Source organism: Buttiauxella sp. S19-1 (assembly GCF_022134725.1).
GTDB classification, from domain to species: domain Bacteria; phylum Pseudomonadota; class Gammaproteobacteria; order Enterobacterales; family Enterobacteriaceae; genus Buttiauxella; species Buttiauxella ferragutiae.
In genome coordinates this window covers 57672-104666 of the sequence record NZ_JAHWLU010000002.1, presented here as the reverse complement: position 1 = coordinate 104666, position 46995 = coordinate 57672, and the positions used below count along the sequence as shown (strand labels likewise).

Annotated in this window: 50 protein-coding genes and 2 tRNA genes (1 of these 52 cut by a window edge); 18 read left to right on the top strand and 34 right to left on the bottom strand. The window is 49.5% G+C overall.

All coding sequences use genetic code 11. The features are described from left to right. A partial coding sequence (locus MES37_RS01175; RefSeq protein ID WP_237929911.1) for a hypothetical protein occupies nucleotides 1–268 on the top strand: 268 nt, incomplete at its 5' end. A gap of 124 nt (nucleotides 269–392) precedes the next feature. Here MES37_RS01175 and mtr read toward each other — a convergent pair. From mtr to rlmE, 18 genes are all read right to left on the bottom strand, one after another. After that, entirely contained in the window at nucleotides 393–1637 is a 1245-nt protein-coding gene (mtr, locus tag MES37_RS01170; RefSeq protein ID WP_237929910.1) for a tryptophan permease, read from the bottom strand. 159 nt (nucleotides 1638–1796) lie between these two features. Further along, nucleotides 1797–3779, bottom strand: coding sequence for a DEAD/DEAH family ATP-dependent RNA helicase (locus MES37_RS01165; RefSeq protein WP_237929909.1), 1983 nt, complete (start codon nucleotides 3777–3779; stop codon nucleotides 1797–1799). Then, nucleotides 3772–3849, bottom strand: a complete 78-nt coding sequence (gene yrbN, locus MES37_RS01160; RefSeq protein ID WP_110510645.1) for a protein YrbN — start codon at nucleotides 3847–3849, stop codon at nucleotides 3772–3774. The genes MES37_RS01165 and yrbN overlap by 8 nt, the downstream gene beginning before the upstream one ends. A gap of 110 nt (nucleotides 3850–3959) precedes the next feature. Next, entirely contained in the window at nucleotides 3960–4844 is an 885-nt protein-coding gene (gene nlpI / locus MES37_RS01155; RefSeq protein WP_064543163.1) for a lipoprotein NlpI, read from the bottom strand. A gap of 117 nt (nucleotides 4845–4961) precedes the next feature. Next, nucleotides 4962–7091: a polyribonucleotide nucleotidyltransferase gene (gene pnp / locus MES37_RS01150; protein ID WP_162303026.1), complete on the bottom strand. Its 2130-nt coding sequence runs from the start codon at nucleotides 7089–7091 to the stop codon at nucleotides 4962–4964. 245 nt (nucleotides 7092–7336) lie between these two features. Next, nucleotides 7337–7606 (bottom strand): 30S ribosomal protein S15, encoded by a 270-nt coding sequence (gene rpsO, locus MES37_RS01145; RefSeq protein ID WP_002434239.1) that lies wholly within the window; start codon nucleotides 7604–7606, stop codon nucleotides 7337–7339. Nucleotides 7607–7759: 153 nt separating this feature from the next. After that, nucleotides 7760–8704, bottom strand: coding sequence for a tRNA pseudouridine(55) synthase TruB (truB, locus tag MES37_RS01140; RefSeq protein WP_064543159.1), 945 nt, complete (start codon nucleotides 8702–8704; stop codon nucleotides 7760–7762). After that, nucleotides 8704–9108 carry a 30S ribosome-binding factor RbfA gene (rbfA, locus tag MES37_RS01135; protein ID WP_034459684.1) on the bottom strand — a complete coding sequence of 135 codons (405 nt, stop codon included), beginning with the start codon at nucleotides 9106–9108 and terminating at the stop codon, nucleotides 8704–8706. The genes truB and rbfA overlap by 1 nt, the downstream gene beginning before the upstream one ends. Nucleotides 9109–9178: 70 nt before the next feature. Next, nucleotides 9179–11863 carry a translation initiation factor IF-2 gene (gene infB / locus MES37_RS01130; protein ID WP_064543157.1) on the bottom strand — a complete coding sequence of 895 codons (2685 nt, stop codon included), beginning with the start codon at nucleotides 11861–11863 and terminating at the stop codon, nucleotides 9179–9181. A gap of 24 nt (nucleotides 11864–11887) precedes the next feature. Next, on the bottom strand, nucleotides 11888–13375 hold the full coding sequence (nusA, locus tag MES37_RS01125) for a transcription termination factor NusA (protein WP_034459687.1): 1488 nt from the start codon (nucleotides 13373–13375) through the stop codon (nucleotides 11888–11890). Nucleotides 13376–13402: 27 nt separating this feature from the next. After that, the gene (gene rimP / locus MES37_RS01120; protein ID WP_034498954.1) at nucleotides 13403–13855 is read right to left on the bottom strand and encodes a ribosome maturation factor RimP; all 453 of its coding nucleotides are present in this window, start codon (nucleotides 13853–13855) and stop codon (nucleotides 13403–13405) included. 210 nt (nucleotides 13856–14065) lie between these two features. Further along, nucleotides 14066–14142 (bottom strand) — tRNA-Met (locus MES37_RS01115). Between the two features lie 60 nt (nucleotides 14143–14202). Further along, nucleotides 14203–14289: transfer RNA gene (locus MES37_RS01110), tRNA-Leu, on the bottom strand. A gap of 48 nt (nucleotides 14290–14337) precedes the next feature. Then, nucleotides 14338–14667: a preprotein translocase subunit SecG gene (secG, locus tag MES37_RS01105; protein WP_034498820.1), complete on the bottom strand. Its 330-nt coding sequence runs from the start codon at nucleotides 14665–14667 to the stop codon at nucleotides 14338–14340. 231 nt (nucleotides 14668–14898) lie between these two features. After that, nucleotides 14899–16236: a phosphoglucosamine mutase gene (glmM, locus tag MES37_RS01100; protein ID WP_064543155.1), complete on the bottom strand. Its 1338-nt coding sequence runs from the start codon at nucleotides 16234–16236 to the stop codon at nucleotides 14899–14901. Continuing rightward, on the bottom strand, nucleotides 16229–17077 hold the full coding sequence (folP, locus tag MES37_RS01095; RefSeq protein WP_064543154.1) for a dihydropteroate synthase: 849 nt from the start codon (nucleotides 17075–17077) through the stop codon (nucleotides 16229–16231). Before folP ends, glmM begins: the two co-directional genes overlap by 8 nt. A gap of 99 nt (nucleotides 17078–17176) precedes the next feature. Continuing rightward, complete coding sequence (gene ftsH / locus MES37_RS01090) at nucleotides 17177–19114, bottom strand: ATP-dependent zinc metalloprotease FtsH (RefSeq protein ID WP_064543152.1); 1938 nt, start codon at nucleotides 19112–19114, stop codon at nucleotides 17177–17179. A 56-nt stretch (nucleotides 19115–19170) separates the two neighbouring features. Beyond that, entirely contained in the window at nucleotides 19171–19800 is a 630-nt protein-coding gene (rlmE, locus tag MES37_RS01085; protein WP_064543150.1) for a 23S rRNA (uridine(2552)-2'-O)-methyltransferase RlmE, read from the bottom strand. A gap of 125 nt (nucleotides 19801–19925) precedes the next feature. On the opposite strand from rlmE, the gene yhbY reads away from it, so the two are divergent. Next, nucleotides 19926–20219, top strand: a complete 294-nt coding sequence (yhbY, locus tag MES37_RS01080; RefSeq protein ID WP_034498826.1) for a ribosome assembly RNA-binding protein YhbY — start codon at nucleotides 19926–19928, stop codon at nucleotides 20217–20219. Nucleotides 20220–20325: 106 nt separating this feature from the next. Here yhbY and greA read toward each other — a convergent pair whose 3' ends face one another. Next, nucleotides 20326–20802, bottom strand: a complete 477-nt coding sequence (greA, locus tag MES37_RS01075; protein ID WP_064543148.1) for a transcription elongation factor GreA — start codon at nucleotides 20800–20802, stop codon at nucleotides 20326–20328. Between the two features lie 253 nt (nucleotides 20803–21055). Here greA and dacB point away from each other — a divergent pair, with 253 nt between their 5' ends. From dacB to pmrB, 3 genes are read left to right on the top strand one after another with little or no spacing between them, the layout of a single operon-like run. After that, nucleotides 21056–22489: a serine-type D-Ala-D-Ala carboxypeptidase gene (dacB, locus tag MES37_RS01070; RefSeq protein WP_064543143.1), complete on the top strand. Its 1434-nt coding sequence runs from the start codon at nucleotides 21056–21058 to the stop codon at nucleotides 22487–22489. A gap of 3 nt (nucleotides 22490–22492) precedes the next feature. Further along, nucleotides 22493–23155 carry a two-component system response regulator PmrA gene (gene pmrA, locus MES37_RS01065; RefSeq protein WP_064543141.1) on the top strand — a complete coding sequence of 221 codons (663 nt, stop codon included), beginning with the start codon at nucleotides 22493–22495 and terminating at the stop codon, nucleotides 23153–23155. Next, nucleotides 23152–24210 carry a two-component system sensor histidine kinase PmrB gene (gene pmrB, locus MES37_RS01060; RefSeq protein WP_064543139.1) on the top strand — a complete coding sequence of 353 codons (1059 nt, stop codon included), beginning with the start codon at nucleotides 23152–23154 and terminating at the stop codon, nucleotides 24208–24210. Before pmrA ends, pmrB begins: the two co-directional genes overlap by 4 nt. A gap of 39 nt (nucleotides 24211–24249) precedes the next feature. Here pmrB and cgtA read toward each other — a convergent pair whose 3' ends face one another. From cgtA to rplU, 4 genes are all read right to left on the bottom strand, one after another. After that, entirely contained in the window at nucleotides 24250–25422 is a 1173-nt protein-coding gene (gene cgtA / locus MES37_RS01055; RefSeq protein ID WP_064543137.1) for an Obg family GTPase CgtA, read from the bottom strand. 16 nt (nucleotides 25423–25438) lie between these two features. Beyond that, complete coding sequence (locus MES37_RS01050) at nucleotides 25439–26404, bottom strand: DMT family transporter (RefSeq protein WP_064543135.1); 966 nt, start codon at nucleotides 26402–26404, stop codon at nucleotides 25439–25441. Nucleotides 26405–26502: 98 nt separating this feature from the next. Further along, on the bottom strand, nucleotides 26503–26760 hold the full coding sequence (gene rpmA, locus MES37_RS01045) for a 50S ribosomal protein L27 (RefSeq protein WP_024549632.1): 258 nt from the start codon (nucleotides 26758–26760) through the stop codon (nucleotides 26503–26505). A gap of 18 nt (nucleotides 26761–26778) precedes the next feature. Continuing rightward, nucleotides 26779–27090, bottom strand: coding sequence for a 50S ribosomal protein L21 (rplU, locus tag MES37_RS01040; RefSeq protein ID WP_064543133.1), 312 nt, complete (start codon nucleotides 27088–27090; stop codon nucleotides 26779–26781). 261 nt (nucleotides 27091–27351) lie between these two features. Here rplU and ispB point away from each other — a divergent pair, with 261 nt between their 5' ends. Both ispB and sfsB read left to right on the top strand, forming a co-directional pair. Further along, a complete protein-coding gene (gene ispB / locus MES37_RS01035; protein WP_064543131.1) occupies nucleotides 27352–28323 on the top strand; it encodes an octaprenyl diphosphate synthase in 972 nt (323 codons plus the stop codon). A 224-nt stretch (nucleotides 28324–28547) separates the two neighbouring features. After that, nucleotides 28548–28811, top strand: a complete 264-nt coding sequence (gene sfsB, locus MES37_RS01030; RefSeq protein ID WP_074388515.1) for a DNA-binding transcriptional regulator SfsB — start codon at nucleotides 28548–28550, stop codon at nucleotides 28809–28811. 42 nt (nucleotides 28812–28853) lie between these two features. Here the strand turns inward: sfsB and murA are convergent, their stop codons facing one another. From murA to mlaF, 7 genes are all read right to left on the bottom strand, one after another. Next, nucleotides 28854–30122, bottom strand: coding sequence for a UDP-N-acetylglucosamine 1-carboxyvinyltransferase (gene murA / locus MES37_RS01025; protein ID WP_121814815.1), 1269 nt, complete (start codon nucleotides 30120–30122; stop codon nucleotides 28854–28856). A gap of 53 nt (nucleotides 30123–30175) precedes the next feature. Continuing rightward, a complete protein-coding gene (gene ibaG, locus MES37_RS01020) occupies nucleotides 30176–30430 on the bottom strand; it encodes a BolA family iron metabolism protein IbaG (RefSeq protein ID WP_034459734.1) in 255 nt (84 codons plus the stop codon). Between the two features lie 125 nt (nucleotides 30431–30555). Next, nucleotides 30556–30858, bottom strand: coding sequence for a lipid asymmetry maintenance protein MlaB (gene mlaB / locus MES37_RS01015; protein WP_064543128.1), 303 nt, complete (start codon nucleotides 30856–30858; stop codon nucleotides 30556–30558). Next, nucleotides 30858–31487, bottom strand: a complete 630-nt coding sequence (gene mlaC / locus MES37_RS01010; RefSeq protein ID WP_064543126.1) for a phospholipid-binding protein MlaC — start codon at nucleotides 31485–31487, stop codon at nucleotides 30858–30860. The genes mlaB and mlaC overlap by 1 nt, the downstream gene beginning before the upstream one ends. A gap of 18 nt (nucleotides 31488–31505) precedes the next feature. Continuing rightward, a complete protein-coding gene (mlaD, locus tag MES37_RS01005) occupies nucleotides 31506–32057 on the bottom strand; it encodes an outer membrane lipid asymmetry maintenance protein MlaD (RefSeq protein ID WP_064543124.1) in 552 nt (183 codons plus the stop codon). Nucleotides 32058–32061: 4 nt separating this feature from the next. Beyond that, nucleotides 32062–32844, bottom strand: a complete 783-nt coding sequence (gene mlaE, locus MES37_RS01000) for a lipid asymmetry maintenance ABC transporter permease subunit MlaE (RefSeq protein WP_064543170.1) — start codon at nucleotides 32842–32844, stop codon at nucleotides 32062–32064. 7 nt (nucleotides 32845–32851) lie between these two features. Next, nucleotides 32852–33667, bottom strand: a complete 816-nt coding sequence (mlaF, locus tag MES37_RS00995; RefSeq protein ID WP_064543121.1) for a phospholipid ABC transporter ATP-binding protein MlaF — start codon at nucleotides 33665–33667, stop codon at nucleotides 32852–32854. A 230-nt stretch (nucleotides 33668–33897) separates the two neighbouring features. Between mlaF and MES37_RS00990 the strand changes: the two genes are divergently transcribed. The 11 genes from MES37_RS00990 to npr all read left to right on the top strand — a co-directional run bounded on the left by MES37_RS00990 (nucleotide 33898) and on the right by npr (nucleotide 42089). Then, entirely contained in the window at nucleotides 33898–34875 is a 978-nt protein-coding gene (locus MES37_RS00990; RefSeq protein ID WP_064543119.1) for a calcium/sodium antiporter, read from the top strand. A gap of 15 nt (nucleotides 34876–34890) precedes the next feature. Beyond that, complete coding sequence (gene kdsD, locus MES37_RS00985) at nucleotides 34891–35877, top strand: arabinose-5-phosphate isomerase KdsD (RefSeq protein ID WP_064543117.1); 987 nt, start codon at nucleotides 34891–34893, stop codon at nucleotides 35875–35877. A gap of 16 nt (nucleotides 35878–35893) precedes the next feature. Continuing rightward, nucleotides 35894–36460, top strand: a complete 567-nt coding sequence (kdsC, locus tag MES37_RS00980; protein ID WP_064543115.1) for a 3-deoxy-manno-octulosonate-8-phosphatase KdsC — start codon at nucleotides 35894–35896, stop codon at nucleotides 36458–36460. Beyond that, on the top strand, nucleotides 36457–37032 hold the full coding sequence (gene lptC / locus MES37_RS00975) for an LPS export ABC transporter periplasmic protein LptC (protein ID WP_064543113.1): 576 nt from the start codon (nucleotides 36457–36459) through the stop codon (nucleotides 37030–37032). The genes kdsC and lptC overlap by 4 nt, the downstream gene beginning before the upstream one ends. Further along, nucleotides 37001–37564 (top strand): lipopolysaccharide ABC transporter substrate-binding protein LptA, encoded by a 564-nt coding sequence (gene lptA, locus MES37_RS00970; protein ID WP_064543111.1) that lies wholly within the window; start codon nucleotides 37001–37003, stop codon nucleotides 37562–37564. The genes lptC and lptA overlap by 32 nt, the downstream gene beginning before the upstream one ends. Before the next feature lie 6 nt (nucleotides 37565–37570). Then, on the top strand, nucleotides 37571–38296 hold the full coding sequence (gene lptB, locus MES37_RS00965) for an LPS export ABC transporter ATP-binding protein (RefSeq protein WP_064543110.1): 726 nt from the start codon (nucleotides 37571–37573) through the stop codon (nucleotides 38294–38296). Between the two features lie 173 nt (nucleotides 38297–38469). Continuing rightward, on the top strand, nucleotides 38470–39903 hold the full coding sequence (gene rpoN / locus MES37_RS00960; protein WP_064543108.1) for an RNA polymerase factor sigma-54: 1434 nt from the start codon (nucleotides 38470–38472) through the stop codon (nucleotides 39901–39903). A 22-nt stretch (nucleotides 39904–39925) separates the two neighbouring features. Beyond that, nucleotides 39926–40213 carry a ribosome hibernation promoting factor gene (gene hpf / locus MES37_RS00955; protein WP_064543106.1) on the top strand — a complete coding sequence of 96 codons (288 nt, stop codon included), beginning with the start codon at nucleotides 39926–39928 and terminating at the stop codon, nucleotides 40211–40213. A 207-nt stretch (nucleotides 40214–40420) separates the two neighbouring features. Further along, nucleotides 40421–40912, top strand: a complete 492-nt coding sequence (gene ptsN / locus MES37_RS00950; RefSeq protein ID WP_064543104.1) for a PTS IIA-like nitrogen regulatory protein PtsN — start codon at nucleotides 40421–40423, stop codon at nucleotides 40910–40912. 53 nt (nucleotides 40913–40965) lie between these two features. Beyond that, nucleotides 40966–41820 carry an RNase adapter RapZ gene (rapZ, locus tag MES37_RS00945; RefSeq protein WP_120064597.1) on the top strand — a complete coding sequence of 285 codons (855 nt, stop codon included), beginning with the start codon at nucleotides 40966–40968 and terminating at the stop codon, nucleotides 41818–41820. Then, entirely contained in the window at nucleotides 41817–42089 is a 273-nt protein-coding gene (gene npr, locus MES37_RS00940; protein WP_064543100.1) for a PTS phosphocarrier protein NPr, read from the top strand. Before rapZ ends, npr begins: the two co-directional genes overlap by 4 nt. Before the next feature lie 5 nt (nucleotides 42090–42094). On the opposite strand, the gene mtgA is transcribed toward npr, so the two are convergent. From mtgA to MES37_RS00920, 4 genes are all read right to left on the bottom strand, one after another. After that, nucleotides 42095–42823 (bottom strand): monofunctional biosynthetic peptidoglycan transglycosylase, encoded by a 729-nt coding sequence (mtgA, locus tag MES37_RS00935; protein ID WP_232886465.1) that lies wholly within the window; start codon nucleotides 42821–42823, stop codon nucleotides 42095–42097. Further along, the gene (gene elbB / locus MES37_RS00930; RefSeq protein ID WP_064543096.1) at nucleotides 42820–43473 is read right to left on the bottom strand and encodes an isoprenoid biosynthesis glyoxalase ElbB; all 654 of its coding nucleotides are present in this window, start codon (nucleotides 43471–43473) and stop codon (nucleotides 42820–42822) included. Before elbB ends, mtgA begins: the two co-directional genes overlap by 4 nt. A gap of 235 nt (nucleotides 43474–43708) precedes the next feature. Continuing rightward, the gene (arcB, locus tag MES37_RS00925; RefSeq protein WP_064543094.1) at nucleotides 43709–46057 is read right to left on the bottom strand and encodes an aerobic respiration two-component sensor histidine kinase ArcB; all 2349 of its coding nucleotides are present in this window, start codon (nucleotides 46055–46057) and stop codon (nucleotides 43709–43711) included. A 50-nt stretch (nucleotides 46058–46107) separates the two neighbouring features. Further along, nucleotides 46108–46995 carry the 3' portion of a TIGR01212 family radical SAM protein gene (locus MES37_RS00920; protein WP_237929908.1) on the bottom strand. 45 nt of this gene lie beyond the right edge of the window, so the window shows 888 of its 933 coding nt (coding positions 46–933); the start codon falls outside the window, past its right edge — the gene reads right to left on this strand; the stop codon is at nucleotides 46108–46110.

The window sequence follows — 46995 nt, the reverse complement described above, 5'->3', positions numbered from 1 at the left end:
GGCGCGATTGAAGCCGGAACACAAGGTCAACGTCAAAACCCAAAGACCACACCGAGCCGGTTTTGACCTTGTTCCCGGTATAAATTGCCCCAGTGTTCCCCATAAGTCAGGGTTGAGCTGCCGGGAGCAGCGAAAGAGAGCGATCGTCGGGAACGCGTCGCGAACGACGCTGATGTTGGGGATAAGCTGGGGTTTACCGCGCAGCGGCAATTTAATGACCGGGCGCCTGGATTATCAAGGGGTTGGCGTTAACCCCTTGATACGTTAACCGTTTGCGGGAATTACAGAGATAACTGAACGCACGGGTGAACGGAAAAACTTCTCATCTGACAGATCTTGCCCTGAAAAGATTGCCAGGGCGAGTTATGTATAAGAGACACCTGATCGAGAATTCAATGATAAACCGGCAGTAGATCGAAACTTGAAAGAATATGAATCGCGGCGTTAGTTACGCCAAAGACAAGAACCAGCACGATCATTTTGTTCCCGCCCCATACCCGATAAATTGGGCTGCCGAATTTCTTACGTGAAGCTTTAGCCAACAGCGCCGGAACGATTGCTGCCCAGATAGTGGCTGCCAGCCCCGCAAAACCAATCGCGTAGATAAACCCGTCAGGCCAGATAAATCCCCCCAACATTGGCGGAATAAATGTCACCAACGCGGTTTTCAGGCGACCAACAGGTGAGTCATCGAACTTAAATAAATCGGCCAGATAATCGAATAAACCCAACGTCACGCCCAGGAACGAACTGGCAACGGCGAAATTGGAGAACACGATCAGCAGTAAATCCAGTGCGCGGCTGTTCAGTACGCCACTCAACGCGCCGACCAACACATCAATATTCCCGCCTTTATCTGCAATGGCGATAAAGTCGTTGCGCGGAATATTTCCCATACTGCCAACCAACCAAATGATATACAGCCCCAGCGCCATAAGTGTTCCCCAGACCAGGCAACGCTTGATGGTTTGGGGATCTTTACCGTAATACTTCATCAGGCTCGGCACGTTGCCGTGGTAACCAAATGAGGCGAGGCAAAATGGCAGCGTCATAAACAGATACGGTAAATAGCTTGGGTTGACTGCTTTGCTATCAAGAAGTGTTGCGGGTTCGACATGCCACATCAGGCCGCCAAACGTCATAAAAAAGGTCAGGATTTTGGCACCGAGCACAATCGTCGTCATGCGGCTAACTGCGCGCGTACTCAACCAGACAATAAACGCCACTACCAGGGCAAAGATTAGCCCAGCAAATCTCGCGGGGAAATCGACGGACATTTTTCCCAGCGTGTGATGAATCACTGAGCCGCTTGCCGAGATATAGGCGTAGGTCAGGATATACAGCACAAATGCGATGGACAGACCGTTAATCAGATTCCAGCCTTTGCCCAGTAAGTCTTTGGTGACGGTGTCAAAACTTGAACCCACACGGTAATTCAGGTTCGCTTCCAGAATCATCAAACCAGAGTGCAACATACAAAACCACGTCACAATCAGTGCCGCTAAAGACCAGAAAAACCACGCGCCTGACATCACCACCGGCAGGGAAAACATTCCGGCACCAATAATGGTGCCGCCAATAATCATGACTCCGCCGAAAATAGACGGCGATACCTGGGTGGTCGATAAGGTTGCCATACGAATTCCTGAAACATTGAACGGCTGTCGAAGCGACAGGTTTACTGCGCAACATTGTACCAGTACATGAGTACAATTTGGATAAAAAAAATCCCGGTTGCATTAACCAGGATTTTTATCACTGCCTGCTGATTAACAGCAGGCATAAACTTCTGTCAATTATGCTTCTGTGGTACGACGACGAGCAGGAGCTGCACCGTCTTCACGACGTGGGCCACGACCGCCTTCGCGACGTTCGCCGCTGAAGCTACGTGGTGCGCCAGCACCTGGACCGTCACGACGTGGACCACGACCGCCTTCACGACGCTCACCACCACCACCGAAGCTACGGCCTGCGCCTGCACCAGCACCGCCGCCACGACGTTCGCCGCCACGGTCAGTACGTGGCTGTGCATCACCCATCAACTGCATATTCATTGGTTTGTTCAGAATACGAGTACGGGTAAAGTGCTGCAGGATCTCACCTGGCATGCCTTTTGGCAGCTCGATGGTTGAGTGGGTACCGAACAGCTTGATGTTACCAATGTAACGGCTGCTGATATCGCCTTCGTTAGCGATAGCGCCAACGATATGACGAACTTCAACACCATCATCACGGCCAACTTCGATACGGTACAGTTCCATATCGCCAACGTCACGACGTTCACGACGTGGTGCATCGCCATCACGCTGTGGACGATCTGAACGCTCTGGACGATCACCGCGTGGTGCACGATCACCACGTGGAGCACGGTCTGAACGTTCGAAACGCTCATCACGCTCACGGAATTCACGACGTGGACGCATCGGTGCATCTGGTGGCAGAATCAGAGGACGTTCGCCCTGTGCCATTTTCAGCAGTGCTGCAGCCAGTGTTTCCATATCCAGCGCTTCTTCTGATTCAGCAGAAGGTTGGATTTTCGCCAGCAGGCCACGGTACAGATCCAGATCGCTGCTTTCCAGTTGCTGCTGAACTTTAGCGGCAAACTTAGCCAGGCGACGCTCGCTCAGCAGTTCACGGTTTGGCAGTTCAACTTCAGGAATAGTCAGCTTCATGGTGCGTTCGATGTTGCGCAGCAGACGACGCTCGCGGTTCTCAACGAACAGCAGCGCACGGCCAGCACGACCTGCACGACCAGTACGGCCGATACGGTGAACGTAAGACTCTGAGTCCATCGGGATGTCATAGTTAACAACCAGGCTGATACGCTCAACGTCCAGGCCACGAGCCGCAACGTCGGTTGCAATCAGGATGTCCAGACGACCGTCTTTCAGACGCTCCAGGGTTTGCTCACGCAGTGCCTGGTTCATGTCACCGTTCAGTGCTGCGCTGTTATAGCCGCTTTGTTCCAGTGCTTCAGCCACTTCCAGAGTCGCGTTTTTGGTACGTACGAAAATGATCGCCGCATCAAAATCTTCAGATTCCAGGAAGCGAACCAGCGCTTCATTTTTACGCATACCGTGGACAGTCCAGTAGCTCTGGCTGATGTCCGGGCGAGTCGTTACGCTAGATTGAATGCGAACTTCCTGCGGATCTTTCATGAAGCGACGAGTAATACGACGAATTGCTTCTGGCATAGTTGCAGAGAACAGAGCGGTCTGATGACCTTCTGGGATCTGCGCCATGATGGTTTCAACGTCTTCGATGAAGCCCATACGCAACATTTCATCAGCTTCGTCCAGTACCAGACCTTTCAGGTTGGACAGATTCAGCGTACCGCGTTTTAAGTGGTCAAGCAGACGACCTGGGGTACCAACAACAATTTGTGGTCCCTGACGCAGGGCGCGCAGCTGCACGTCATAACGCTGGCCACCGTAAAGGGCTACCACGTTTACGCCGTGCATATGTTTAGAGAAATCCGTCATGGCTTCAGCAACCTGAACCGCCAGTTCGCGGGTCGGTGCCAGCACCAGGATTTGTGGTGCTTTCAGCTCTGGATCAAGGTTGTGCAGCAGCGGTAAAGAGAACGCTGCAGTTTTGCCGCTACCCGTCTGGGCCATACCCAGTACATCGCGGCCAGCCAGCAGCTGTGGAATACACTCTGCCTGGATTGGAGATGGTTTTTCGTAACCCAGATCGTTCAGGGCTTTAAGGATGGAGTCGTTAAGACCCAGATCAGAAAAAGTAGTTTCGATAGTAGTAGTCTCGATGATGTCAGTCATGTAGTACACGTGCCTCGTAGATGGCGGCCAGTCTACATAACTCATCGTGAAATTGACCTGCAATTTTCATTGAAAAGTGTGAACCGGCTCAAATTTGGTTGATTAACGAACAAAAACGCCCTCACCCGTTAAGGTGATGACTTTAATAAAAAAGTTTATGGGCTGATCGATGTTCGTCAGCTATTGCTGGTCCGATTCTGCCAGGTCATCTTGCTCCTGGCCCAAGAGCGCTAATTCCAACAATGCATAACGATGCTCAACGTAGTTGTGTACGTTGTTAGCGACCGCTAACTTGAACAGTGCCGTGGCGCTGTCCTTTTCCCCCAGACTTAGGTAGTACTTACCTAAATAGAAGTTGGTTTCACTGAGATGCTCAGCGAGCGAGGTGTTATCCGTTGCGTCCGCCTTGAGGCGTTCCATTAACGTTGCTTCGTTAATGTTCCCCAGGTAGAACTCGACAATGTTCCATCCCCATTGCTCTTTATCCGATTTATCGAGGCGCTGTTGTAACGCCACTTTAGCCTGCTTTGCATCTAAGTTGCTTTCAGCAAGGTAGAGCCACAGACTACGGAAAGGATCATTGGGATCGTCTTGATAAAACGCCAGCAGATCATCTTGCGCTAAACGATAACGACCACCGTAGTAGAGGGCGATACCGCGATTTAAATGCGCGTAGTTGTAAGTTGGATCAAGCTCAAGTACAGAATCAAACGCTTCATAGGCAGCATCAAAATTGCCTGCCTGCGTTAAATATATGCCTAAGTAATTGAATACTTCAGGCATATCGGGGCGGATTGCCAACGCTTGTGAAAAATCATTTCGCGCCAGAGCCCGCAAGCCGAGGCTATCATACAACACTCCGCGCTCATATAAAAGCTGTGCGCGTTCATCATCGGTTAAAGCCCGGCTGGCAAGTATCTGTTCCATGCGTGCAAGAATCACTTCTTGCTGCAAAGTCGGCTGCAATGGTACCGCCAGGACTTCACTTTTACGCCAGGCAGAGTTGCTGCATCCTGCCAGCGTGATAGCTGTCGCAACGAAACACCAGCGCAAAAAAGGCTTCATTTCCCACTCCCGAAGACAACTAATGGATGACGTCCTGTCCACCGGCTCTAAAACGAGACTCCCTGCCCCGTAATAAATAGCTCTCCATGTCGCCATGGAGAGCTTTATCGGTATCGCTTACTCAGCTTCTGGTGCAGCAGGTGCAGCGTTTTCCGCTGGAGACTGCTCAGTTGCTTCTTTGATGCTCAGACGTACACGGCCCTGGCGATCAACTTCCAGTACTTTAACTGGAACTTCTTGACCCATTTGCAGGTAGTCAGTCACTTTCTCTACACGCTTGTCAGCGATTTGAGAAATGTGTACCAGACCTTCTTTACCGCCGCCAATCGCAACAAATGCACCGAAGTCTACGATACGAGTGACTTTACCGTTGTAGATACGACCTACTTCGATTTCAGCAGTGATCTCTTCGATACGACGAATTGCGAATTTCGCTTTATCGCCATCGGTCGCAGCGATTTTCACTGTACCGTCATCTTCGATTTCAATAGTAGTACCGGTTTCTTCGGTCAGCGCACGAATCACAGAACCACCCTTACCGATCACATCTTTGATCTTGTCTGGGTTGATTTTGATAGTGTGAATACGTGGAGCGAACTCAGAGATGTCGCCACGCGGTGCATTGATAGCTTGCTCCATTACGCCAAGGATATGCAGACGCGCACCTTTAGCCTGGTTCAGAGCCACCTGCATGATTTCGCGGGTGATACCTTCAATTTTGATATCCATCTGCAGCGCAGAGATACCTTCACGGCTACCAGCAACTTTAAAGTCCATGTCACCCAGGTGGTCTTCGTCACCCAGAATGTCAGACAGAACCACAAAGTTCTCGCCTTCTTTAACCAGACCCATCGCAATACCGGCTACAGCGGCCTTGATTGGCACACCTGCATCCATCAGTGCCAGAGAAGCACCACATACGGAAGCCATGGAAGAAGAACCGTTAGATTCGGTAATTTCAGACACTACACGCACAGTGTACGGGAAGCGGTCAGCTTCTGGCATAACAGCCAGTACGCCACGCTTAGCCAGACGACCGTGACCAATCTCACGACGCTTCGGTGAACCGACCATGCCGGTTTCGCCTACGGAGTACGGAGGGAAGTTATAGTGGAACAGGAAGTTGTCGGTACGTTCGCCCATCAACTCATCCAGGTTCTGTGCATCACGAGCAGTACCCAGAGTTGCTGTAACCAGCGCCTGAGTTTCACCACGGGTGAACAGTGCAGAACCGTGAGTACGTGGCAGAACGCCAGTACGCACATCCAGACCACGGATCATGTCTTTTTCGCGACCATCGATACGCAGTTCACCAGCCAGAATACGGCTACGAACAACATTTTTCTCGATAGCGTGCAGAATGTCGCTAACTTCGCCAGCATCAATTGAATCGTCTTCAGCTGACAGTGCAGCGATAACGTCAGATTTGATAACGTCGACTTGTGCGTAACGCTCTTGCTTATCAGTAATACGATAAGCATCGCTCAGGCGGGATTCAGCAAGTGCCGCAACGCGCGCATTCAGCGCTTCGTTAGCAGCTTCAGGCTGCCAGTCCCAACGTGGTTTGCCAGCTTCAGCAACCAGAGAGTTGATGTTCTGGATAACAACCTGCTGTTGTTCGTGGCCAAAGACTACCGCGCCCAGCATCTGGTCTTCGCTCAGCAGTTCAGCTTCGGACTCAACCATCAGCACAGCGCCTTCGGTACCGGCAACAACCAGATCCAGCTTGCTGGTTTTCAGTTCGTCAGCAGTTGGGTTCAGCACGTACTGGTCATTGATGTAGCCCACGCGAGCAGAACCAATTGGACCATTGAATGGAATACCAGACAGGCTCAGAGCGGCAGAAGCACCGATCATTGCAACGATGTCAGGGTGAACTTGCGGGTTCACGGAAACGACGGTTGCGATAACCTGTACTTCGTTAACGAAGCCTTCCGGGAACAGCGGACGCACTGGGCGGTCAATCAGACGCGCGATCAGTGTTTCGCCTTCACTTGGGCGGCCTTCACGACGGAAGAAGCTGCCTGGGATACGGCCAGCAGCGTAAGTACGCTCCTGATAGTTAACAGTCAGTGGAAAGAAGTCTTGACCTGCTTTCGCTTTTTTCTGACCAACAACAGTCACGAATACAGCAGTGTCGTCCATGCTTACCATTACTGCAGCGGTAGCCTGGCGAGCCATCATACCGGTCTCTAAAGTGACCGTATGTTGACCGTATTGGAATTTACGGACAATCGGATTTAGCAAAATAATATCCTTAATAATCTTTGGAAGCAGGTGATTGCACTTGCTTCGTTTAACCCGATCTAAATCGCATCCTCGCGACTAATGACAACCCTGACCCGCCCCTGCGGATAAAGCCTCTCATTAGCCGCGCGAACCTCTGCAATAAAGATCACACCCTGCAACAATACATTAGTTTCCATAGAATTGCTGCCATATGGTTGAAAAAAGGGGCCTTAAAAGGCCCCTTTTTCTGAAACTCGCAAGACTTAGCGACGCAGACCCAGACGCTCGATCAGGCTGGTGTAACGTGCTACATCTTTACGCTTCAGGTAGTCGAGCAGTTTACGACGCTGAGAAACCATACGCAGCAGACCACGACGGCTGTGGTGATCTTTTTTGTGTTCTGCAAAGTGACCTTGCAGGTGGTTAATCTGTGCAGTCAGCAGTGCAACCTGAACTTCGGTAGAACCGCTGTCGTTAGTACCACGACCAAACTCAGAAACGATTTTAGCTTTAGCTTCAACGCTTAGAGACATTTTAAACTCCAAAATTATAGATAAAAAGATAGAGTGCCGATCTCTAATTCAGCAACTCCAGTGCACTTTCACAACAATGTTAAACAAGGGTATGAAAGTTAAGCCGCTCCATTTTACCTGTAGCCACCTCTTATCGCAAGGCAACTCCAGGTGTCAGAGCGGATACTCAACGACCAGACGACGAGGCGCAACGCGTCCATCATCATCAATTTCAGCCATGCCGATAAATTTGCCTTCATCACCTTCGGTGACGCGAACTAACCCTTCTGCTGGGCTACCCGAGACTTGCACCGGCTGCCCATTCTTGAAGTAACCCGCAACAGCAGGTAATAAATTCACGATGGGGAAGTCCGAAGCAGGACTGTCCATTGGCATTAGCAGTGGATCTAGCAACACAGATGGCTCAATTTCTTGCGTTTGTGCTTGTTCAAGCAACGCATTCAATTGTTCAAGCGTTACCATTCGTTCGACAGGATACTTGCTCACCGCAAGGCGACGCAGGAAAGTCACATGAGCACCACAACCGAGTTTTTCACCTAGATCATCGGTGATAGTTCGGATGTATGTTCCCTTAGAACAGTGAATTTCCAACTCAAGCTCATTGCCTTCATGGCGAATAAACAGAAGTTCGTAAACCGTGATAGACCGCGCTTCACGCGGCACTTCTATACCCTGGCGTGCATACTCATAAAGCGGCTTGCCTTGATATTTCAGTGCGGAGTACATCGATGGAACTTGCTGTGTTTCACCACGAAAACTCTCTAAAGCTACTGCCAACTCTTGTTCGGTAAAAGTGACCGGGCGCTCCTGCACGACTGTGCCATCAGCATCAGAAGTATCAGTACGCTGCCCAAGGCGGGCAATAACACGGTAACGCTTATCGGAGTCGAGCAGATAACGCGAGAATTTCGTCGCTTCACCGAGGCAAATCGGCAGCATTCCGGTTGCAAGCGGGTCAAGCGCTCCGGTATGACCGGCACGGTTAGCATTATAAATACGCTTAACTTTCTGCAACGCATCGTTCGAGGATAAACCCTGAGGTTTATCTAACAACAGTACTCCGTGGATATCACGACCACGACGACGAGGACGACTCATTAATCCTCCTTGCTGTCATCCGTATCATTTACACGGCGCTCATCATCATTTCTGATGACGTTTGAAACCAGATTCGACATGCGCATCCCTTCAACCAACGAGTTATCGTAGAAGAAAGTCAGTTCCGGCACGATACGCAGGCGCATTGCTTTACCCAGCAAAGAACGAATATAACCAGAAGCATCCTGTAAAACCTTGATGCCTTCTTTCACTGCTTGTTCGTCTTTGTCGTTCAGGAAAGTAACAAATACTTTGGCATAAGCCAGATCGCGTGACACTTCGACACCAGAAACGGTGGTCATCATGCCCAGACGCGGGTCTTTAATTTCGCGCTGCAGGATGATTGCGATTTCTTTCTGCAATTCCTGGGAAACACGCTGCGGGCGACCAAATTCTTTCGCCATAATAAATTCTCCATACAAATCGGGGGGCGCTCGGCCCCCCTAAAGATATTAGCTATTTGCTCGGCTGATATCAGGCGATGGTACGTTGGATTTCGATGATTTCGAAGACTTCGATCACATCACCAACACGCACATCGTTGTAGTTCTTCACGCCGATACCACATTCCATACCGTTACGAACTTCGTTAGCGTCATCTTTGAAGCGGCGCAGGGATTCCAGCTCACCTTCATAGATAACAACGTTGTCGCGCAGTACACGGATTGGGTTGTGACGTTTGACCACACCTTCGGTAACCATACAACCTGCGATTGCGCCAAATTTAGGTGATTTGAACACATCGCGAACTTCGGCCAGGCCGAGGATCTGTTGTTTCAGTTCCGGAGACAGCATGCCGCTCATTGCCGCTTTAACTTCGTCAATCAGATGATAGATGACGGAGTAGTAACGCAGATCCAGGCTTTCTGATTCAATCACGCGGCGCGCAGATGCATCGGCACGGACGTTGAAGCCAACCAGAATAGCGTTAGAAGCTGCTGCAAGCGTTGCGTCAGTCTCAGTGATACCGCCCACACCAGAACCGATGATTTTAACTTTAACTTCATCAGTAGACAGTTTCAGCAAGGAATCACTGATTGCTTCAACAGAACCCTGAACGTCTGCTTTCAGCACAACGTTCACTTCGGACACTTCGCCTTCGGTCATGTTGGCGAACATGTTTTCCAGTTTAGATTTCTGCTGGCGAGCCAGTTTAACTTCGCGGAATTTACCCTGACGATACAGAGCAACTTCACGAGCTTTTTTCTCGTCACGAACAACTGTTACTTCATCACCCGCTGCCGGCACACCGGACAGACCAAGGATTTCAACAGGAATAGACGGACCAGCTTCAGTAACTTCACGACCCATTTCGTCACGCATTGCACGAACACGGCCATATTCGAAGCCACAAAGAACGATATCGCCTTTGTTCAGAGAACCTTCACGAACCAGAACCGTTGCTACCGGACCACGACCTTTATCCAGGAAGGATTCGATAACTACACCGCTCGCCATACCGTCACGCATTGCTTTCAGTTCGAGGACTTCAGCTTGCAGCAGGATTGCGTCCAGCAGTTCGTCAATACCTGTACCTGCTTTAGCAGACACGTGGATGAACTGGCTTTCGCCGCCCCACTCTTCTGGCATGATGCCGTACTGAGACAGTTCCTGCTTAACGCGGTCTGGATCGGCTTCTGGCTTATCGATTTTGTTCACCGCAACCACTACCGGCACCTGCGCCGCTTTCGCGTGCTGGATAGCTTCGATAGTTTGTGGCATTACGCCATCGTCTGCGGCAACGACCAGAACAACGATATCCGTCGCCTGAGCACCACGAGCACGCATAGAAGTAAACGCTGCGTGGCCCGGGGTATCCAGGAAGGTAACCATACCGTTGTCAGTTTCAACGTGGTATGCACCGATGTGCTGGGTAATACCACCCGCTTCGCCAGACGCTACTTTAGTAGAGCGAATGTAGTCGAGCAGTGAAGTTTTACCGTGGTCAACGTGACCCATGATGGTAACAACCGGCGCACGAGACTCAGCAACTGCGTCAGTGTCACGGTCGCTCATCAGCGCTTCTTCCAGCTCGTTTTCACGACGCAGGATAACTTTGTGGCCCATCTCTTCGGCAACCAGCTGTGCGGTTTCCTGGTCGATGACCTGGTTAATGGTTGCCATAGCACCCAGTTTCATCATTGCTTTGATGACCTGAGAGCCTTTAACAGCCATTTTGTTAGCCAGTTCTGCAACAGTAACGGTTTCGCCGATTACGACGTCACGGTTAACTGCTTGTGCAGGCTTGTTGAAGCCTTGCTGCAGTGAACTTGGTTTACGCTTGCCTTTACCACCACGAACTGCAGCACGTGCTTCTTCACGGTCAGCTTTAGACTCGCCGTGTTTGCCGCCTTTCTTCTGGCGTGGTGCTTTAGTTGTCGCAGTACGAGCACGAGTACGGCCAGCTTCAACTTCGCGGTCGTTTTCGTCTTCAGCCTGGCGAGCGTGTTGAGAAGTGGTTACATGGTAATCAGATTTGTCGTCTTCCACTTTCTCTTCTTCCGTCCAAACACCTGCGTTAGCTTCAGCCATTTTACGGGCCTCTTCAGCTACACGGCGGGCGTCTTCTTCTAATTTGCGACGGGCTTCTTCTTCAGCAGCACGCTTCAGATCTGCAGCTTCTGCTTCGCGACGGGCTTTATCTGCCTGGGCGCTTTTTGTCATATCGTCTTGTTGATTGCTCACTTTGTCTTTTTCCGCAGCTTCACGTTTCGCTTTATCAGCGGCTTCACGCTTAGCTTTATCTTCAGCTTCACGTTTAGCTTTTTCTTGCGCCTGACGATTGGCAGCATCCTGCGCCTCACGTTGGGCTTGCTCTTCCGCTTCACGCTGCGCCTGTTCTTCCGCGGCAAGACGTTCTGTCTCTTGCGGATCACGTTTCACAAAGGTGCGCTTCTTGCGGACTTCGATTTGTACCGATTTACTTTTCCCACCGGTACCTGGAATGTTTAAAGTACTGCGCGTTTTGCGCTGTAATGTCAACTTATCTGGCGCAGAACCATGTTCACGGTTCAGGTGCGCCAGTAATGTTTGTTTTTCCTGGGCCGAGACAGAGTCATCAGCAGCCTTAGGGATCCCTGCATCAGCAAATTGCTGTACCAGGCGGTCCACGGAGGTCTGAATCTCTGCGGCCAGCGCTTTTACGGTTACATCTGTCATGCTGTTCCTTCCTGCTACAGTTTATTACGCTTCGCCGCCAAACCAGCAGATATTGCGAGCAGCCATAATCAACTCACCGGCCTTCTCGTTGGTTAAACCTTCAATATCTGACAGATCGTCGACACCTTGCTCAGCCAGGTCTTCAAGCGAGCTCACACCGCGCGAAGCGAGTTTAAATGCCAGGTTGCGATCCATACCTTCGAGGTTCAGCAGATCCTCTTGAGGTTTGTTATCGCCCAGGCTTTCTTCCTGCGCCAATGCCAGTGTGGTGAGGGCGTTTTTGGCGCGATCACGTAATGCTTCCACTGTATCTTCATCAAGGCCATCAATTTCCAACAGCTCTTTCATCGGCACGTAGGCCAACTCTTCGAGAGTGGAGAAACCTTCTTCTACCAATACAGTGGCAAAGTCCTCGTCGATCTCGAGGTATTTGGTAAAGGTATCAATGGCAGCATGTGCTTCAGCCTGATGCTTGGCTTGCAGGTCATCAACAGTCATTACGTTGAGTTCCCAGCCGCTCAGCTGTGCAGCCAGACGAACGTTTTGTCCGTTACGACCGATTGCTTGTGCCAGATTGCCTGCCTCTACCGCGATATCCATTGTATGTTTGTCTTCATCAACAACAATGGAAGCCACGTCAGCCGGAGCCATAGCATTGATAACGAATTGTGCTGGGTTATCGTCCCACAGCACGATATCAATACGCTCACCGCCCAGTTCAGTAGAAACTGCCTGAACACGCGCACCGCGCATGCCGACACAAGCACCTACTGGGTCAATACGCTTGTCGTTGGTTTTCACAGCGATTTTCGCACGAGAACCAGGATCACGAGCAGCGGCTTTGATTTCAATAACTTCTTCGCCAATTTCCGGCACTTCAATGCGGAACAGTTCGATCAGCATTTCAGGCTTGGAACGGCTAACAAACAGTTGAGCACCGCGAGCTTCCGGACGCACAGCATAAAGCACACCGCGGATACGGTCACCTGGGCGGAAGTTTTCACGCGGCAACATATCTTCGCGAAGAATAACTGCTTCAGCGTTGCTGCCGAGATCAAGAGAGATGTTCTCGCGATTAACTTTCTTCACGACACCAGTGATGATTTCACCTTCGTGTTCGCGGAACTGATCAACTACCATTGCGCGCTCAGCTTCACGTACTTTCTGTACGATAACCTGTTTTGCGGTCTGAGTAGTGATACGGTCGAAAGTCACAGATTCGATCTGGTCTTCAACGTATCCGCCAACATTCAGCTCTGGATCTTCGAATTGAGCTGCATCAAGGGTAATTTCACGCGTAGGTTGGGTCACTTCTTCAACAATAACCCAGCGGCGGAAAGTATCGAAGTCACCACTTTTACGATCGATGCTGACACGCACATCAATCTCTTGTTCGTATTTTTTCTTGGTCGCTGTTGCAAGTGCACTTTCCAGCGCTTCGAAAATCTTCTCGCGCGGCAGTGATTTTTCATTGGAAACTGCTTCTACAACAGCCAAAATTTCTTTGTTCATCCTGGGTTTTCACCTCAATCCAAACTATTAAAAGTGGGGTACCAGGTTCGCTTTCTGGATGTTGCTCAGCGCGAACACTTCATCTTTACCTTCCACCGTGACCGTGATCATCTCACCTTCTACGGCTTTAATTATACCCTGCCATTTACGACGGTTTTGCACAGCCATTCGCAACACAATGCTCACTTCTTCGCCGGTAAAGCGAACGTAATGCTCTGCGGTGAACATTGGGCGATCAAGGCCTGGTGAGGAAACTTCCAGGTTGTAAGCTACAGTGATAGGGTCTTCGACATCCAGAACTGCACTTACCTGGTGACTGACATCAGCACAATCATCAACATTGATGCCAGCTTCACTATCAATATAGATGCGCAGCGTAGATTGGCGACCTCGAACGAATTCGATACCGACTAATTCATAGCCCAGCGCCTCGACCGGTGCTGAAATCATCTCTGTTAATTTTTGCTCTAATGTGGACAAGCCCACCCCCGAGAAATAAAAAAAGGGCATATAGCCCAGTTATTCTGAAGTCAGATAACAAAAAACCCCGATAAATCGAGGCTTTATATAACTGAACCCTGTACACCGCAATTGCGGCCCGGACACCATCCAGGAGAATTTTTTTCTAAATTCTTCGCGAGGCACCAACTGGTGTTCACAGTATATTTGAAAAAGAACTCTCAGGGAAAGTGGTTGCGGGGGCCGGATTTGAACCGACGACCTTCGGGTTATGAGCCCGACGAGCTACCAGGCTGCTCCACCCCGCGTCCGAAAACGTGGCAAATATTACGCCGATATTGCATAAAATGCAAGAAATGCAGATATTTTGGTACCGAGGACGGGACTTGAACCCGTAAGCCCAATCGGGCACTACCACCTCAAGGTAGCGTGTCTACCAATTCCACCACCTCGGCACTTTGAACACGGTAATCACTTCTTACCGTATTGAAGCTTACTACTTATTACTGCGGGATATCGCTGCTCGGCTTGGTAGGTGCCGCTGGCTGTGACTCAGTTTTTGTAGGCTGAGTTAAATTATCCCACACACTTCCTTTATCGGTTTTGTTGGTATTGAGGTTACCCAGTACCAGGCTGATAATAAAGAACAGCGTTGCTAACACAGCGGTCATGCGGGTCATGAAGTTACCAGAACCGTTAGAACCAAACAGCGTAGCGGAAGCGCCTGCTCCGAAGGAGGCTCCCATATCAGCGCCTTTACCTTGTTGCAGCATGATAAGACCTACAAGGCCCAGGGCTACAATAAGGAAAACAACTAAAAGAGCTTCGTACATAATCAACCTGTTCCTTGCGGGATTACCGCATACCAAAGCTTCAAACCAGTCAAGCGGATACGTTTAAGTTTACCCACTGAAGCGGGTGAGAATACTAACCAAAGCCTTCGAACTGCGCAAGGGCAATTTATTCACATTTCGCTGACTGCGGAAAAAAACAGCAACACACCGATTTTCGCCTGGAAAACAGGCGGCAAATGCCGCCTTTTCACACAACAACCAAGAGTGACTTTAAACTGCTTTTACAGCATCAGCGATACGGTTGGCATATTCAATGACCAACGCTTCATCTTCGCCTTCAACCATTACGCGGATTAATGGTTCTGTGCCAGATTTACGCAGTAACACGCGGCCACGATTGCCGAGCGCCTCTTCAACTTCAGCAGTCACTTTTTTCACTGAATCGTGTTCAAGTGGATCACCGCTGCCTGCAGTAAAGCGTACATTTACCAAAATTTGCGGGAATAATTTCATTCCGCTGCACAAGTCATGCAAGCTCATATGGTTACGCACCATTGCAGTGAGTACTTGCAAACCTGCCACGATACCGTCGCCAGTGGTGGTTTTATCCAGAAGAATCACGTGACCTGAGTTTTCAGCGCCAATTCTCCAGCCTTTTTCCTGAAGCTTTTCCAGCACATAGCGGTCGCCCACTTTTGCACGCGCAAACGGAATACCGAGCTGTTTCAATGCCAGCTCCAGCCCCATATTGCTCATCAGTGTACCAACTGCACCACCGCGCAACTGGCCCTGACGGAGTCCTTCACGAGCGATGATGTAGAGGATCTGGTCGCCATCAACTTTGTGGCCCAGATTGTCCACCATGATGACACGGTCGCCATCACCATCCAGTGCAATGCCAATGTCAGCTTTCTCAGCCAGCACGCGCTCTTGCAGCATGCGCACGTCAGTAGCACCACATTTTTCGTTGATATTGACGCCGTTTGGCTCACAACCCACGGTAATGACCGTTGCACCCAGTTCACGCAGCACATTTGGTGCAATGTGGTAAGTCGCACCATTAGCACAATCGACAACAATCTTAAGGCTGCTGAGGCTTAATTCATTAGGGAATGTGCCTTTACAGAATTCGATATAGCGACCCGCGGCATCAACGATACGGCTGGCTTTGCCCAGTTCTGCAGAATCAACACACGTGATCTCTTTTTCCATTTCCGCTTCAATGGCTTCTTCAACTTCATCTGGCAGTTTTGTGCCGTCGATTGAGAAGAATTTAATCCCGTTATCATAGAACGGGTTATGCGATGCAGAGATAACAATCCCGGCTTCTGCACGGAATGCACGGGTCAGATAAGCAACGGCAGGCGTTGGCATCGGGCCAGTGAATGAAGCAGACAAACCCGCCGCAGCCAGGCCCGCTTCGAGAGCAGATTCCAGCATGTAACCAGAAATACGGGTGTCTTTGCCGATAATAATTTTACGCGAACCATGACGCGCCAAGACTTTCCCTGCTGCCCAGCCGAGTTTCAGCACAAAGTCAGGAGTAATTGGGGAATCGCCTACACGACCGCGAATGCCATCTGTGCCAAAATATTTACGGTTACTCATAGCGTTTTTTTTCCTTCGCTGAAAGTGTGGCTTCCACCACGCGCATCGCTTCGACTGTCTCTTTCACATCGTGAACTCGAATGATATTAGCCCCCTGCATTGCAGCTATCACTGCACAAGCAAGACTGCCACTCAGGCGTTGATCCGGCCCGACATTCAGCAGTTGGCCAACCATTGATTTACGCGACATCCCCACCAAAAGTGGTAAACCAAAGTGATGGAATTCGGAGAGTCGGGCTAAAAGTTGGTAATTATGGGTCAGATTTTTACCGAAACCGAAGCCTGGGTCGAGTAACAATTTTTCTTTTGCGATACCAGCCGCTTCGCAGCGGGCAATTTGCTCGATAAAGAAGCGGTTCACATCAGCAAAGACGTCGTCATAATGAGGTGCCTGCTGCATATTTTTTGGTTCACCTTGCATATGCATCAGGCAAACTGGCAAACCAGTTTCCGCAGCAGCTTCAAGAGCACCAGGCTCCTGTAATGAGCGAATGTCATTGATGATATGTGCGCCGACTCGCGCCGATTCGCGAATGACTTCAGGCTTAGAGGTATCAACTGAAATCCAGATTTCAAAGCGTTGTGCAATGGCCTCCACAACAGGGATCACTCGCGACAGCTCCTCATCAACACTAACGTCAGCTGCACCTGGGCGAGTCGATTCACCACCGATGTCAATAATCGTCGCACCAGCGTTAATCATCGCGTTAGCGTGTTTTACGGCTTCAACTAATGAATTGTGCTGACCACCATCGGAAAACGAGTCTGGTGTGACATTTAAGATCCCCATAACATGAGGATGTGAGAGATCGAGCGTAGTGCCCTGTGCGGTGAGTTTCATCAAAATTCCCTGCATCGACTTTGGTTAAGACAAAAACAAAAACCCCGGGACAAGCCCAGGGTTTTATAGATTACTGCAGTCACATCCGACAGAGACGACTTATTTATCGCCCAACTGCTCTGACATAGTATTACCAGGATTCGGCGTACGCGGTTCGTCGACCGGACGCGGTGCACTTGGAGTACCGTTATTATCAGAATTGTTGTTGCCGTTGTTTGAATCTTCCCAACCTGCTGGCGGACGCACATCGCGGCGATTCATCAGGTCATCAATCTGTGGCGCATCGATGGTTTCATACTTCATCAGTGCGTCTTTCATGGTGTGCAGAATATCCATATTTTCATTCAGCAGCTGGCGAGCACGAGCGTAGTTACGCTCAATCAACAGCTTAACTTCCTGATCGATGATACGCGCAGTTTCATCGGACATATGTTTCGCTTTCGCGACTGAACGACCCAGGAACACTTCACCTTCCTCTTCCGCATACAGCAACGGACCGAGTTTCTCAGAGAAGCCCCATTGGGTAACCATGTTACGAGCGATGGATGTTGCTACTTTGATGTCGTTAGACGCACCAGTAGAAACATGCTCAGCACCGTAAATAATCTCTTCAGCAAGACGACCACCGTACAGCGTAGAAATCTGGCTTTCCAGTTTCTGACGGCTGGCACTGATTGCATCACCTTCTGGCAGGAAGAACGTTACACCCAGCGCACGACCACGCGGGATAATCGTTACTTTATGCACTGGATCATGCTCTGGTACCAGGCGGCCAATAATCGCGTGGCCTGCTTCATGGTATGCAGTTGATTCTTTTTGCGCTTCCGTCATCACCATAGAGCGGCGTTCCGCACCCATCATGATTTTGTCTTTCGCTTTTTCGAATTCAACCATCGAAACCACACGCTTGTTGCCACGGGCAGCAAACAAGGCAGCTTCGTTGACCAGGTTTGCAAGGTCAGCACCGGAGAAGCCTGGAGTACCACGTGCAATAATTGCTGGATCGACGTCTGGAGCCAGTGGCACCCTGCGGCTATGCACTTTCAGGATTTGCTCACGGCCACGTACATCTGGCAGACCAACAACAACCTGGCGGTCAAAACGGCCTGGACGCAGCAACGCTGGGTCAAGTACGTCTGGACGGTTAGTTGCAGCGATAACGATGATACCTTCGTTACCTTCGAAACCATCCATTTCAACCAGCATCTGGTTCAGTGTCTGTTCACGCTCATCGTGACCACCACCAAGACCCGCGCCACGCTGACGGCCTACGGCGTCAATTTCATCGATGAAGATGATGCATGGTGCCGCTTTCTTAGCTTGTTCAAACATGTCACGAACACGGGATGCACCCACGCCCACGAACATTTCAACAAAGTCAGAACCGGAAATAGTAAAGAATGGTACTTTCGCTTCGCCCGCAATGGCTTTCGCCAGCAAGGTTTTACCGGTACCCGGAGGGCCAACCATCAGCACGCCTTTCGGGATTTTACCGCCCAGTTTCTGGAAACGGCTTGGCTCACGAAGGTACTCAACCAGCTCAGCAACCTCTTCTTTTGCTTCGTCACAACCTGCAACGTCAGCAAAAGTGGTCTTAATTTGGTCTTCTGTGAGCATACGCGCCTTGCTCTTACCGAACGACATGGCACCTTTGCCACCGCCGCCCTGCATTTGACGCATAAAGAAGATCCAGACCCCAATTAGTAAAAGCATTGGGAACCAGGATATGAAAATAGAAGCCAGCAAGCTTGGCTCTTCAGGCGGTTCGCCTACTACTTTCACATTTTTGGTCAGCAGGTTATCAAGCAGTTTAGGATCGTTAACGGGGATGTAAGTCGTGTATCGGTTACTATCTTTCTTGGTAACGTTGATTTCACGTCCGTTGATACGCGCTTCGCGTACCTGGTCCTGATTTACTTCAGACAGGAAAGTGGAGTAATCCACCCTACGGCCATTTGACTCGCTGGGCCCAAAGCTCTGGAACACAGACATCAGCACAACCGCGATGACCAGCCAGAGTATTAGGTTTTTCGCCATGTCACTCAAGGGATTAACCTCATATTACAACTGTGTTAACAAACAGCGTCAGGGTACTATAGTTTTCGCCCAGTCGCTACAATGTACACTTCACGTGAGCGGGCACGAGAAGAGTCCGGTTTACGAACTTTAACTGTCGTAAACAGGGAGCGAATTTCTCGCAGGTATTCATCGAAACCTTCGCCCTGAAACACTTTCACTAAAAAACTACCGCCCGGTGCCAGAACGTCACGACACATTTCCAGTGCCAGTTCTACTAAATACATAGCCCGAGGAATATCAACTGCCGGTGTCCCGCTCATATTTGGAGCCATATCTGACATGACAACCTGAACTTTACTGCCACCAACACGATCCAACAGAGCTTTCACGACTAGTTCATCACGAAAGTCACCCTGAAGGAAATCAACACCAACGATAGGATCCATTGGTAAAAGATCGCAAGCAATGATTCGCCCCTGATTCCCGATCTGAGTCACGACATATTGTGACCAGCCTCCGGGAGCAGCACCAAGATCGACAATTGTCATTCCTGGCTTAAAAAGTTTGTCACTTTGCTGTATTTCATCAAGTTTAAACCAGGCACGGGAACGTAACCCTTTTTTATGCGCCTGAATTACATATTTATCGCTAAAGTGTTCCTGCAGCCAGCGACCAGAGCTGGCAGAACGCTTTTTACCTGTCATCTCATTTTCCAACTTTGTTCATCGTGAGTAGCAGGCTGTAGAGTTATCAGCACAGCCGATTGGCGATACGAGGGATATGGCGGTAGAATGAACCGTTTTCAATCCCAACGTAAGCAAAAAATACGATGAATCTGAGTACTAAACAAAAACAGCACCTGAAAGGTCTTGCACATCCGCTCAAGCCTGTAGTCATGCTTGGCAATAACGGTTTGACCGAAGGGGTACTGGCCGAGATTGAACAAGCGATCGAACATCATGAGTTAATCAAGGTGAAAATCGCAACTGAAGATCGCGAAACTAAAACCTTGATCGTCGATGCCATCGTGCGTGAAACCGGCGCCTGTAATGTACAGGTTATCGGTAAAACGCTGGTGCTCTATCGCCCGTCTAAAGAGCGCAAGATTTCTCTGCCAAAATAAGCAGAGAGTGTGCAAAATGCCACGCTCTGTTAGTTGATAAAAGGCCGCGATGCGGCCTTTTTCCTTTCTTTACAATACGCCACGTCATAAAAAAGCGTAGCAGATATTATAAATATTCCACTTTTACAATTTCGAACTCTACATCACCACCCGGCGTGCGGATAACAACGACATCATCCTGCTCTTTACCGACAAGGCCACGAGCAATCGGCGAGTTCACAGAAATAAGATTCTGTTTAAAATCAGCTTCATCGTCACCAACAATGCGATAAGTCTGCTCTTCTTCGTTATCCAGATTCAAAACTGTCACGCTCGCGCCAAAAATGACACGACCGTTATTAGGCATTTTGGAGATGTCGATAACCTGAGCATTCGACAGCTTAGCTTCGATATCCTGGATACGACCTTCACAAAAACCCTGTTGCTCACGCGCGGCATGGTATTCAGCGTTTTCTTTTAAATCGCCGTGTTCGCGGGCATCTGCAATCGCGGCAATAATTTGTGGGCGACGTACGGACTTCAGGAAATCCAGCTCTTCACGTAATCTTTCTGCGCCACGTAGGGTCATCGGAATAGGTTGCATTGTTATACCTCTTCAAAACTTTCCTGTTCAGAACTGCCCTGCGGCACCTCTGAATCCAGAGCCTGGTTTGCATAAGTAAGGCAAACCCCTGGCACTAAGCAAAATAAAACTGACCCGGCGCGAAGCACCAGGCCAGGAACGGTTTCCAAATTGACCTGTATTTTACCCTGGAGTTCACTGAGGGTCATCGTTTACTTTGCACCGCGATGCACCGTAGTATGACGACACGTTTCCAGGTTGTTACCGCGAGATTATGCGATTTTTTAGATTTGTCATTGGATTGACCAGTGCTGTGGTGTTTAACGTCCAGGCTGCCAACATAGAAGACTATACCTCCCAATTACCTGCGGGTGCGAATCTGGCTTTGATGGTGCAAAAAATAGGTGCGCCAGCTCCTTCTATTGACTACCACAGTCAACAGATGGCTCTGCCCGCAAGTACTCAAAAGGTCATTACGGCGCTAGCAGCACTGCTTCAATTAGGACCAGACTTCAGGTTTACGACCACCCTTGAGAGCCATGCTCAAGTCAGTAATGGTGTCTTACAAGGTGACCTTATTGCGCGATTTGGTGGCGATCCTACGTTAAAACGTCAGGATATTCGCAATATGGTGGCAGTCCTGAAAAAATCGGGTGTGCAACAAATTCAGGGAAATGTGCTGGTAGATACCTCCGTTTTCGCCAGCCATGACAAAGCACCTGGCTGGCCATGGAATGACATGACACAGTGCTTTAGCGCCCCGCCAGCTGCCGCAATTGTTGACCGGAACTGTTTCTCTATTTCGCTATACAGCGCACCAAAAGCTGATGACTTAGCGTTTATTCGCATCGCTTCTTACTACCCAGTAGTGATGTTCAGCCAGGTTCGTACCCTCGCCAAAGGCTCCGCGGATGCACAATATTGCGAACTGGACGTCGTTCCGGGTGATTTAAATCGCTTTACGCTAACCGGATGTATGACACAACGTGCAGACCCTCTCCCGCTGGCATTCGCGATACAAGATGGCGCAAGTTACGCTGGTGCGATTTTGAAAGCTGAGCTAAAAGAAGCGGGCATCAGTTATAGCGGAACCTTATTACGCCAGACGCAAGCGAATACACCAGGAACGGTCATCGCCAGTAAGCAATCGGCCCCATTGCACGATTTGCTAAAGGTTATGCTCAAGAAATCGGACAACATGATTGCCGATACCGTTTTTCGTACTATCGGCCATAACCGTTTTGGAGTGCCGGGAACCTGGCGTTCCGGAGCTGATGCCGTACGTCAAATCCTCCGGCAGAAAGCAGGTGTTGATTTAGGTAACAGTATCGTCGTTGATGGTTCGGGGCTATCGCGCCACAATCTCATCTCCCCCGCCACTATGATGCAGGTGTTGCAATATATCGCCCAAAATGACAGTGAGCTTAATTTTATCTCAATGCTACCGTTAGCGGGTTATGACGGTTCATTACAGTATCGTGCTGGTCTTCATCAGGCCGGTGTTGATGGCAAAGTTTCTGCGAAAACCGGTTCACTGCAAGGTGTTTATAACCTTGCTGGATTTATTACCACTGCCAGCGGCCAAAGAATGGCCTTTGTGCAATATTTGTCAGGCTACGCTGTAGAGCCTGCCGATCAACGTAACCGCCGTATCCCATTAGTGCGATTTGAAAGTCGTCTCTACAAGGATATCTACCAGAATAATTGAGTTATGAAACTGCTGATTGTTGAAGACGATTTACTGTTGCGGGAAGGCCTGGTGCTGGCATTGAGCAGCGAAGGCTATGCGCTTGATTGTGCTACGACCGCCGCCGAAGCAGATGCGCTGATCGAAAGTGGCGAATACGGCATGATCATTCTCGATCTTGGCCTGCCTGATAAAGACGGAGCCACATTATTAAGACAATGGCGGCGTCGCAGTATCAGTACACCCGTGCTGATACTAACGGCTCGTGACGCACTGGAAGATCGTGTCAACGGACTGGATTCTGGTGCAGATGATTATCTGGTCAAGCCATTTGCTCTCGCTGAATTGCAAGCCCGCACGCGGGCGCTGATTCGCCGATATCAGGGTCATAGCGATAACCTTCTTCAGCATGATGATTTGACACTCAACCTGCAAACTCAACAGGTGCTATTGCAAGATCAGCCCGTCGAAATCACACCAAAAGAGTTCGCCCTGCTCACACGCTTGATGATGCGTATCGGTCAGACCGTGCACCGTGAAACTTTGCAGCAGGATATCTACAGCTGGCAGGACGATCCCGGCTCGAATACCCTTGAAGTCCACATCCACAACCTAAGACGTAAGTTAGGCAAAGACAGGATCAAAACTGTCCGTGGCGTGGGTTATCGGCTGGATAGCCGTGTATGAACAGCATGCGCCAGCGCTTGATGGTCCTACTCGCACTTATTCTTTTGTTTTTCCAGCTAATTAGCGTTATTTGGTTGTGGCATGAAAGCCGTGAGCAAATCAGTTTTCTGGTCAGTGAAACGCTATCAGCCAAAGCCCGAAATCAGCATGTAGAAAAGGAAATCCGCGAGGCGATTGCTTCGTTATTGGTTCCTTCTCTGGTGATGATTGGATTCACGCTTTTCTTCTCATTCTGGGCAATCACCTGGATTACCCGTCCGTTGAATCGCCTGCGTACCAGCCTTGCTAATCGATCTGCCGATAACCTGTCACCACTATCAATGTATTCAGACATGGATGAGATGGTTGCTGTTACCAACTCGCTGAACCAACTCCTGGCGCGACTAAACCATACCATTCAGCAAGAGCGCTTATTTACCGCAGACGCCGCTCATGAATTACGAACTCCTCTGGCAGGCATTCGTCTGCACCTCGAGTTAATGGCAAATGCAGGCATTCAGCAGGCCCCTATGCTGTTGGAGCGTATCGATCAACTGATGCACACCATTGAGCAGTTGCTGATGCTCTCGCGCGCTGGACAAGCGCTGGCGAGTGGTCATTACGATACTCTCAACTGGCATCGTGACATTATCTCGCCGCTCAAAATGGAAATGGAAGAGATGGTGGCCTTGCGTAAGCAAAATATTATCTGGACGGAGGAAAATGAAATTATCGTTCAGGGTGATGCAGTACTGCTGCGTTTGATGCTGCGTAACCTTCTGGAAAATGCCTCTCGTTATAGCCCAGCTGAAAGTACCATCTCGGTCTCTTTAAACGCCCAGGATAACGGCGCGAAGTTAACTATTTCAGACCAGGGGCCAGGTATCGATGAAAAACATCGTCAGACGATTACCGATCCCTTCCGTCGAATGGATGAACGCTATGGCGGGAGTGGGCTTGGACTGAATATTGTCCAACGTATTGTTCAGCTTCATCATGGAAAACTAGCATTAGATAACGGTATCGATGGTGTTGGCCTGCAAGCAAGCTGCTGGATCCCATCGCAAAACCAATAAAAAAGGCCGGAAATTTCCGGCCTTTCATAAGATAACGTTTTATTTCTGATAGATGATTTCGACACCTTCGTCGTCATCTTCATCCCAGTCGTCATCCCAGTCTTCGTCTTCTTCCGCTTCCACGGCATCGAGTTGCTGTTGATGATAATCATCCCACATGAACTCAACTTTTTCCGGTGCAATCGGCTGGAGCTCAGCGATTTTCGGGTTAGCAATGATGAAGTCCATTACATCCCAGCACAGCGCATTCACGCCTTCGCGGTTAACGGCAGAGATCAGGTAGTATTTCTCTTCCCAGCCCATAGCGGTCGCAATTTCTTTTGCACGCGCTTCGGCGTCTTCTTTGCTCATCAAATCGCATTTGTTGAAGACCAACCAGCGTGGCTTCTCAGCAAGTTTCTCACTGTATTTTTCAAGCTCACCAATGATGACGCGGCCATTTTCAACCGGATCTGATTCGTCAATTGGTGCGATATCGATGAGGTGCAATAACACGCGGCAACGCTCAAGGTGTTTCAGGAAGCGGATGCCGAGGCCTGCGCCATCAGCTGCACCTTCGATAAGCCCTGGAATATCGGCAACCACAAAGCTCTTCTCGTTATCCATACGGACAACACCAAGGCTTGGGATAAGCGTAGTAAACGGATAATCCGCCACTTTTGGTTTTGCCGCAGAGACAGAACGAATAAAGGTAGATTTACCAGCATTTGGCAAACCAAGCATACCCACGTCTGCCAACAGCAGCAGCTCAAGTTGAATATCACGCTTCTCGCCAGGTGTACCCATGGTTTTCTGACGCGGAGTACGGTTCACAGATGACTTGAAACGGGTGTTACCCAAACCGTGCCAACCGCCCTTAGCCACCATCAAACGCTGACCATGCTGGGTCATATCACCCATGGTTTCGCCAGTGCCCTGATCGATAACTCGCGTTCCTACAGGTACTTTTACGGTAATGTCTTTACCACGTTTACCGGTACAGTCACGGCTCTGGCCATTTTGACCACGTTCAGCGCGGAAAGATTTCTCGAAGCGATAGTCGATCAGGGTGTTGAGGTTTTCATCCGCCTCAAGCCAGACATCACCGCCATCACCGCCATCACCACCGTCCGGGCCGCCTCTGGGAATATATTTTTCACGACGGAAGCTAACGCAGCCGTTACCGCCATCACCTGCTACGACCAGGATCGTTGCTTCATCAACAAACTTCATTTCACTTCTCCGTAAATCATTCGCCCGAACGTTGTACTGGAAGAACAGCTTCGGTTTTGCGCCAACGTCCCCAAAGACGGTGACCAATGGCTGAATACATTGCACCTGCAACCACGACGAACGCGCCGCTATAACCCACAAGGTTAAGTAACGGCATGGCGAAGAAATCGGGCCAGGCTAACGCTAATAAATCAGAAAATAGCAAAGTAAACAGCGGAGTCAGCGTAATAATGGCGCTAACCTGTGCCGCCTGCCACCGTGCCATGGCTTCTGCCAGTGCCCCATACCCAACCAGTGTATTCAGGCCACAGAAAACTAAACATGCCAGTTGCCAGTCACTGAGCTGGAAAATTTTATCCAACTGAGCCAGAGGCAAAAGTGCAAGAGTACATAAAGTGTACAGCAAAAGGAGGATCTGTTGCGAGGCCAGGCGGCGTAATAATACCTTCTGCGCCACGCCATAGATGACCCACACTGTCGCCGCCAGAACACCGAATATCACCCCAAGGGTGTAATCTGTCAGGCGGGTAAAAATCTCTATCAGGCTGGTGTTGAAGAACATCACCAACCCACAAAGTAACATTATGGCCCCAATGACTTGTGTGCCGCGCATCTTCTCTTTGAGCACAACCACACTTGCCACCATCATTCCCACGGGGGAAAGCTGGCCAATAACCTGAGATGCTGTTGGGCTCAGGTACTGCAACGATGAACTAAACAGCAAAAAGTTTCCGAACAAACCACCGGTTGCAATGGCGAGTAACGCCAACCAACGTGGTTTTCGGAACAGGCGTAATGGAGGTAATTTTCCGCGTATTGCAAGAATACTACCCAGCCCCAGGCTTGCCATCAGGAAACGATAAAAGACCACTGTCGGCGGTTCCATTACCGTCAGCACCTGTTTCATCGCAATCGGCAATGCCCCCCAGCAAACTGCTGTAGTGAGCGCCAACAGAATGCCAATGCCTGCCTGCTGTTTCATTGCTTATTCCCTGCGACTACCTGATTTACCGGTCGCAGAATGTAAAAAGCCCCGCAACGTGTTGCGGGGCTTCTATCCGTTACCGGGACGCGAAAAACTTATTCAGCAACGATGCTGATGAACTTACGGTTTTTCGGACCTTTAACTTCGAACTTAACTTTACCGTCAGTCAAAGCGAACAGAGTATGATCTTTGCCGCAACCTACGTTAGTACCAGCGTGGAATTTAGTACCACGTTGACGAACGATAATGCTGCCTGCCAGAACTGCTTCACCGCCGAAACGTTTTACGCCCAGACGTTTAGCTTCGGAATCGCGACCGTTACGAGTAGAGCCGCCAGCCTTTTTATGTGCCATTTAATATGCTCCCCTGTATTAAGCGCTGATGCCGGTAATTTTCACATCAGTGAACCACTGACGATGACCCTGCTGCTTACGGTAGTGTTTACGACGACGAAACTTAACAATCTTAATTTTCTCGCCACGACCATGAGCAACAACTTCAGCTTTGATTACGCCGCCATCGACGAAAGGAACGCCGATTTTGATTTCTTCACCATTAGCGATCATCAGAACTTCAGCAAACTCAACAGATTCGCCAGTTGCGATGTCCAGCTTTTCCAGGCGAATGGTTTGACCTTCGCTTACTCGGTGTTGTTTACCACCACTTTGGAAAACCGCGTACATATAAAACTCCGCTTTCCGCACGCACCCTATGTATGTTTCAGGTGGCGCTATAAATATTCACAATAGGGCGCGAATATTACGCAAAACGAGAGCCTTTGACAAGCCCTCTCATGAAACAGAGTAGAAAAAAAACGCAACATCACACCAGCCGTTTATCTGCCTCGTTTTTTCAGTACAATCTGTACTACATTATTACTCCTCTTCCCTCACGTGATTCCGTACAGGCATGTGGTAAACAGGACTTTAAGCCAGACTTTTGCGATGAATTTAGAAAAAATTAATGAGTTAACCGCGCAAGATATGGCGGGCGTCAATGCGGTCATCCTTGAGCAGTTGAATTCAGATGTCCAATTGATCAATCAGTTAGGGTATTACATCGTCAGTGGCGGTGGTAAGCGTATCCGCCCAATGATTGCTGTACTTGCTGCTCGTGCGCTCGGTTATCAGGGTAAGGCGCATGTCAATATTGCAGCGCTTATCGAATTTATTCACACGGCGACGTTGTTGCATGATGACGTAGTAGATGAATCGGATATGCGCCGTGGCAAAGCCACAGCCAACGCGGCGTTCGGCAATGCGGCCAGCGTACTGGTCGGCGATTTTATCTATACCCGAGCCTTCCAGATGATGACTCAACTTGGTTCACTCAAGGTACTTGAAGTCATGTCCGAAGCAGTGAACGTGATTGCTGAAGGTGAAGTTCTGCAATTAATGAACTGCAATGACCCGGATATCACTGAAGAAAGTTACATGCGGGTGATCTACAGCAAAACAGCACGCCTGTTTGAAGCGGCCGCTCAATGTTCCGGTATTTTAGCTGATGCCACTGTAGAGCAGGAGAAAGCCCTTCAGGATTATGGTCGCTATCTGGGTACTGCATTCCAACTCATTGATGATCTTCTCGACTACAGTGCGGACGGGCAAACTCTGGGTAAGAATGTTGGTGATGATCTTAACGAGGGCAAACCGACTCTCCCGTTACTGCACGCAATGCGTAACGGCAATGCAGAGCAAGCAAAAATGATCCGTGAAGCCATTGAACAAGGTAACGGGCGTCATTTGCTGCAACCAGTATTGGACGCGATGGCGGCCTGTGGTTCACTGGAATGGACTCAATTACGCGCAGAGCAAGAAGCAGACAAAGCCATTGCTGCGCTGAGTATTTTGCCAGAAAGTGAACACAAAGAAGCACTAATTGCACTGGCTCATATGGCCGTTCAACGCGACCGTTAATCTTTTTAGCGCGCCAGCTAAAGGCGCGCTAAGTTTCCAATAATTTTTTTTCCCCGCTTCAGCACGCTTCCTATAACCAATCTGTTTTCATTGGATTTCATTCACTTTGTGTGGGTTAACACAGATTTAATTTTTTAAGCCATTTATTGGAATCTTTTGGCACTTTGCTATGTTATAAACACTCCTGAGTAGACCGGTTAAACGAAACGGTTACAGGGAGGAACATGGAAAGTAATTATTCTGACTGGCACCCGGCAGACATAATCGCAGGGTTACGTAAACGTGGAACAAGCCTGGCGGCTGAATCCAGGAAGGCAGGGCTAAGTTCATCGACGCTGGCTAATGCGTTGACGCGCCCATGGCCTAAAGGTGAGTTAATCATAGCAACGGCACTGGATACATCACCCTGGATGATTTGGCCCTCGCGGTATTACGACCCACAAACTCATCAGTTAATTAACCGAGCGAGTTTAATGCGTAAGCGATAAAAAAACCGGGCATGCCCGGTTTTCTCTTGTTAACAACAAAATTTATTCGCTGCCACTACCTTTCACACGTTCAATCTTCGCACCCAACGCCTGAAGTTTATCTTCAATGCGCTCGTAGCCACGATCGATGTGGTAAATACGGTCAACAACGGTTGTGCCTTCGGCAATACAGCCAGCCAGAACCAGGCTTGCTGAAGCACGCAGGTCGGTCGCCATCACTTGTGCACCAGACAGTTTTTCAACGCCGTGGCAAATCACCGTATTACTTTCAATCTCTGCATGTGCGCCCATACGGATAAGTTCTGGAACGTGCATGAAGCGATTTTCAAAAATGGTTTCGGTGATAACACCCGTACCTTCAGCCACCAGGTTCAGCAAGGTGAACTGAGCCTGCATATCGGTCGGGAAACCAGGGTGCGGTGCAGTACGGATGGTCACGCCTTTCGGGCGCTTACCGTGCATATCCAGGCTCACCCAGTCTTCGCCAACTTCAATGTCGGCACCTGCTTCGCGCAGTTTCGCCAACACCGCATCAAGGGTGTCTGGTTGAGCATTACGGCAAACAATTTTGCCACCGGAAATCGCCGCAGCCACCAGGAAAGTCCCGGTTTCAATACGGTCAGGCACTACGCGGTAAACACCACCACCGAGGCGTTCAACGCCCTGAATAGTAATGCGATCGGTACCTGCACCGGTGATTTTCGCACCAAGAGTATTCAGGAAGTTCGCTGTATCAACGATCTCCGGCTCACGAGCGGCGTTTTCAATGATGGTTGTGCCTTCGGCAAGCGTAGCAGCACTCATGATGGTGACGGTGGCGCCTACGCTCACTTTATCCATCACGATGTGTGCGCCTTTCAGACGGCCCTGTACAGAGGCTTTAACGTAGCCTTCTTCCAGTTTGATTTCCGCACCAAGTTGCTCAAGACCAGTAATATGTAAATCAACCGGACGTGCGCCAATTGCACAGCCGCCAGGTAAAGAAACCTGCCCCTGACCAAAACGTGCAACCAACGGTCCAAGCGCCCAGATAGAAGCACGCATGGTCTTAACCAGATCATAAGGTGCGCAGAAGATATTCACTTCACTGGCGTCGATCCATACGGAACCGTTACGTTCAACTTTGGTACCCAACTGGCTTAACAGCTTCATTGTGGTATCAATGTCTTTCAATTTTGGAACGTTCTGAATCTCAACTGGCTCTTCAGCCAACAGAGCTGCGAAGAGGATCGGCAGCGCGGCGTTCTTCGCCCCGGAGATCGTCACTTCACCACTCAGTCGGGTTGGCCCCTGAACTCGAAATTTATCCATTGCAACTGCTCTCTATTAAATTCAAATCGTTACAATCCGCCGCGGCGAATTGCTCAAAAACCATTAAGTTTACGATCGCGATCCCACTCTTGCGGAGTATAGGTCTTGATGGAAACCGCATGAATACGGTTATCAGCAATCAGCTCCATCAATGGCGCATAAACTGTCTGTTGCTTCTTCACGCGACTTAACTCGGCGAATAACTCACCCACCGCAATCACCTGAAAATGGCTACCATCGCCTGAGACGTGGACTTCCTGGAGGGGCAGTGCGTTCATCAGCACTGTCTGAATTTCATGATTTTCCATGGGATATAATTCGTCGGTTAAGGAAACAAGCCACACATCTTAGAGGAAAGTGGCGTTGTCTTAAATAAGCAAAAAGCCCCTGATCTCAATCGATCAGGGGCAATGATAGTAACGCTATGAAAACACTAGCCTGCAAATGCGGGAAGGATGTCTTCTGGAAGGTTATAAAGTTTAGTCAGTGTTTGTAGATTATCACTGGCTCCCTGAAGCTCTACTTCAACGTTTTGTCGTCTGGCGAAAGCCACAAGATGAATCAACAACGCTAAACCTGAGGTATCTACACGCGATAAACCAGAAAGGTTAAGCGCCTTGATACCTGCCATGATTTGCTCCCGTTGCCGCCATAAAGGCCCCACGGTGTCGCTATCCAGCTCACCCGTCAGGTGTAAAGTTGCTGCTTCACGCTGCCAGTTAAGCTCGCCTGCCATTACTTTTTCGCTTCGAGTGTAATTGGCATACGGGAAATACTTTGCAGTTGCGCCGTCAAACCATCGATACCTTTGGTACGCAAGATATCACTCCACTCATTTTGCTTAGTGGTGATCATGCTGACACCTTCAGCAATCATGTCGTATGCCTGCCAGCCACCGGTCTGGGTGTTTTTACGCCACTGGAAATCAAGACGTACTGGTGGACGACCGTTTGGATCGACGATGGTTACACGAATCGCAATGATAGTGGCATCACCCAGCGGCTGCTCAGGGGCGATTTGGTAGGATTGCCCGTTATACATGGCAAGAGCCTGGCCGTAGGCTTGCTTCAGGTACTCTTCGAATGCTTTGAAGTAAGCATCACGCTGCGCAGGGGTCGCATCTTTATAATAACGACCCAGAACCAGAGCCCCCGCGTATTTTACCTGCACGTAAGGCAGCAGTTCCTGACCAACGATCTCACGCAAATAATCAGGGTTTTGGCGAATTTTAGGTTGTTCGTTTTTAAGGCGGTCAAAAGTTTTTTGTGCCGCTTCGCCCATTAATTTGTAGGGATTACTTTGATCCGCAGCATTTGCAAGCGGTGCAATAACCAGCATAGCAATCATAATAAGTCTTTTAAACATAACACTTTTCCTCTTAGATTAATGCGTGGTACCAGGCTGTGGCGCTGCACTATTATTCTGTGAATCCTGCGATGAGGAATCCCCTGAATTCTGATTATCACCATTGCCGCTCTTATACAGGAATTGGCCAATCAGGTCTTCCAGCACCAGGGCTGACTTGGTGTCCTGAATCGTCCCGCCCTCTTTAAGGATAGATGAACCGAGTTCTGGATCATCAAAACCGAGGTTCAACGCGAGATATTGCTCGCCCAGCAAGCCAGAAGTACGGATAGCCAGCGAACTGGTATCCGGAATGTGGTTATAGCGTTCTTCGATATCCAGGGTGACTCGTGGTAAGTAAGTTTTCGGATCCAGAGTAATATCGTCAACACGACCAATCACCACGCCACCGAGGCGCAGCGGGGAACCCGTTTTCAAGCTACCGATGTTGTCAAAAGTCGCATAGACCCGGTACGTTGGCTCACTGCGTAGCGAAGTGACGTTTGCCACTTTCAGACACAAGAAGACGATGGCTGCCAGTGCAATAATTAAAAATGCTCCAACCCCAGTTTCAAATTTCTTAGTTTGCATGAACTTAATTCCCAAACATCAGTGCTGTGAGCACAAAATCCAGACCTAAAACGGCCAGTGAAGCGTGCACAACGGTTCGTGTTGTTGCCCGACTAATCCCTGCGGACGTAGGAATAGCATCGTAGCCATTGAATAAAGCAATCCAGGTCACTGTTATCGCAAACACCACACTCTTGATGACACAGTTAACCAAATCAGTCCGCCAGCTGACGGCGTTTTGCATTGCAGACCAGAAGAAGCCCGCATCGATTCCCTTCCAGTTCACACCCACCAGCGCCCCACCCCAAATGCCGACCGCAGCAAAAATAAGCGTCAGCAAGGGTAGTGAAATCACGCCAGCCCAAAAACGCGGTGAAACGACCCGGCGTAGAGGATCAACCGCCATCATTTCCATACTGGAAAGTTGTTCTGTTGCCCTCATTAAGCCGATTTCTGCGGTTAGTGCTGAACCGGCACGCCCGGCGAACAGCAATGCAGCAACGACAGGACCAAGCTCTCGCAGTAATGACAAGGCGACCAACATACCGAGGCTTGATTCCGCGCTGTAGGTCGTCAGCACCAGGTAACCTTGCAGACCAAGCACCATGCCGATAAACAAACCAGAAACAATGATGATAATCAGCGACAACACACCAACGTTATACAGTTGGCGAATAAGCAATGGTGTGTGTTTGCGGAATTCCGGTTTCCCCACCAGCGCATTAAAAAGCATTATCCCAGCCCGGCCAAATGACGCACAGGTTTTCAACCCCCGCCGTCCGAATGATGCCAGTGCATTAAAGAACATGAGCAACTTAACTCCCTGTTTCTGATAATAAGTCATTCCGATAATCCATTGCCGGATAGCGGAACGGTACTGGCCCATCGGCAATACCATCGAGGAACTGGCGCACTCGCGGGTCGCAATTTTCACGCAGGGCAGCAGGCGTGCCTTCAGCCACAATATGTTGATCCGCAGCAATATAGGCGTAATCGGCAATGCTCAGCACTTCTGGGACGTCGTGAGAAACCACAATACACGTGACGCCAAGGGCGCTATTCAATTCTGAAATCAGTTTGACTAATACCCCCATAGTAATAGGGTCCTGACCAACAAATGGTTCATCAAACATGATCAGATCGGGTTCGAGTGCGATGGCTCGAGCTAGAGCTGCACGTCGGGCCATACCACCGGAGAGTTCGTTAGGCATCAGTTTAGCGGCACCACGTAACCCCACCGCCTCAAGTTTCATCATCACGGTGCTGTGCAACAACTCTTCCGGCAGGCGGCGATGTTCACGTAGTGGATACGCCACATTTTCAAAGACATTGAGGTCGGTAAATAGCGCGCCAGACTGGAACAGCATACTCATGCGTTTACGAACATTGTATAAACGCGAACGAGACATGGCGGGGACGTTTTCACCGTCAAACAGGATTTCACCGCTGTCGGGTTGAATTTGACCACCGATCAGCCGCAATAGCGTTGTCTTCCCAATCCCTGAAGGCCCCATTATGGCGGTAATTTTACCGCGGGGTACGTTCAGTGAAATATTGTCAAAGATGCGCCGACTGCCGCGAGTAAAACTTACTCCGCGAATTTCGACCAGATTAGTCTGCGTCTGGCTCATCATCTTTCCTTTTATCAAGTTCACGGACGAAGCATTTACTGGAAACTGAGTTCCAATCCAATATCCTTGCAGAATAATACCCGTCCTGATTAGCGAAAACTGGCATTTGTTTTACTTTTCTGCCACATAAAGTCAGAATTAAGAATCATGCCCGGCCCTACAGAACTGTATGCTCTGCCGGTACTTTCACAGCACAAGACCGGCGATTATACCTGAATTAAGGATTCTGCATGCTGTTAGCTACAGCTCTGTTAATTATTGGTTTGCTTTTGGTCGTCTATGGCGCTGACCGATTAGTGTTTGCCGCATCAATACTTTGTCGCAGTTTTGGGGTTCCACCACTGCTAATCGGTTTGACTGTGGTCAGTATTGGCACTTCACTACCAGAGCTCATCGTCGCCAGTTCTGCAGCCCTGCATGGTCAGTTGGATTTAGCGGTAGGGACCGCGTTAGGCTCAAATATCACCAATATTTTGTTAATTCTTGGCTTAGCGGCTCTTTTGCATCCATTTACCGTGAATTCCGATATTCTACGGCGCGAGTTACCCCTAATGTTAGTTGTCAGCGCAATTATTGGCTGGCTGCTTTTTGACAACCAGCTAAGCGTTGTTGATGGTGTTATTTTGATTACGGTATCAGTGGCGTATCTGCTGTTTACGATTAAAATAACGCGCCTTGCCGGAAATGAAGGTGCCGACAAACTGACCCGTGAACAGTTGGCAGAGCTTCCTCGAGAAGGAAACCGCCCCGTCGCATTTTTATGGCTCGCTGTTGCCCTAATTATTATGCCGATGGCCACACGCATGGTTATCGATAACGCCAGTGTGTTGGCGCACTATTTTGGCGTAAGTGAGTTAGTGATTGGCCTGACGATTATTTCGGTTGGCACTAGCCTGCCTGAACTAGCCACCACCATCGCGGGTGCCCGTAAAGGCGAAGATGATATTGCGATTGGTAATATTATTGGCTCAAACATTTTCAATATTGTTCTGGTAATGGGCATTCCTGCGCTAATCGCACCAGGTGAAATCGACCCACTTGTCTTTGCACGTGACTATTGGGTGATGTTGGTCGTCAGTGTCATTTTCGCCGTACTTTGCTGGCGAAAGCCTCGCTCTATCGGCAAGACAGCAGGCGCTCTGTTAACATGTAGTTTCTTCGTATGGATTGTGGTGCTGTGGTTTGTTGCATCACCGGTCGTTGGGTAAAACGGAACGGAAATTATGTCACAGATAGATTTACAACCGGGTTTTGACTTTCAGCAAGCAGGCAAAGAAGTCCTGAAGATCGAACGTGAAGGCCTGGATCAACTTGAGCAATACATCAACACAGACTTCTCGGCAGCCTGTGAAAAAATGTTTTATTGCCAGGGTAAAGTTGTCGTAATGGGCATGGGTAAGTCTGGTCACATCGGTAAAAAGATGGCGGCAACGTTTGCCAGCACCGGCACACCTTCATTTTTCGTCCACCCTGGTGAAGCAAGCCACGGCGATCTCGGAATGGTGAGCCCCCAGGATATTGTTATCGCGATTTCAAACTCCGGCGAATCAAACGAAATTCAGGCATTGATTCCCGTTCTCAAGCGCTTACAGGTGCCGCTCATTTGCATCACCAGCCGCCCGGATAGTTCTATGGGTAAAGCGGCAGATATCCATTTGTGTGTCAAAGTCCCGCAAGAAGCCTGCCCTCTTGGTCTGGCTCCAACCTCCAGCACCACAGCAACACTGGTTATGGGTGACGCCCTTGCCGTTGCGTTGCTTAAAGCTCGCGGCTTTACTGCAGAAGATTTTGCACTTTCTCACCCAGGCGGCGCATTGGGTCGTAAACTGTTACTACGCGTCAGCGATATCATGCACAGCGGTGATGAGATCCCTCATGTCAGTAAAGATGCGTCCTTGCGCGATGCTCTACTGGAAATTACGCGTAAAAATATGGGTATGACCGTAATCTGTGACTCCCTGATGAAAATCGAAGGGATCTTCACCGATGGCGATTTACGACGCGTCTTTGATATGGGCGTTGACCTCCACTCTCTGAATATCGCAGATGTCATGACTGTCGGTGGAATTAGGGTCCGTCCGTCACTCCTGGCTGTGGATGCGCTCAATTTGATGCAATCTCGCCACATTACCTCGGTATTGGTTGCAGATGGCGACCAACTTCTCGGTGTGGTACATATGCATGACATGCTACGCGCTGGCGTGGTTTAACAAAGGATTAGCCTTAATGAGTAACCATGAAGCGTCACTTGCCACCTGTTATGGCCCGGTAAGCACGCGCGTGATGGAGCGGGCAGAAAACGTGCGCCTGCTTATTTTAGATGTTGACGGTGTCATGTCTGATGGCCTGATTTACATGGGTAATAGCGGCGAAGAGCTGAAAGCATTCAACGTGCGTGACGGTTACGGAATTCGCTGCGTGCTGACTTCCGACATCGAAGTCGCGATTATTACCGGCCGCAAAGCAAAGCTACTTGAAGACCGATGCGCAACACTCGGGATTACCCATCTCTATCAAGGGCAATCTGACAAGCTTTTGGCTTTTCACGATCTATTAGATAAGCTCGCCATCCCCGCGGAACATGTTGCTTACGTTGGTGATGATTTAATCGACTGGCCAGTGATGGCAAAAGTGGGTTTGAGTGTGGCGGTTTCCGACGCTCATCCTTTACTGATTCCTCGTGCCGACTACGTTACACGTATTGCTGGCGGACGTGGGGCGGTCCGCGAAGTCTGTGATCTTCTGTTACTGGCACAAGGAAAGCTTGATGAGGCCAAAGGGCTATCTATATGAGTAAGACCAGACGTTGGGTTATCATCCTGCTTTCATTGCTGGCATTAGTGTTGATTGGCTTAAATCTGGTCGATAAAGACCCCGTTGCTACACCGACGGTAAACAGCAACGAGCCAACCTATCAAAGTGAACATTCCACGACGCTCGCCTACAGTCCTGAAGGGGCTCTGAATTATCGGCTGGTTTCGGAACACGTTGAATATTTTTCTGAGACTGCTATTTCGTGGTTTACCAACCCGGTGATGACGCAGTATGACGAAAACAAAGTGGCAACCTGGTCTTTACGAGCGGATCGCGCCAAACTTACTAACGATCGGATGCTGTATTTGTATGGGAATGTGGTGCTGACGGCTCTGACGCCGGATTCTCAGCTACGCAAAATTACCACGGACAATGCGCAGGTTAATTTAGTCACTCAGGATGTTGCCTCTGATGACCAGGTAACCTTGTATGGAACCAGCTTTAACTCCACCGGCCTCAAAATGCGTGGAAATTTACGCAGCAAAAATGCCGAGCTGATTGAAAAGGTTAGAACATCCTATGAAATCCAAAATAAACAAACTCAGCCGTAATTTAGTACTAACCAGTACGCTTTTAGCCGCTAGTTTTTCGGCATTTGCGTTGACCGGTGATACCGATCAGCCGATTCACATTGAATCTGACCAACAGTCGCTGGATATGCAGGGCAACGTCGTCACCTTCACTGGCAATGTGATCGTGACACAAGGCAGTATCAAAATTAACGCCGACAAAGTGGTTGTGACTCGTCCTGGCGGCGAAGAAGGCAAAGAAGTCATTGATGGTTATGGTAATCCAGCCACGTTCTATCAGATGCAAGATAGCGGTAAACCCGTTAGCGGCCACTCAGCGACCATGCACTATGAGTTGCAAAACGACTTTGTAGTTCTGACCGGTAATGCTTATCTCGAGCAGGTCGACAGCAATATCAAAGGCGACAAAATTACTTATCTGGTGAAAGAACAGAAGATGCAGGCCTTTAGCGAAAAAGGTAAACGTGTCACCACCGTTCTGGTCCCTTCTCAACTGCAGAAAAAAGACGGCCAGGCTCCGGCACCAGCCCCTGCGCAGAAAAAGAGTAACTAATTCGTTATGGCTACTTTAATTGCAAAAAATCTCGCCAAAGCCTACAAAGGCCGCCGCGTCGTTGAAGATGTCAGCCTGGCTGTTAAGTCGGGTGAAATTGTCGGGTTACTTGGCCCAAACGGTGCCGGGAAAACCACCACCTTTTACATGGTGGTTGGCATTGTGCCGCGTGACGCCGGCAACATTATTATTGATGATGAAGACATCAGCCTTCTGCCACTTCATGCTCGTGCTCGTCGAGGTATCGGCTACTTACCGCAAGAAGCGTCTATTTTCCGCCGTTTAAGTGTGTTCGATAACTTAATGGCTGTGCTGCAAATCCGTGACGATCTTTCTGTTGAGCAGCGTGATGACCGCGCTAATGAGCTGATGGAAGAATTCCACATCGAACATTTGCGTAATAACCTCGGGCAGTCATTGTCTGGTGGCGAGCGTCGTCGTGTCGAAATTGCCCGAGCATTAGCCGCAAATCCAAAATTTATTCTTCTGGATGAACCTTTTGCTGGTGTTGACCCAATATCCGTCATCGACATCAAGCGAATCATTGAGCATCTGCGCGACAGTGGGCTCGGGGTGTTGATTACTGACCATAACGTACGCGAAACGCTGGCTGTTTGTGAACGTGCCTACATCGTAAGCCAGGGCCATTTAATCGCCCATGGCACTCCAGCCGAAATCCTGGAAGACGAGCATGTTAAGCGCGTGTATCTGGGCGAAGAGTTCAGACTCTGATAGGGTAGTAAAAATTATAATATTTATACTCAAAATAATTCGAGTTGCAGGTAGGCGACAAGGGAGTTCATCCCAGGAGCTTACTTGAGTAAGTGACTGGGGTGAAGGAGTGCAGTCAACACCCCTGCAGCTCGAAGTATGACGAGTATAACCTGAGGAAGCTCGCTCTGAATATGAAGCAAGGTTTGCAATTACGGCTTAGCCAACAACTTGCTATGACTCCCCAGTTACAGCAGGCAATTCGTCTGTTGCAACTTTCGACGTTAGAGCTACAGCAAGAACTTCAGCAAGCACTGGAAAGTAACCCACTGCTTGAGCAAACCGATCTGCATGAAGAAGTTGAAACTCAGGAAGTACGTGAAAACGAAGCGTTAGATACCCGTGAGGCGCTTGAGCAAAAAGAAATGCCTGACGAGTTACCGCTGGATACCAGTTGGGACGAAATCTACACCGCAGGCACTCCATCAGGAACCGGAAGCGATTATATCGACGACGAATTGCCGGTTTATCAGGGGGAAACGACCCAGTCTCTTCAGGATTATCTGATGTGGCAGGTTGATCTCACCCCGTTTTCAGATACTGACACAGCAATTGCGACCTCTATTGTCGATGCCGTTGACGAAATGGGTTATCTCACAGTTTCTCTGGAAGAAATTCTGGAAAGCATGGGTGATGACGAAATCACCCTCGACGAAGTGGAAGCCGTACTCAAACGCGTTCAACGCTTCGATCCTGTGGGTGTTGCCGCACGTGATCTACGCGATTGCCTGCTCATACAGCTTTCACAGTTCGCTCGCGAAACGCCATGGTTAACCGAAGCCAGCTTGATTGTCAGCGATCACCTGGATCTGCTCGCTAACCATGACTTCCGCAGCCTGATGCGCGTCACCCGTCTGAAAGAAGAGGTGCTGAAAGAGGCAATGTGCCTGATTCAGTCTCTTGACCCACGCCCAGGGCAATCCATTCAGACCGGTGAACCGGAATATGTCATACCGGATGTTCTGGTGAAAAAAACGCAAGGTCACTGGACTGTAGAACTCAATGCCGACAGCCTCCCTCGCCTGAAAATAAACCAGCAGTACGCTGCAATGGGCACCAGTGCCCGCAATGACAGCGACTCGCAATTTATTCGCAGTAATCTGCAAGAAGCAAAGTGGCTGATTAAGAGCCTGGAAAGCCGGAACGACACGCTGCTGCGCGTCAGTCGCTGTATCGTTGAACAGCAACAAGGCTTTTTTGAACACGGCGAAGAGCACATGAAACCGATGGTGCTTGCTGATATCGCTCAGGTCGTAGAAATGCATGAATCGACCATTTCCCGAGTGACCACGCAAAAATATTTACATAGCCCACGCGGCATTTTTGAATTGAAGTATTTCTTCTCAAGCCACGTTAATACCGAAGGTGGAGGTGAAGCCTCCTCGACGGCAATTCGTGCATTGGTGAAGAAATTAATTGCTGCGGAAAACCCTGCGAAACCACTGAGTGATAGCAAGTTAACGACTATGCTATCGGATCAGGGGATCATGGTGGCACGCCGCACTGTTGCGAAGTACCGAGAGTCTTTATCCATACCACCGTCAAATCAGCGTAAACAGTTGGTTTGACTTAACCGATAAGGAAGACACTATGCAGCTCAACATTACAGGACATAACGTCGAAATCACTGACGCACTGCGCGAATTTGTGAGTACGAAGTTTGCCAAACTGGAGCAGTACTTCGATAGAATTAACCAAGTCTATATTGTGTTAAAAGTGGAAAAAGTCACGCATATTGCCGATTCAACGCTTCATGTAAATGGTGGTGAAATTCATGCCAGCGCGGAAGGGCAGGATATGTATGCGGCGATTGACGGTCTGATTGATAAACTGGCTCGCCAGTTAACCAAACATAAAGATAAACTAAAACAACACTGATAATCCGGGCAACTGTTTAAGCAGTTACCCAAAATAATTCGAGTTGCAGAAAGGCGGCTACACAGTGAATCCCCATGAGCTTACTCTGGTAAGTGACTGGGGTGAGCGAGGAAGCCAACGCATATGCAACTTGAAGTATGAAGGGTAAAGACGGCTCGTTGCGTGGAGTAGCGGGCCGTTAGCATAACAGGGTGCTTAGGTGAACTTATGATGAACAACGATTCTGCTCTACAACTTAGTCAAGTCCTGAACAAGGAATGTACCCGTACCAACGTACATTGCCAGAGTAAAAAGCGTGCACTGGAAATCATCAGTGAACTGGCAGCAAAACAGCTCGGCCTGCCACCACAAGTGGTATTTGAGGCTGTATTGACGCGCGAACGCATGGGCAGTACCGGTATCGGAAATGGCATCGCCATTCCCCATGGGAAACTGGAAGAAGATACGACTCGTGCCGTTGGGGTGTTTATTAAACTGGAAACCCCTATCGCTTTTGACGCCATCGATAACCAACCGGTTGACCTGATGTTTGCGCTGCTTGTTCCTGCGGATCAAACAAAAACGCACTTACATACTTTGTCTCTGGTAGCAAAACGTCTGGCTGACAAAACGATTTGCCGCCGCCTGCGTTCTGCACAGAGCGATGAAGAGCTTTATCAGATCATTACCGAAACAGAACAAGGTAGTGAAAGTGAATAATCTGGCTGCGGTCACGGGTATGCCGCAGCAAGAAAAGTTGGGGGAGTGAAAACATGGTGCTGATGATTGTCAGCGGCCGCTCTGGTTCAGGGAAGTCTGTAGCCTTGCGTGCACTAGAAGATATGGGATTCTACTGTGTAGATAACCTACCAGTGGTGCTATTACCTGATCTTGCTAAAACCCTCGCAGAACGCCAAATTTCTGCGGCAGTCAGCATCGACGTGCGTAACATGCCGGAAAATCCGGAGATCTTTGAACAGGCAATGACCAATCTGCCTGACTCATTCTCACCACAATTGTTATTCCTTGATGCCGATCGCAACACGCTGATTCGTCGTTATAGTGACACGCGCCGCTTGCACCCGCTTTCCAGTAAAAATCTCTCGCTGGAAAGTGCGATAGATGAAGAAAGTGACTTGCTGGAGCCATTGAAATCCAGAGCCGATCTGATCATCGACACCTCTGAGATGTCGGTGCATGAGCTCGCGGAAATGCTGCGTACCCGTTTGCTTGGTAAACGTGAACGTGAGCTGACAATGGTGTTCGAGTCCTTTGGCTTTAAACATGGTATTCCGATTGATGCGGATTACGTGTTCGATGTGCGCTTCCTGCCAAACCCGCACTGGGACCCGAAGCTGCGCCCGATGACCGGTCTGGACAGACCTGTTGCTGCGTTCCTCGACCGTCATACCGAAGTCCACAATTTTATCTACCAGACGCGTAGCTATCTTGAGCTATGGTTACCTATGCTGGAAACCAATAACCGCAGCTATCTAACTGTGGCGATTGGCTGTACCGGCGGTAAACACCGTTCAGTTTATATCGCTGAACAGTTGGCAGATTATTTCCGTTCACGCGGCAAGAACGTGCAATCCCGTCACCGCACGCTGGAAAAACGTAAAACATGACCGTAAAACAGACCGTTGAGATAACCAACAAACTGGGCATGCACGCACGCCCAGCGATGAAGCTGTTCGAACTGGTACAAAGCTTTGACGCCGAAGTGATGCTGCGCAACGAGGCTGGCACGGAAGCTGAAGCCAATAGCGTCATTGCATTGCTGATGCTGGATTCTGCTAAAGGGGGTCACATTGAAATTGAAGTCACTGGCCCCGAAGAAGAACAGGCATTGAACGCCGTTATCGCGCTATTCAATGCCGGTTTTGACGAAGACTAATTAGCTCACTTCAACTCATGCTGCGCCATAAACGATTCGCCACCTAGCTGGCGCATCTGGCGCAAAATCCATTGCTGACGCTGGTGTACATAAGCGGAAGGTGCATTCGCTTTAAAGCGAATGGGATTAGGGAGAACGGCTGCGAGAAGTGCTGCTTCTGATGCCGTAAGGCGGCTGGCAGGTTTATGGAAATAGCGCTGCGAGGCGGCTTCCACACCAAAAACCCCATCACCAAACTCCGCGATATTCAGGTAAACCGCCAGGATGCGGCGTTTAGTCCAGACTACTTCCATGCCAAGGGTCAATCCCGCTTCCAGGCCTTTGCGCAGATAACTACGACCATCCCACAGGAATAGGTTTTTCGCCGTTTGCTGAGAGAGTGTGGATGCACCACGAACGCGATTTTCATTTCGCTCATTATGTGCAATAGCTTTTTCAATTGCCGTTACATCAAACCCCCAGTGATCAGGGAATTTCTGGTCTTCTGCCGCAATCACCGCCAGCCCCATCCACGGCGAGATCTCGTCCATGCTCACCCAATCCGAGTGCGCAACATAACTAAAATCACCGCTGAACCAGGCACTAAACTGCCGCTCGACCATCACTGCTGAAAACGGCACCGGCATAAAACTAAACAGGATTATCCCAACCAGCCAAATTCCCGCCAGTGCCAGTAGACCACGCAACAGCCAGCGCTTGAAAAAGCTCAAGAGCGCGATACGCCCTTTCTTCATGCAGTCATATCCACGACGCGGGCCACCAGCTTTTCGATACCCATTGCGGCTTCATCGATACGGGTCGCCAGCATATAAGCAGGCGTGGTCACCACTTTGTGTTCTTCATCAACCACAATATCGTCAACCGGGCACGGAACATGTTCGGCCCCCATTTCTTCAACGACTTCTGCCGTGTCGATATCTGTACCGATAGTCAAACGCACCGGCACATCAAGAATTTTTGGTAACATCACTGGGGCAATACAAATAAAGCCGAGTGGTTTACCCTGGGCATGGCAATCACGAGCCAGACGGCGTAGATCGCTATCAATCTGGCAGTCGCTCCCATGGCTTGCAAAATTACACAAGTTTTTCGCCGCGCCAAAACCGCCAGGCACAATAAGCGCATCCAGTTGACTGGCATCGGCCTGCGCTAATGGCGCTACCGCACCACGAGTAATTCGCGCCGCTTCAGCCAGCACATTACGATGCTCAATAGACTTATTATTAGTCAGGTGATTAATAACATCTGCTTGAGGTTTATCGGGTGCAAAACATACCGCTTCAGCACCTGACCGAGCGATAGCCAGCAGGGTAATCACAGCTTCCTGAATCTCACTTCCGTCGTAGACCCCACACCCACTGAGCACCACACCAATCTTCTTCATTCAGCCATTCCTTTTCATCATGCAAATTTCATCATCAGTTATGATGATTTGATCGCTATGCTTCACACATTTTACTGTTTCATGTAACAAACTATTTAAGATTTGCTATCTTAATGCCTGAGCAGCACACAAGATTATCGGCTGCGCCATTTGGATAAAGACTTATAACTCAACGGCGCAACCTGACTTTTCCCTGGTGTTGGCGCAGAATTCGCGCACCCCGGTTTATCCGGGGTCATTTTTTGGGAGCATTTGCCACCCAGGCTTTCAGAACATCAACATCGTGTTGCCATTCTTGTTTCAACTCTTCAATCCACTCACCGACGTTTTCTGACCATGCAGGTAAGTCCGGCGATTGAATTTGCTGAGCAACTTGCTGCAAGTGACGTAGCCCAACAGACCCTGCGGCTCCTTTAATCTTATGACCTTCTTCCACGACCCCTTTCTGGTCGCGAGCAGTCATATTGGAGTCCAGTACACTCAGATAGCCCGGCATCATTTTTTCAAACATCGCCAGCCCATCAGTAATCAGTTTTGGTCCGACGAGGTCCATATACTGCTCAAGCATTGGAATATCGAGCAATGCTTGCTGCTTTTCACTATTAACTTGAGGCACTTGAGACTCCTTCTTAGACTCTGACTGTTGGTTGTCCCAGAATTTTTGGATCATCGCCATTAACGCCGGAACAGAGAGGGGTTTGCTCAGCACATCATCCATGCCAGCATCCAGGTACTCTTTTTTATCTTTCAATACGTTAGCAGTCAATGCCACCAGCGGTGGTAAATCTTCACGCGCATAATGCGTGGTCAGTTGCCGGGAAATATCCAGCCCCGTCATATCAGGTAACTGGATGTCCAACAGCACCAGGTCATATTCCCCTGGGGTGAATTTTTCTAGCGCTTCTTTACCGGTCATCGCGACATCGACGCTATTGCCGAGCTTCTCAAGCACGGAACGCGCAACAATCACGTTGAGTTCAATATCTTCAACCAATAAGACGTGCAATGCCGGCAGCGGCATTTCATCATCTTCAAGGGTATCTTCAACTTCATCCGCAACACGCGGTGCCTGCACGGTCAGGGTAAACAACGAACCTTCACCGGGCTTGCTGCTAACGGTAATATCGCCACCCATACTCTTCGCCAGACGGCGCGATACCGCCAGGCCAATTCCCGTACCGGTAGCCGGTTTGCCGCCATGACTGTCTTTCACCTGATAATACATGGCGAAGATTTTGTCCTGTTCGTCTTGAGGAATGCCAATGCCGGAATCCTGAACTTCGAAGCGCAACGTGTTTTCTTCTTCATAACACACGCGCACAGCAACCAGTCCTCCTTTTGGCGTGAACTTAACGGCGTTACTGATCAGATTCCAAAGGATTTGGCGCAGACGTGTTCCATCGGTCACCACTTTATGCGGCAGTGGTAACGTAGAGTTCATTTCCAGCTTCAGCCCTTTTTGCTGTGCTTGCAAACCGGAAAGATTCTCTAAATCAGCCAGGAAACCAGTGAAATCAATCGGCTGGTTATCAAGCTGGACTTTGCGACGTTCAAGCTTATCCATATCAATGATATCGTTGAAAATATTACCGAGTGTTATTGCCGATACATGAATGGTTTTGAGGTAATTGGTTTGTTCAGGATTCAGATCGGTATCGAGCAAGATACGGCTCAAACCGACGATCCCATTTAGCGGTGTACGCAGTTCATGGCTGATGGTTGAAATGAAGGTGGTTTTATCGCGACTGGCGCGTTCAAGTGCATCCTGGTAACGCTTGCGCTCGGTAATATCGCGGCCAAAGCCCATCAAACCGTGACGCTTACCCACGCGGTCGTAATACGGCACTTTGCGAATTTCAAAGCAGGCTTTGCGCCCATCGGGGTAATCCAGCCACTGTTCATAGGTGAGCGAAACGTTATGGCGGAACACTTTTTCATCCGTTTCGATAACCTTTTGGGCTGCTTCTGGCGAGTAGACCTCTTCTGGCTTCAGTCTGATCAGTTGCTTCTCACTTTTGCCCGTCAACAACTCCATGGCACGGTTACAGCCTGAAAATTCTTTATCTTCATTACGATAGAAAACCAGATCCGGGGAAGCATCGAGGAATGAGCGTAAAAACGACGATTGCTGCTCAAGCTGAATTTGCGTCTCTTCACGCTCCTGCATCTCAACTTTGAGTTGCTCAAGCATAGTTTGACGCTCATCTTCTGCTTTCACGCGAACGGCAATTTCCTGATTTAATTGCGCAATATTGTCTTTAAGCTGCACATTAAGTTTCAGGTCTCTTTCGCGCATCTCTTCAAGTTTCTGCACCAGTTTTGACAGCCTTTGGCGAGACTCTTCGAGTTGTTCAACCACCACAGAAAGGAAATAGACAGCCCAGGGAGTAATTAGCAGTCCAAAAAAGATAGAGCGGACGACATCAATGCTTTCAACCTGGCCACGTAACAACATCGTCACGGCCATTTGCACCACAATAGCCAACACCACCAGGGCGGAAGCCAACAATAATGAGAAGCGCACTAATCCGAGCTTCACCATCAAATCAACGTAATACTGTGCCAGTAACCGGATTTGCTTCATGGAACGTTTCCCTCGCCTTCAATCAGCTAAATATACCGCACGCTTAGGGATTACGACAGAATTGCTGGGGTCCATGGCGAACCCAATGCCGAGCCTTGTGTTCCATGCTCCGTCAAATACTTATCGATTGCCCCCATTCCGGTCCATCGGTTCTCACACCACAGCGGTGCCAGCAGTGTCGGACGGCGGGCATTGGCAGATATGCGATGATAAACAATATCGATCGGCGTATGGCGAATCATCTCACCTGCGGTAGTCGCATACTCTTCCAGTTCGATGCCTTGCAGTCGTCCTGCCTGCCAACTTTTCGCCATCGTGCTACCGCTGACTATATGGAGTGGATGCAGTTTGATGCCATCCACGCCCGTCTCAACGACTTGCTTGAGCGTTTGCAGGCAATGTTCCTGACCTTCTCCAGGCAGGCCAACAATCAAGTGGCTGCAAACTTTCAAGCCGCGCGCACGGGCACGACGTGTCGTTTCCTGATAACAGGCAAAATCATGCCCACGATTTATTCGATGTAGCGTTTTGTCATGCGCCGTCTGCAAGCCAAGTTCTAACCAGACCTCATAACCTTTGTCATGATATTCACTTAACAAATCGAGCACGCTATCCGGCACACAATCCGGGCGCGTACCAACACATAAGCCGACAATACTGGCCTGGCTAACGGCTTGTTGATACATCGAGCGAAGCACCTGCACTTCTGCCCACGTACTGGTGTAAGCCTGAAAATAAGCGAGATAGTGTTTTGCCCGGTTTACCAGCTGTGACTGGCGTTCGAGCTGCTCAGCGATAGAATGGTTTTGTTGGGTTTCGTCGGCGAAAGAAGCGACATTGCAGAAAGTACAGCCGCCGCGTCCAATAGTACCGTCGCGGTTTGGGCAACTGAAACCGCCATGCAGCGTGAGTTTATGGACTTTGTGACCATAACGACG

What these genes read in the sequence shown, in the direction of transcription:
- infB (WP_064543157.1), bottom strand. Translation starts at nt 11,863, where the DNA reads ATGACAGATGTAACCGTAAAAGCGCTGGCCGCAGAGATTCAGACCTCC.
- rlmE (WP_064543150.1), bottom strand. Translation starts at nt 19,800, where the DNA reads ATGACAGGTAAAAAGCGTTCTGCCAGCTCTGGTCGCTGGCTGCAGGAA.
- lptA (WP_064543111.1), top strand. Translation starts at nt 37,001, where the DNA reads ATGAAATCCAAAATAAACAAACTCAGCCGTAATTTAGTACTAACCAGT.
- yhbY (WP_034498826.1), top strand. Translation starts at nt 19,926, where the DNA reads ATGAATCTGAGTACTAAACAAAAACAGCACCTGAAAGGTCTTGCACAT.
- yrbN (WP_110510645.1), bottom strand. Translation starts at nt 3,849, where the DNA reads ATGAAAATTGCAGGTCAATTTCACGATGAGTTATGTAGACTGGCCGCC.
- arcB (WP_064543094.1), bottom strand. Translation starts at nt 46,057, where the DNA reads ATGAAGCAAATCCGGTTACTGGCACAGTATTACGTTGATTTGATGGTG.
- kdsD (WP_064543117.1), top strand. Translation starts at nt 34,891, where the DNA reads ATGTCACAGATAGATTTACAACCGGGTTTTGACTTTCAGCAAGCAGGC.
- rbfA (WP_034459684.1), bottom strand. Translation starts at nt 9,108, where the DNA reads ATGGCGAAAGAATTTGGTCGCCCGCAGCGTGTTTCCCAGGAATTGCAG.
- ibaG (WP_034459734.1), bottom strand. Translation starts at nt 30,430, where the DNA reads ATGGAAAATCATGAAATTCAGACAGTGCTGATGAACGCACTGCCCCTC.
- sfsB (WP_074388515.1), top strand. Translation starts at nt 28,548, where the DNA reads ATGGAAAGTAATTATTCTGACTGGCACCCGGCAGACATAATCGCAGGG.
- nusA (WP_034459687.1), bottom strand. Translation starts at nt 13,375, where the DNA reads ATGAACAAAGAAATTTTGGCTGTTGTAGAAGCAGTTTCCAATGAAAAA.
- hpf (WP_064543106.1), top strand. Translation starts at nt 39,926, where the DNA reads ATGCAGCTCAACATTACAGGACATAACGTCGAAATCACTGACGCACTG.
- lptB (WP_064543110.1), top strand. Translation starts at nt 37,571, where the DNA reads ATGGCTACTTTAATTGCAAAAAATCTCGCCAAAGCCTACAAAGGCCGC.
- MES37_RS01050 (WP_064543135.1), bottom strand. Translation starts at nt 26,404, where the DNA reads ATGAAACAGCAGGCAGGCATTGGCATTCTGTTGGCGCTCACTACAGCA.
- ftsH (WP_064543152.1), bottom strand. Translation starts at nt 19,114, where the DNA reads ATGGCGAAAAACCTAATACTCTGGCTGGTCATCGCGGTTGTGCTGATG.
- glmM (WP_064543155.1), bottom strand. Translation starts at nt 16,236, where the DNA reads ATGAGTAACCGTAAATATTTTGGCACAGATGGCATTCGCGGTCGTGTA.
- elbB (WP_064543096.1), bottom strand. Translation starts at nt 43,473, where the DNA reads ATGAAGAAGATTGGTGTGGTGCTCAGTGGGTGTGGGGTCTACGACGGA.
- MES37_RS00990 (WP_064543119.1), top strand. Translation starts at nt 33,898, where the DNA reads ATGCTGTTAGCTACAGCTCTGTTAATTATTGGTTTGCTTTTGGTCGTC.
- mtr (WP_237929910.1), bottom strand. Translation starts at nt 1,637, where the DNA reads ATGGCAACCTTATCGACCACCCAGGTATCGCCGTCTATTTTCGGCGGA.
- greA (WP_064543148.1), bottom strand. Translation starts at nt 20,802, where the DNA reads ATGCAACCTATTCCGATGACCCTACGTGGCGCAGAAAGATTACGTGAA.
- cgtA (WP_064543137.1), bottom strand. Translation starts at nt 25,422, where the DNA reads ATGAAGTTTGTTGATGAAGCAACGATCCTGGTCGTAGCAGGTGATGGC.
- MES37_RS01165 (WP_237929909.1), bottom strand. Translation starts at nt 3,779, where the DNA reads ATGACTGACATCATCGAGACTACTACTATCGAAACTACTTTTTCTGAT.
- rpmA (WP_024549632.1), bottom strand. Translation starts at nt 26,760, where the DNA reads ATGGCACATAAAAAGGCTGGCGGCTCTACTCGTAACGGTCGCGATTCC.
- truB (WP_064543159.1), bottom strand. Translation starts at nt 8,704, where the DNA reads ATGAGTCGTCCTCGTCGTCGTGGTCGTGATATCCACGGAGTACTGTTG.
- murA (WP_121814815.1), bottom strand. Translation starts at nt 30,122, where the DNA reads ATGGATAAATTTCGAGTTCAGGGGCCAACCCGACTGAGTGGTGAAGTG.
- rapZ (WP_120064597.1), top strand. Translation starts at nt 40,966, where the DNA reads ATGGTGCTGATGATTGTCAGCGGCCGCTCTGGTTCAGGGAAGTCTGTA.
- ispB (WP_064543131.1), top strand. Translation starts at nt 27,352, where the DNA reads ATGAATTTAGAAAAAATTAATGAGTTAACCGCGCAAGATATGGCGGGC.
- kdsC (WP_064543115.1), top strand. Translation starts at nt 35,894, where the DNA reads ATGAGTAACCATGAAGCGTCACTTGCCACCTGTTATGGCCCGGTAAGC.
- mlaC (WP_064543126.1), bottom strand. Translation starts at nt 31,487, where the DNA reads ATGTTTAAAAGACTTATTATGATTGCTATGCTGGTTATTGCACCGCTT.
- mlaF (WP_064543121.1), bottom strand. Translation starts at nt 33,667, where the DNA reads ATGAGCCAGACGCAGACTAATCTGGTCGAAATTCGCGGAGTAAGTTTT.
- pmrB (WP_064543139.1), top strand. Translation starts at nt 23,152, where the DNA reads ATGAACAGCATGCGCCAGCGCTTGATGGTCCTACTCGCACTTATTCTT.
- mlaB (WP_064543128.1), bottom strand. Translation starts at nt 30,858, where the DNA reads ATGGCAGGCGAGCTTAACTGGCAGCGTGAAGCAGCAACTTTACACCTG.
- dacB (WP_064543143.1), top strand. Translation starts at nt 21,056, where the DNA reads ATGCGATTTTTTAGATTTGTCATTGGATTGACCAGTGCTGTGGTGTTT.
- rpoN (WP_064543108.1), top strand. Translation starts at nt 38,470, where the DNA reads ATGAAGCAAGGTTTGCAATTACGGCTTAGCCAACAACTTGCTATGACT.
- pmrA (WP_064543141.1), top strand. Translation starts at nt 22,493, where the DNA reads ATGAAACTGCTGATTGTTGAAGACGATTTACTGTTGCGGGAAGGCCTG.
- folP (WP_064543154.1), bottom strand. Translation starts at nt 17,077, where the DNA reads ATGAAACTCACCGCACAGGGCACTACGCTCGATCTCTCACATCCTCAT.
- lptC (WP_064543113.1), top strand. Translation starts at nt 36,457, where the DNA reads ATGAGTAAGACCAGACGTTGGGTTATCATCCTGCTTTCATTGCTGGCA.
- nlpI (WP_064543163.1), bottom strand. Translation starts at nt 4,844, where the DNA reads ATGAAGCCTTTTTTGCGCTGGTGTTTCGTTGCGACAGCTATCACGCTG.
- secG (WP_034498820.1), bottom strand. Translation starts at nt 14,667, where the DNA reads ATGTACGAAGCTCTTTTAGTTGTTTTCCTTATTGTAGCCCTGGGCCTT.
- mtgA (WP_232886465.1), bottom strand. Translation starts at nt 42,823, where the DNA reads ATGAAGAAAGGGCGTATCGCGCTCTTGAGCTTTTTCAAGCGCTGGCTG.
- npr (WP_064543100.1), top strand. Translation starts at nt 41,817, where the DNA reads ATGACCGTAAAACAGACCGTTGAGATAACCAACAAACTGGGCATGCAC.
- mlaD (WP_064543124.1), bottom strand. Translation starts at nt 32,057, where the DNA reads ATGCAAACTAAGAAATTTGAAACTGGGGTTGGAGCATTTTTAATTATT.
- rpsO (WP_002434239.1), bottom strand. Translation starts at nt 7,606, where the DNA reads ATGTCTCTAAGCGTTGAAGCTAAAGCTAAAATCGTTTCTGAGTTTGGT.
- mlaE (WP_064543170.1), bottom strand. Translation starts at nt 32,844, where the DNA reads ATGTTCTTTAATGCACTGGCATCATTCGGACGGCGGGGGTTGAAAACC.
- ptsN (WP_064543104.1), top strand. Translation starts at nt 40,421, where the DNA reads ATGATGAACAACGATTCTGCTCTACAACTTAGTCAAGTCCTGAACAAG.
- rplU (WP_064543133.1), bottom strand. Translation starts at nt 27,090, where the DNA reads ATGTACGCGGTTTTCCAAAGTGGTGGTAAACAACACCGAGTAAGCGAA.